At 53.4% G+C, this 52,710-nt stretch carries 48 protein-coding genes and 1 other annotated feature; of the genes, 40 read left to right on the top strand and 8 right to left on the bottom strand.

Features of this window, described 5'->3' with window-relative positions; genetic code table 11:
- From ACI4OH_RS02120 to fusA, 20 genes are all read left to right on the top strand, one after another.
- Positions 1-3,209, top strand: a 3,209-nt coding sequence (locus ACI4OH_RS02120; RefSeq protein ID WP_439784059.1) for a DNA polymerase III subunit alpha, incomplete at its 5' end; no start/stop codon positions are given.
- Between the two features lie 123 nt (positions 3,210-3,332).
- Entirely contained in the window at positions 3,333-4,547 is a 1,215-nt protein-coding gene (locus tag ACI4OH_RS02115; protein ID WP_435721348.1) for a D-alanyl-D-alanine carboxypeptidase family protein, read from the top strand.
- A 4-nt stretch (positions 4,548-4,551) separates the two neighbouring features.
- Positions 4,552-5,301: a pseudouridine synthase gene (locus ACI4OH_RS02110; RefSeq protein ID WP_439784058.1), complete on the top strand. Its 750-nt coding sequence runs from the start codon at positions 4,552-4,554 to the stop codon at positions 5,299-5,301.
- Positions 5,298-6,542, top strand: a complete 1,245-nt coding sequence (locus tag ACI4OH_RS02105) for a BaiN/RdsA family NAD(P)/FAD-dependent oxidoreductase (RefSeq protein WP_432646223.1) — start codon at positions 5,298-5,300, stop codon at positions 6,540-6,542. The genes ACI4OH_RS02110 and ACI4OH_RS02105 overlap by 4 nt, the downstream gene beginning before the upstream one ends.
- Positions 6,543-6,570: 28 nt before the next feature.
- The gene (gene aroA, locus ACI4OH_RS02100) at positions 6,571-7,875 is read left to right on the top strand and encodes a 3-phosphoshikimate 1-carboxyvinyltransferase (RefSeq protein WP_432646222.1); all 1,305 of its coding nucleotides are present in this window, start codon (positions 6,571-6,573) and stop codon (positions 7,873-7,875) included.
- A gap of 66 nt (positions 7,876-7,941) precedes the next feature.
- The gene (gene cmk, locus ACI4OH_RS02095; RefSeq protein WP_432646221.1) at positions 7,942-8,598 is read left to right on the top strand and encodes a (d)CMP kinase; all 657 of its coding nucleotides are present in this window, start codon (positions 7,942-7,944) and stop codon (positions 8,596-8,598) included.
- A 4-nt stretch (positions 8,599-8,602) separates the two neighbouring features.
- The gene (locus ACI4OH_RS02090) at positions 8,603-9,208 is read left to right on the top strand and encodes a lysophospholipid acyltransferase family protein (RefSeq protein WP_439784057.1); all 606 of its coding nucleotides are present in this window, start codon (positions 8,603-8,605) and stop codon (positions 9,206-9,208) included.
- Between the two features lie 100 nt (positions 9,209-9,308).
- The gene (gene ispH / locus ACI4OH_RS02085; protein ID WP_439784056.1) at positions 9,309-10,136 is read left to right on the top strand and encodes a 4-hydroxy-3-methylbut-2-enyl diphosphate reductase; all 828 of its coding nucleotides are present in this window, start codon (positions 9,309-9,311) and stop codon (positions 10,134-10,136) included.
- A gap of 2 nt (positions 10,137-10,138) precedes the next feature.
- On the top strand, positions 10,139-11,182 hold the full coding sequence (rpsA, locus tag ACI4OH_RS02080; protein WP_432646217.1) for a 30S ribosomal protein S1: 1,044 nt from the start codon (positions 10,139-10,141) through the stop codon (positions 11,180-11,182).
- A 92-nt stretch (positions 11,183-11,274) separates the two neighbouring features.
- Positions 11,275-12,684: a DUF512 domain-containing protein gene (locus ACI4OH_RS02075; protein WP_432646216.1), complete on the top strand. Its 1,410-nt coding sequence runs from the start codon at positions 11,275-11,277 to the stop codon at positions 12,682-12,684.
- A gap of 43 nt (positions 12,685-12,727) precedes the next feature.
- Positions 12,728-14,059, top strand: a complete 1,332-nt coding sequence (gene der, locus ACI4OH_RS02070) for a ribosome biogenesis GTPase Der (protein ID WP_435721349.1) — start codon at positions 12,728-12,730, stop codon at positions 14,057-14,059.
- Positions 14,059-14,658 carry a glycerol-3-phosphate 1-O-acyltransferase PlsY gene (gene plsY / locus ACI4OH_RS02065; RefSeq protein WP_435721350.1) on the top strand — a complete coding sequence of 200 codons (600 nt, stop codon included), beginning with the start codon at positions 14,059-14,061 and terminating at the stop codon, positions 14,656-14,658. The genes der and plsY overlap by 1 nt, the downstream gene beginning before the upstream one ends.
- A 190-nt stretch (positions 14,659-14,848) precedes the next feature.
- Positions 14,849-15,295 carry an ACT domain-containing protein gene (locus ACI4OH_RS02060; protein WP_295635359.1) on the top strand — a complete coding sequence of 149 codons (447 nt, stop codon included), beginning with the start codon at positions 14,849-14,851 and terminating at the stop codon, positions 15,293-15,295.
- 18 nt (positions 15,296-15,313) lie between these two features.
- Positions 15,314-16,615, top strand: coding sequence for a homoserine dehydrogenase (locus ACI4OH_RS02055; protein ID WP_439784055.1), 1,302 nt, complete (start codon positions 15,314-15,316; stop codon positions 16,613-16,615).
- A 3-nt stretch (positions 16,616-16,618) separates the two neighbouring features.
- The gene (gene thrB, locus ACI4OH_RS02050) at positions 16,619-17,548 is read left to right on the top strand and encodes a homoserine kinase (protein ID WP_439784054.1); all 930 of its coding nucleotides are present in this window, start codon (positions 16,619-16,621) and stop codon (positions 17,546-17,548) included.
- Positions 17,549-17,598: 50 nt separating this feature from the next.
- On the top strand, positions 17,599-18,858 hold the full coding sequence (locus ACI4OH_RS02045; protein ID WP_439784053.1) for a tRNA nucleotidyltransferase/poly(A) polymerase-related protein: 1,260 nt from the start codon (positions 17,599-17,601) through the stop codon (positions 18,856-18,858).
- A gap of 152 nt (positions 18,859-19,010) precedes the next feature.
- On the top strand, positions 19,011-19,529 hold the full coding sequence (locus ACI4OH_RS02040) for a gamma carbonic anhydrase family protein (RefSeq protein WP_435721353.1): 519 nt from the start codon (positions 19,011-19,013) through the stop codon (positions 19,527-19,529).
- Positions 19,530-19,558: 29 nt separating this feature from the next.
- Positions 19,559-20,002 (top strand): nucleoside-diphosphate kinase, encoded by a 444-nt coding sequence (ndk, locus tag ACI4OH_RS02035; protein ID WP_432646207.1) that lies wholly within the window; start codon positions 19,559-19,561, stop codon positions 20,000-20,002.
- 1 nt (position 20,003) lies between these two features.
- Positions 20,004-20,513, top strand: a complete 510-nt coding sequence (locus ACI4OH_RS02030) for a cob(I)yrinic acid a,c-diamide adenosyltransferase (RefSeq protein WP_435721354.1) — start codon at positions 20,004-20,006, stop codon at positions 20,511-20,513.
- Positions 20,514-20,688: 175 nt separating this feature from the next.
- A complete protein-coding gene (gene fusA / locus ACI4OH_RS02025) occupies positions 20,689-22,752 on the top strand; it encodes an elongation factor G (protein ID WP_435721355.1) in 2,064 nt (687 codons plus the stop codon).
- A gap of 95 nt (positions 22,753-22,847) precedes the next feature.
- Here fusA and rpmB read toward each other — a convergent pair whose 3' ends face one another.
- Positions 22,848-23,039: a 50S ribosomal protein L28 gene (gene rpmB / locus ACI4OH_RS02020; protein WP_036375242.1), complete on the bottom strand. Its 192-nt coding sequence runs from the start codon at positions 23,037-23,039 to the stop codon at positions 22,848-22,850.
- Positions 23,040-23,168: 129 nt separating this feature from the next.
- Positions 23,169-24,977, bottom strand: a complete 1,809-nt coding sequence (pepF, locus tag ACI4OH_RS02015; protein WP_439784052.1) for an oligoendopeptidase F — start codon at positions 24,975-24,977, stop codon at positions 23,169-23,171.
- Between the two features lie 187 nt (positions 24,978-25,164).
- On the opposite strand from pepF, the gene ACI4OH_RS02010 reads away from it, so the two are divergent.
- On the top strand, positions 25,165-26,940 hold the full coding sequence (locus ACI4OH_RS02010; RefSeq protein ID WP_432646242.1) for a B12-binding domain-containing radical SAM protein: 1,776 nt from the start codon (positions 25,165-25,167) through the stop codon (positions 26,938-26,940).
- Between the two features lie 45 nt (positions 26,941-26,985).
- Positions 26,986-27,750, top strand: a complete 765-nt coding sequence (locus ACI4OH_RS02005) for an HAD-IIB family hydrolase (protein ID WP_439784051.1) — start codon at positions 26,986-26,988, stop codon at positions 27,748-27,750.
- A 65-nt stretch (positions 27,751-27,815) separates the two neighbouring features.
- Here ACI4OH_RS02005 and fba read toward each other — a convergent pair whose 3' ends face one another.
- The 3 genes from fba to uraA form a co-directional block, all read right to left on the bottom strand.
- Positions 27,816-28,814, bottom strand: coding sequence for a class II fructose-1,6-bisphosphate aldolase (gene fba / locus ACI4OH_RS02000; RefSeq protein ID WP_439784050.1), 999 nt, complete (start codon positions 28,812-28,814; stop codon positions 27,816-27,818).
- A 138-nt stretch (positions 28,815-28,952) separates the two neighbouring features.
- On the bottom strand, positions 28,953-29,846 hold the full coding sequence (locus ACI4OH_RS01995; protein ID WP_435721359.1) for an RluA family pseudouridine synthase: 894 nt from the start codon (positions 29,844-29,846) through the stop codon (positions 28,953-28,955).
- Positions 29,843-31,150, bottom strand: a complete 1,308-nt coding sequence (gene uraA, locus ACI4OH_RS01990) for a uracil permease (protein ID WP_435721360.1) — start codon at positions 31,148-31,150, stop codon at positions 29,843-29,845. Before uraA ends, ACI4OH_RS01995 begins: the two co-directional genes overlap by 4 nt.
- 387 nt (positions 31,151-31,537) lie before the next feature.
- Here uraA and ACI4OH_RS01985 point away from each other — a divergent pair, with 387 nt between their 5' ends.
- The 5 genes from ACI4OH_RS01985 (at position 31,538) to ACI4OH_RS01965 (ending at position 37,894) form a co-directional block, all read left to right on the top strand.
- Positions 31,538-32,770, top strand: coding sequence for an aspartate kinase (locus ACI4OH_RS01985; RefSeq protein ID WP_432646199.1), 1,233 nt, complete (start codon positions 31,538-31,540; stop codon positions 32,768-32,770).
- A gap of 282 nt (positions 32,771-33,052) precedes the next feature.
- On the top strand, positions 33,053-34,297 hold the full coding sequence (locus ACI4OH_RS01980) for an aminotransferase class I/II-fold pyridoxal phosphate-dependent enzyme (protein WP_432646198.1): 1,245 nt from the start codon (positions 33,053-33,055) through the stop codon (positions 34,295-34,297).
- A 201-nt stretch (positions 34,298-34,498) separates the two neighbouring features.
- Positions 34,499-35,125, top strand: coding sequence for a DUF47 domain-containing protein (locus tag ACI4OH_RS01975; RefSeq protein ID WP_432646196.1), 627 nt, complete (start codon positions 34,499-34,501; stop codon positions 35,123-35,125).
- Entirely contained in the window at positions 35,118-36,116 is a 999-nt protein-coding gene (locus ACI4OH_RS01970; protein WP_439784049.1) for an inorganic phosphate transporter, read from the top strand. Before ACI4OH_RS01975 ends, ACI4OH_RS01970 begins: the two co-directional genes overlap by 8 nt.
- A 110-nt stretch (positions 36,117-36,226) precedes the next feature.
- Positions 36,227-37,894 carry a uridine kinase family protein gene (locus tag ACI4OH_RS01965; RefSeq protein WP_435721361.1) on the top strand — a complete coding sequence of 556 codons (1,668 nt, stop codon included), beginning with the start codon at positions 36,227-36,229 and terminating at the stop codon, positions 37,892-37,894.
- Positions 37,895-38,196: 302 nt separating this feature from the next.
- Here the strand turns inward: ACI4OH_RS01965 and ACI4OH_RS01960 are convergent, their stop codons facing one another.
- A complete protein-coding gene (locus tag ACI4OH_RS01960) occupies positions 38,197-39,621 on the bottom strand; it encodes an alanine/glycine:cation symporter family protein (protein ID WP_432647311.1) in 1,425 nt (474 codons plus the stop codon).
- Positions 39,622-39,910: 289 nt separating this feature from the next.
- Between ACI4OH_RS01960 and ACI4OH_RS01955 the strand changes: the two genes are divergently transcribed.
- The 12 genes from ACI4OH_RS01955 to ACI4OH_RS01900 all read left to right on the top strand — a co-directional run bounded on the left by ACI4OH_RS01955 (position 39,911) and on the right by ACI4OH_RS01900 (position 49,424).
- Complete coding sequence (locus ACI4OH_RS01955; RefSeq protein ID WP_439784048.1) at positions 39,911-40,519, top strand: hypothetical protein; 609 nt, start codon at positions 39,911-39,913, stop codon at positions 40,517-40,519.
- A 259-nt stretch (positions 40,520-40,778) separates the two neighbouring features.
- The gene (locus ACI4OH_RS01950; RefSeq protein ID WP_432647309.1) at positions 40,779-41,048 is read left to right on the top strand and encodes an ACT domain-containing protein; all 270 of its coding nucleotides are present in this window, start codon (positions 40,779-40,781) and stop codon (positions 41,046-41,048) included.
- A gap of 68 nt (positions 41,049-41,116) precedes the next feature.
- Positions 41,117-42,478, top strand: a complete 1,362-nt coding sequence (locus ACI4OH_RS01945) for a PFL family protein (protein WP_435721364.1) — start codon at positions 41,117-41,119, stop codon at positions 42,476-42,478.
- Positions 42,479-42,643: 165 nt separating this feature from the next.
- Positions 42,644-43,306 (top strand): endonuclease III, encoded by a 663-nt coding sequence (gene nth, locus ACI4OH_RS01940; RefSeq protein WP_439784047.1) that lies wholly within the window; start codon positions 42,644-42,646, stop codon positions 43,304-43,306.
- A gap of 14 nt (positions 43,307-43,320) precedes the next feature.
- Positions 43,321-43,773 carry an N-acetyltransferase gene (locus tag ACI4OH_RS01935; protein WP_432647306.1) on the top strand — a complete coding sequence of 151 codons (453 nt, stop codon included), beginning with the start codon at positions 43,321-43,323 and terminating at the stop codon, positions 43,771-43,773.
- Positions 43,774-43,907: 134 nt separating this feature from the next.
- Positions 43,908-44,150: a binding site (T-box leader), on the top strand.
- Positions 44,151-44,200: 50 nt separating this feature from the next.
- On the top strand, positions 44,201-45,214 hold the full coding sequence (gene aroF, locus ACI4OH_RS01930) for a 3-deoxy-7-phosphoheptulonate synthase (protein WP_439784046.1): 1,014 nt from the start codon (positions 44,201-44,203) through the stop codon (positions 45,212-45,214).
- Positions 45,211-46,122, top strand: coding sequence for a prephenate dehydrogenase (locus ACI4OH_RS01925; RefSeq protein ID WP_439784045.1), 912 nt, complete (start codon positions 45,211-45,213; stop codon positions 46,120-46,122). Before aroF ends, ACI4OH_RS01925 begins: the two co-directional genes overlap by 4 nt.
- A 168-nt stretch (positions 46,123-46,290) precedes the next feature.
- Positions 46,291-46,701: a UPF0158 family protein gene (locus ACI4OH_RS01920; protein WP_439784044.1), complete on the top strand. Its 411-nt coding sequence runs from the start codon at positions 46,291-46,293 to the stop codon at positions 46,699-46,701.
- A 113-nt stretch (positions 46,702-46,814) separates the two neighbouring features.
- Positions 46,815-47,210 (top strand): VOC family protein, encoded by a 396-nt coding sequence (locus ACI4OH_RS01915; protein WP_432647302.1) that lies wholly within the window; start codon positions 46,815-46,817, stop codon positions 47,208-47,210.
- A gap of 220 nt (positions 47,211-47,430) precedes the next feature.
- Positions 47,431-47,814: a C-GCAxxG-C-C family protein gene (locus ACI4OH_RS01910; protein ID WP_432647301.1), complete on the top strand. Its 384-nt coding sequence runs from the start codon at positions 47,431-47,433 to the stop codon at positions 47,812-47,814.
- A gap of 131 nt (positions 47,815-47,945) precedes the next feature.
- Entirely contained in the window at positions 47,946-48,980 is a 1,035-nt protein-coding gene (locus ACI4OH_RS01905) for a 3-deoxy-7-phosphoheptulonate synthase (RefSeq protein WP_432647300.1), read from the top strand.
- Between the two features lie 33 nt (positions 48,981-49,013).
- Entirely contained in the window at positions 49,014-49,424 is a 411-nt protein-coding gene (locus ACI4OH_RS01900) for an ACT domain-containing protein (protein WP_432647299.1), read from the top strand.
- Positions 49,425-49,507: 83 nt separating this feature from the next.
- Here ACI4OH_RS01900 and ACI4OH_RS01895 read toward each other — a convergent pair whose 3' ends face one another.
- Both ACI4OH_RS01895 and gltS read right to left on the bottom strand, forming a co-directional pair.
- Entirely contained in the window at positions 49,508-49,894 is a 387-nt protein-coding gene (locus tag ACI4OH_RS01895; RefSeq protein ID WP_435721370.1) for a hypothetical protein, read from the bottom strand.
- A gap of 120 nt (positions 49,895-50,014) precedes the next feature.
- Positions 50,015-51,268, bottom strand: coding sequence for a sodium/glutamate symporter (gltS, locus tag ACI4OH_RS01890; RefSeq protein ID WP_432647297.1), 1,254 nt, complete (start codon positions 51,266-51,268; stop codon positions 50,015-50,017).
- Positions 51,269-51,608: 340 nt separating this feature from the next.
- On the opposite strand from gltS, the gene ACI4OH_RS01885 reads away from it, so the two are divergent.
- Positions 51,609-52,710 (top strand): GTP-binding protein (locus ACI4OH_RS01885; protein ID WP_439784060.1); only part of this gene is annotated, 1,102 nt, incomplete at its 3' end.

The following is a 52,710-nucleotide window of genomic DNA, read 5'->3' as shown; positions in this document are numbered from 1 at the left end:
AGCCCATCATCGGCTGTGAGGTCTACGTCGCACCGGGCGCGCGTCAGGAACACCGCGAAATCAATGGCGTGCGCTATTATCATTTGATTCTGCTCGCTGAGAATCAGACGGGCTACCGCAACCTCGTCAAGCTTGTCTCTTTGGCAAATATCGAGGGCATGTACTATAAACCGCGTGTCGATAAAGAGCTTCTGCGCAAGTATCATGAAGGCATCATCTGCCTGTCGGCCTGCATTGCCGGTGAAATCCCGCGCGCGCTGCTGCAGGATAACAAGGAACGCGCGGATGCGCTGGTGCGTGAATACCTCGATATCTTTGGCCGCGATAATTTCTTCCTCGAAATCCAGAACCATGGCCTGCCGGAAGAACGCAAGGCCAATGTCGGCCTCGTAGAGCTGGCGAAGAAATACGATGTCGGCCTGGTCGCGACCAACGACCTTCATTACGTGCACCGCGAGGACAGCGAATTCCACGATATTCTGCTGTGCATCCAGATGAACAAGACCTTCGATGACCCTGACCGCATGCGTTTCCCAAGTGATGACTACTATCTGAAATCCCCAGAGGAAATGGCCGCACTTTTTCCCGACTATCCTGAGGCTGTCGCGAACACGGAAAAGATAGCGGCGCGCTGTCAGGTCGACTTTGAATTCGGCCATCTGCAGCTGCCGTATTACCCGATTCCTGCACCTTATAAAGATGATGAAGCCTATCTGCGCCATCTCTGCGAGGAAAATCTGCTGCGGCGGTATCCTGAGGTCACGGACAAGGTACGCGAACGCCTCGAATACGAGCTGGGCATCATTCACCGCATGGGTTATGACAGTTATTTTCTGATTGTCTGGGATTTCATCAATTATTCGCGCGAGCACGGCATTGGCGTCGGACCGGGGCGCGGCTCGGCGGCAGGCAGTATTGTCGCGTATCTCCTCGGCATCACGAACCTCGACCCCTTGAAGTACGATTTGCTCTTTGAGCGTTTCCTCAATCCGGAACGCGTGACGATGCCGGATATCGATGTCGATTTTGACTATATCCAGCGCGGCAAAGTCATCGACTACGTCAAGGAACGCTATGGCTACGACCATGTCGCCCAGATTGTCACGTTCGGCACGATGGCCGCGAAGGGCGCGATCCGCGATGTCGGCCGCGTGCTCAATCTGCCGTATGCGGAAGTCTCGGAAATTGCCAAGCTCGTGCCGAATGAACTTAAAATCACACTTGACAAGGCCATGCAGGAGTCGGCGGATTTCCGCAAAGCCTATGAGAGCAATCCTGATGTCAAGCGCCTTATCGACCTGGCACGCAAGATTGAGGGCCTGCCGCGCCATTCCTCGACACACGCCGCCGGCGTCGTGATTGCGCGCCATCCGCTGACGGACTATGTGCCGGTCTCGATTTCCGAGGGCACGCTCGTCACGGAATACGACAAAGACCACGTCGAGGAACTCGGCCTGCTTAAGATGGACTTCCTTGGCCTGCGCACGCTGACGGTCATCAGCGATACCATTGCCAACATCGAGAAAAGCCGCCACGAGAAAGTCGACATCGACAAAATCCCGCTGACGGACGAAATGACGTCGAAAATGCTCTGTGAGGGCAAGACGGGCGCCGTGTTCCAGATGGAGTCGGCGGGCATGACGCAGCTCGTGCGCGACCTTGCGCCGGAGAATTTTGCCGACCTCATCCCGCTCGTGGCCCTCTACCGTCCGGGACCTCTCGGCAGCGGCATGGTCGAGGACTTCATTGCCGGCCGTCATGGGGAGAAGGAAGTCACCTATATGCATCCTCTTTTGGAACCAATCCTTAAGGAGACGTTTGGCGTCGTGCTCTATCAGGAACAGGTCATGCAGATTGTGCAGGTGCTCGCGGGCTTTACGCTCGGTCAGGCCGACCTTCTGCGCCGTGCCATGGGCAAGAAGAAACATGAAATCCTGATGGCGCAGAAAGAAAACTTTCTCAATGGCTGCGAGAAGAACCACATCGAGGCGGGCCTTGCCAATACCATCTTTGACCTCTTAACGCATTTTGCCGACTATGGTTTCAATAAATCGCACAGCGCGGCGTATGCTCTTGTCGCGTGGCAGACGGCTTATCTCAAAGCGCATTATCCGGCCGAATTCATGGCCGCGATGCTCACAAGCATCATGGATACGCCAAAAGTCTCAACGTATATCGAGCTCTGCCGCCGTATGGGCATCAAAATTCTGCCCCCGGATATCAATGCGAGCTCGGCGTATTTCAGCGTCGATGGCAAGGCCATCCGCTTTGGCCTCGCTGCCGTCAAGAATGTTGGCGAGGCAGCCATTGAAAAAGTCGCGAGCATCCGTGAGGAGGGCGGGCCTTTTACGTCGCTTGCGGATTTCTGCCGCCGCGTGGATACGCGCGTTGTCAACCGGCGCGTCACGGAAAGTCTCATTAAATGCGGGGCGTTTGACTCACTCGGCGCCAAGCGCAGCCAGCTTTTGCACATTTTACCGCAGACCCTTACGGAAGCTGCCCAGCAGCAGAAGGATGCCCTGAGCGGCCAGATGGGACTTTTTTCTGAGGAAACCATTGAGGAGACGGGCATGACGCAGCTGCCGGATATCCCCGAGGTGCCGAAGGCGGAACTCTTAAGTTGGGAAAAAGAAGCAACGGGCTTCTATATCACGGGCCATCCGCTCGACCAGTATGCAGAGCAGCTTGAGAATCTGCCGCGCATCGGCAGCCTGCAGCCGGATGCTGTCCGCGATAAACAGGTTGTGCGCATCGGCGGCATGCTGACCGAGGCCAAGCGCATCACGACGAAAAAAGGCGATACGATGTGCTTTTTGACCATCGAGGACTTTACGGACCAGATGGAGGTCACGGTGTTTCCGCGTACCTTCTATCAGCATATGAATCTGCTCGTTCCCGATACCGCCGTTGTCATACAGGGACATATTGATTTGAATGAGGAAACGGTCAAGCTGCTGGCTGACAATATCTGGCCGCTGGCGGACTACCGCTTTGCCTATTATATCGAACTGCCCGATGGGGGCTTGCCGGAAGAAAAGCGCACAGCCATGAAAGAACTTATAAAAAAGCACCATGGCGAACATGCGACATTTTTCCATTCGGGAGGACATTGGCAGAAGGCCCGTGAACAATTCTGGCTTGACGGCAGCAAAGAGACATGCAGGGCTCTTGAAGACATTGTCGGCGCTGGAAAGGTCAGGAAACGCTGACTTTGGTGTGCTGAGAACTTTTCAGAGACTTTGCTGCCTGCATTATTGCGATGGGACAGGGAGAATGATAGAATAAGATGTATCTATCATTCCCAGAGGGAATATAAGGAGTTTGAATTCAGATTGAAAAAAAGAAAATATGTCCGTCTGCTGCTGGCTGGAAGCATGGCCTTTACGTTCCTTGCCCCGCAATTTTTTGTAAAGCCGGTACAGGCAGAGGCAGTTTATGATATTAAGGAAATGCCGCGGCCCGATATCCCGGACCTTGTCGTGAGCCCTGACGATCCTTTGCAGAATCTGACGGCCCGTTCCGCCGTCGTCATCGATGCGGCCTCAAAACAGGTCATCTATGCGCGCAATAAGGATGACCGCCGCTTTCCGGCCAGCACGACGAAGATCATGACGCTGATTCTCGCACTCGAACATTCGAATATGGATGATATCGTGACGGTCAGCAGCAATGCGGCGGGCACGGAGGGCTCGACGCTCTGGCTCGAGGCCGGTGAAAAAATCCGCATGGGCGATTTGCTTTACGGCATGATGATGCATTCGGGCAACGATGCAACGGTGGCTGTGGCTGAGCATATTGCGGGTTCTGTTGACAAATTTGCCGCGATGATGACGGCCAAGGCCCACGAAATCGGCGCGGTCAATACGAATTTTGCCAATGCCAACGGCCTGCCGCGCGATGACCATTACACGACAGCATATGACCTCGCGCTGATTACGGCCTACGGCTACACGGTGCCGGGCTTTGAGGATATTGTCAGCACAAAGGAGATTGACTTTGACTGGGTTAAGGATCCTTCACATCATCTGCGCAACGAGAATCAGATGCTTTGGCTCTATCGCGGCAGCAACGGCGTCAAGACCGGCTATACCGATGCGGCCGGCCGCTGTCTTGTTTCGGGGGCCAAGAAAGACGGCATGCAGCTCGTGGCGGTCGTATTGGACTCCGTCTATATGTGGAATGACTCGATTAAGCTGCTGGACTACGGTTTTGCCCATGTCGAGCCGGAAACTCTCGTCAACAAGGATGATATCGTGGATTATGCGGCTGTTTCCGGTGCCTCGGGGAAAAAGCTGCCGCTCAAAGCAGCCAGCACCCTGACGCTGGCCAAACTCAAGGATACCGATAAAACGTATCAGACACATGTGGAAGTCAAGGACCTGCGTGCCCCCATCAAGGAGGGGGATACTGTCGGCCGTTTTGTCGTGGAACTTGACGATAAGGAAGTGGCATCAACGGACCTCGTTGCAGGGGCTGATATCACGCGCCGCTCGTTCTTCCTGACGGTCTGGCATTTCCTGACTTCCCTGTTTAACGGAAAGGCTTGATAGGATGCAAGAGGAGAGACTGCAGAAAATCATCAGTCAGGCCGGCCTTGCTTCAAGGCGTGCCGCGGAAAAGATGATATTAGAGGGCCGTGTGGCCGTAGATGGCAGGATTGTGCAGGAGCTCGGGCAGAAATTTGACCCTGCTGCACACGAAATCACCGTGGATGGCAAAAAAATAAGGGAAAGTGAGCAGCATGTCTATTTGCTGCTCAATAAGCCGAAGGGCTTTCTTTCCACGGCGAAGGACGACCGCGGGCGGCGCACCGTGCTCGACCTTTTGCCCAAGGTCAAAGAACGCGTTTATCCGGTTGGCCGCCTTGACAACAATACAGAAGGCCTCCTGCTCATTACGAATGACGGCGGGCTCATGAATGGTCTGCTGCATCCAAAATTTGAAGTGGAGAAGACGTATCACGCCCGCGTGACGGGAAATTTGACGCACGAAAAAATCATGAAACTCAGGCAGGGCATTCTTTTGGAAGATGGTCCGACGGCACCGGCAAAGGTCCGCATGCTGCCGGACCCTGAGCCAAATGACCAAAGACGCGGTCTTTCGCGCGTGGAAATCACGATTCATGAAGGGCGCAACCGTCAGGTGCGCCGCATGTTTGCGGCAGTCGGCTGCGATGTCAAAGCACTGAAGCGCGTGCAGTTTGCCGGCCTCACGCTCAAGGGCGTGCCGCGGGGCCATCACCGCGCGCTGACAGAGGAGGAAGTCGCTATGCTCTACAGATTGGCGGGATTAATGAAATGAAACAGATTCTGGTCATAGGAGCCGGTCCTGCCGGCATGATGGCAGCTATCCGTGCCGCCGAAAACGGCGCAGAAGTCACGCTGCTTGAAAAAATGAAAAAGCCCGGGCGCAAGATGATGATTACGGGCAAGGGCCGCTGCAATATCACGAATGCCGCTGATGTACCGGAGATCATCCGTCAGATTCATGGCAACGGCGCCTTTCTGAACAGTTCCATGCGTGCTTTTGACAATCAGGACGTCATGGAATTTTTCCGCGGACAGGGCGTGCCGGTCAAGGTGGAGCGCGGCAACCGCGTTTTTCCGGTCAGCGATAAGGCGCAGGACGTTGTGGATGCCATGGTACACCGCCTGCATGAGCTCGGCGTGAAAATCGAGCTCGAGACGCCTGTAGCGGATATTTTGACGCAGGATGGCCGCGTGGCCGGCGTGCGCACAAAGTCCGGAGCGCATTATAAAGCCGATGCCGTGATCCTCGCCGTCGGCGGTGCATCGTATCCGGGCACGGGCTCAAGCGGCGACGGCTATGAGATGGCCAAGAAACTCGGCCATACGATTGTGCCGCTGCGCCCGTCGCTGGTGCCTTTGGAGACAGAAGAAGACTGGGTAAAGGATGTACAGGGACTTTCCCTGCGCAATGTGCGGGCAACGCTTTTAGCAGATGGCGAAAAAGTTCAGGAAATGTTTGGCGAGATGATGTTCACGCATTTTGGCGTGACGGGGCCGATTATTCTTTCCCTGAGCCGCAGGGCCGCGGCGTGTCTCGCTCAAAAGAAGCTTGTCGAACTTGAGCTTAATTTAAAGCCTGCTTTGACGCCGGAAAAGCTCGATGCACGCATTCAGCGCGACTTTGAAAAATACATCCGCAAATCGCTGAAGAATGGCTTGCTTGACCTTCTGCCGCATAAACTCATCGAGCCGGTGCTTGATTATGCCTATCTGGAGCCGGAAAAGCCCGTGCATCAGGTCACGGCCGAGGAGCGCCATCGCCTTGTGGAAACGCTGCAGCATTTGACGCTGACCATTACGAAGACACGGCCTTTGGCTGAGGCCATTGTGACAGCCGGCGGCGTTTCCGTGCGCGAGATCAATCCGAAGACGATGGAGTCGAAGCTCGTGCCGGGTCTTTACTTTGCCGGCGAGGTCACGGATGTCGATGCCTACACGGGCGGTTACAATCTGCAGGCCGCTTTTTCAATGGGCAATGCCGCAGGCTGCTGGAGCGTCTGGAACGACGATTGATTCTGCTAAGTATCAGGGGGGAACTCTCATGGAAAATACGAAGATGATTGGCAAGGCGAAAAAGGGACTGCACGGAGAAATCGTGATTCCCGGCGATAAGTCCATTTCACACCGCAGCGTCATGTTTTCGGCACTGGGCTCGACACCTGTGCATATCACGAATTTCCTGCACGCACAGGACTGCCTGTCAACGGCGGCCTGCATGCGTGCACTCGGAGCAGATGTCAACTTCATATCCGATACGGAACTCACGGTCTGCGGTCATGGCCTGCACGGCTTGCAGGAACCTTCTTCTATCATCGATGCAGGAAATTCCGGTACGACTCTGCGCCTCATGATGGGAATTCTCGCGCCGCAGCCGTTTCTGACGACGTTTACGGGCGATGCTTCATTGCACAAACGCCCGATGGGCCGCGTGATTAAGCCGCTTCGTCAGATGGGCGCAAAGATTTTTGGCCGCGAAAATAATACGAAGCTTCCTATCACAATTGTGCCGGCAGGAGAAAAACTGCATGGCATGGTCTATGAAAGCCCTGTAGCGAGTGCTCAGGTCAAATCGGCCATCCTGCTCGCCGGCATGTACGCCGACGGCGCGACAACGGTCGTTGAGCCGTTCACATCGAGGGACCATACGGAACGCATGCTTGAGGCGTTTGGCGTGCACACAGAGAAAAAGGGTACAGCTGTGACCATTCAGCCGGTACAGGAATTTACGGCGCCCGAAGCTATCGAAGTGCCGGGCGATATCAGTTCGGCAGCTTATTGGCTGGTAGCCGGTGCCATTGTGCCGCAGAGCAGACTGCTGCTCAAAAATGTCGGCGTCAATCCGACGCGCACGGGCATTCTCGATGTTCTGCAGGATATGGGCGCAAAAATCTCGCTTGAAAATGAGCGTACGAGCGGCGGCGAAGCCGCAGCGGATATCCGCGTAGAAGCTTCGAAGCTCCATGGTGTCTCGTTTGGCGCAGAAATCATGCCGCGCCTGATTGACGAAATCCCGGTCATCGCCGTGGCCGCACTCTTTGCGGAAGGCGATACCGTGATTACGGGAGCCGGTGAGCTGCGCGTCAAGGAGACCGACCGCCTGCAGGCCATTACGGATGAATTCAACAAGCTGGCACCGGGGTCTGTAGAAGCCAGCGCTGATGGCCTCGTCATTCACGGCGGCACAAAGGTCAAAACGGGCTCCTGCTTCTCCTATGATGACCACCGCATGGCCATGTCACTGGCCATTCTCGGCACAGCCGGCGAAGGCGCTGTCATCGAAAAACCGGAATGCGTGAATATCTCGTATCCGGCTTTTTACAGCACCCTGGCCAATCTGCAGGCATGACGGTTGACGCGGAAGAACAGGAAACTGGGACAACAGATATTTATTTTGCATTTGGGGGAATCAGTCTTGAAAAAACTCGTAGTAGCAATCGACGGTCCGGCCGGCGCGGGCAAAAGCACCGTGGCCCAGCTGGCAGCGAAGGAGCTCGGCTATACATACATCGATACAGGCGCGATGTACCGCGCTGTTGCCTGGAAAGTCCTGCAGCAGGGCGGTGAGGTGACGGATGAGGCCATTCTTGCGGTTGTGCCGGATATCGATGTGGACCTTGCCTATGAACAGGGCAAAACGACTGTACGCGTCGATGGTGTGGATGTCACGAGCGAAATCCGCACGCCGGCTGTCAGCCATATTGTCTCGAAGGTCGCAGCCCTTGGCCCTGTGCGCGAGAAGATGGTCGCGCTGCAGCGCAAAATGGCAGAGCGCGGCGGTGTGCTCATGGACGGCCGTGACATTGCCACAAATGTTCTGCCGAATGCCGATGTCAAGATTTATTTGACGGCTTCCATTGAAGAAAGAGCCAAACGCCGCTATAAGGAACTTTGCGATAAGGGAATGGATGTTAAATTGGCAGATATCCAGCATGATATCGCCGCGCGCGACAAGGCCGATATGGAGCGTGAAATCTCGCCGCTCGTACAGGCCGACGATGCGGCGCTGCTCGATACGACTGGATTGACGATTCCTGAAGTTGTCGCTAAGATTGTCGGAATGTGCAGGTGATTCGATGCTGTATACGATTTTGCGCGTCATTTTCAGTCTGCTTTTTGGCATCGTCTTTCGCACAAAGACGTATGGCAAAGAAAATCTGCCTAAAGAAGGTCCCGCCATCCTTGCCGCTAATCATCTGAGCAACTGGGACCCGCCGCTTTTGGCGACGTTCATCCTGCGTCCTGTCAGCTACATGGCCAAGATTGAACTCTTTGAGCATCCGATTTTTGGCGCGGCCATCCGCAGCTGCCATGCCTTTCCTGTAAAACGCGGCGCGGCCGACCGCGGTGCCATCAAAGCTGCCCTGCAGGTCCTGAAGATGGGCCATGTACTCGGGCTTTTTCCCGAAGGCACGCGCAGCCGGGACGGCCATCAGCATAAGGCAGAGGCCGGTGTCGGCCTCATTGCAGCGATGAGCGGCGCTCCCGTCGTGCCTGCCTGCATTATCGGCACAGACCACATCCTGCAGAACGGCGGCTTCCTGCCGAAGCTCCGCGTCGCCTACGGCAAGCCCATGTATTTTAAGGGCGACCGCCGCGATAAGGAGCAGCTCGCCGCTTTTTCGCAGGAAATCATGGCACATATTGCGAAGATGCGGGAAGAAATTGAAAAAATTTCATAAAACCATTTGCCTGACGCCCTTAGGCATGATATACTAGGCTATAGATTGTAAAAAAGCCTTCTGGGCGTTTTGCAAGAATATGATTTATGGTGGTAGATGTATGGAAGTCATCTTAGCAGATTATCTGGGATTTTGCTACGGCGTCAAGCGCGCCATCAAGATTGCCAGGGAAAATGCTTCCGCAGACGGGACCTCCTGTACACTCGGCCCCATCATCCACAATCCGCAGATGGTCGACCGGCTGCGGCGCGAAGGCGTCGGCTCGGTAAACCGCCTGGAGGATATGGAGAAAGGGACCATCATCATTCGCTCGCACGGCGTAGGCCCGCAGGTCTACGATGAGGCAGAGAAACGCGGCCTGAACCTGGTCGATGCGACCTGTCCTCATGTCAAGAAAGCGCAGCTTTCGGCCAAAGAGCTCGTGGATGAAGGGTACAGTGTGGTCATCATCGGAGAAAAGGAACATCCGGAGGTCAAAAGTATTTTTGAATGGTCTTCGGGCAAGGCACAGATCATTGAGACGGAGGAAGAAGCAGAAAAGCTTGAACCCTGCGGCAGACTCGGCATCGTGTGTCAGACGACATTTTCAGGAGCGCGCTTCCGGCAGATTGTCATGCGTCTTCTGGAGAAGTCAAGGGATATCAGAATCCTGCGAACCATCTGTACGGCGACAGACCAGCGACAGGCCGCTGCCATAGATCTTGCCAGCAAGGTTGACCTCATGCTGGTCATCGGCGGCAAGAACAGTGCCAACACGACAAGGCTTGCACAGCTTTGTTCCGAGAAGTGCCTGACTTACCATATCGAAACTGCAGCGGAGCTGCGGGACGAGTGGTTTGACAAAATAAAAAAAATTGGTATTACAGCTGGTGCTTCTACACCGGACTGGATTATCAAGGAGGTATATAAAAAGTGTCAGAACAGATGAACATGGAAGAATTATTAGCGCAGGAGTCCCTGCCGGATCTCCAGGAACGCACCACTGTAAAAGGTAAAGTCGTTCAGGTGAACCGCGACGAGGCTTATGTCGATATTGGATACAAGCAGGAGATTCCTATCCCGAAGCGCGAGCTGGCTTATCCGGCTCCGGAATCCGCAGAGGATGTTGTTAAGGTTGGCGATGAGATTGAAGTTTTCATCGTATCCCTTGGCGGCGACAACGGCGGCATTCTCTCCAAGGTAAAAGCTGACCGCATGGTCGCTTGGAAGGAAATGGAGAAGAAGAAGGAAGCAGATGAGACGGTTCAGGCTCATATCACTCAGGTAGTCAAGGGCGGCCTTGTTGCTTCCGTTGAAGGCCTGCGCGGCTTCATTCCGGCATCCCAGATGGAACTCCACTTCGTCAAAGATCTGTCCGTTTATGTCGGTCAGACGGTTGATGCCAAGATCATCGAGATCGATGTTCACAAGCAGCGCCTCGTTCTTTCCCGCCGTGCTATTCTCGAAGCTGAGCGCGCTAAGAAGGAAGAAGAAGTCTTCTCCACGCTCGAAGCTGGCCAGACGGTACGCGGTACGGTTAAACGCCTCGTTGATTACGGTGCTTTCATCGATATCGGCGGCGTAGACGGCCTCGCTCACATCTCCGACCTCGCTTGGCACCGCGTTAAGCATCCGTCGGATGTTCTCGAAGTTGGTCAGGAACTCGACGTTTACGTCAAGAGCGTTGACCCGGAGACGAAGCGCATTTCGCTGTCCGTTAAAGACACGATGCGTGACCCGTGGTATGACCATGCTGAGAAGTACAGCGAAGGCCAGATCATCGAAGGCAAAGTCATCAAACTGACGGACTTCGGTGCCTTCATGGAAATCGAGCCGGGCTTTGACGGCCTGATCCCGATGGGCGAACTCGCTGACAAGCGCATCGAGCGCGCTGACGAAGCCGTTCATGTCGGTGATGAAGTACGTGTCAAGATCCTGCGCATCGACACGAAGCGCAAACGTATCTCGCTGTCCATCACGAAAGCTCGTGACTAATAGGACGCCTGCGTTCAAAAATAAGATATGACATTCTGAGGAGTGATGATTTATGCATCACTCCTTTGTTTGTAGTGTAAGAGAGTAAAAAAATGAGCAAATATTATCCGGGAATCATCCTGCGCGTCCATCCTGGAAGCCTTGCCGAAGAACTCGAGCTCGTGCCGGGTGATAAGATCCTTGAAATCAATGGGCAGGGACTGCGCGATATCATCGACCTGAGCTTTGCCATGGCGGACGAGGAAATCGATATGCTTGTCGAGCACAAAGACGGTGAGCAGGAAATGATTTCCTTTGAAAAGGATTTCGATGAAGAGCTCGGCGTCGAATTCGAGTCGGCTGTTTTTGACGGCATCCGCAATTGTGCCAATCACTGCTATTTCTGCTTCGTTGATATGATTGCACCGAATATGCGTCAGAGTCTCTCCATCAAGGACGATGATTACCGCCTGTCCTTTCTTTATGGCAACTTCGTCACCATGACGAATATGGGGCCGAATGATTTTAAGCGCATCAAACAGTTTCATCTGTCCCCGCTCTTTGTCTCTGTGCAGTGCATGAACCCAGAACTGCGCGCACAGATGCTGCGCTGCCCCGGTGCGGCAAGGATCGCCGAACAGCTCGACAATCTGGAAGAGGCAGGGGCGGACTACCACACGCAGGTCGTGCTCTGTGCCGGCCTCAACGATGGTAAGGAACTCGAGCGCACGATTCGTGAAGTCGTGGCCCGCCGGCCGCATGCGCTTTCGCTGGCCATCGTGCCGGTCGGCATCACGAAGTACCGCACGGACCCGTTCCCGCTGCATCAGTTCGACGCAGAGGGGGCTGCCCGCGTCATTGATGAAGTCGAAAAATGGCAGAAAAAGATTCAGGAAGAAGAGGGACGCACGTTCATTTACCTCGGCGATGAATTTTATTTCCTTGCCGGCCGCCCTGTGCCGCCTACGGAGTTTTACGATGGTTTCCCTCAGCTCGACAATGGCATCGGCCTCACGCGCAATTTCATCAACGACTGGCAGCAGGAGGCAAAGACAGAGGCAGGGGAGCTTGCTGCGCAGGAAGTGCTTCATCTCGATGTCGTGACAGGTACAGCTGTGGCTCCTGTCATGCGCGAGCTCGCGGCGCAGGCAGAAAAGAAACTGCCGCATCTCAAGGTGCGCATTGTGCCGGTCGTCAACCATCACTTTGGTCCGACGGTCAACGTTTCAGGCCTGCTGACTGCGCATGACATCATTGCAGAGCTTCAGGAACTTCCGGGAAAGCGCGACGGCATTTTGATTCCGGAGTCTGCGCTGCGTTCGGGCGAGGACATCTTCCTCGATGATGTGAGCCTTGCGGAGATGCGGGAAAAGTTTCCTGAGAGCCGCATCGAGCCGGTGCAGACAGGGGCGGACTACTACAAGGCCCTGTTTGACTGGCCGCATTATGCTAAGCGCCGTGCCGGTGAGACGGCCTATATGTGGCAGAGCAATGCGGGGTACACGAAGAATATCCAGTACTGATACAGATTTACGAAGTTAATTTTTTATAGAAAGAGGGATGAATATGAGCAAACCAATCGTGGCGATTGTCGGCCGCCCGAATGTCGGCAAATCCACGCTGTTCAACCAGATTGGCAAGAAGCGTGTCTCAATTGTCGATGATATGCCGGGTGTTACGCGCGACCGCATCTATCTCGATGCCGAATGGCTCAACAAGCATTTCACGATGATCGATACAGGCGGCATTGAATTTGACGAGAGCAATCACATCCTGAAATCCATGCGTCAGCAGGCCCAGCTGGCGATGGATGAGGCCGATGTCATCCTGTTTCTCGTCGACGGCCGTGCCGGCCTGACAACGGCGGATGAAGAAGTCGCACGTTTGCTGCGCAATACAAAGAAGCCGGTCATTCTGGCCGTCAACAAGATTGACAGCCCGCAGCGCGCGATGGATGTCTACGAGTTTTACAATCTCGGCCTTGGCGACCCGATTCCCATCTCGGCTTCGAATGCCATGAACCTCGGCGACCTGCTCGATGCGATTGTCGCGGCTTTCCCGAAAAAAGAGGAAGAAGTCAAAGATGAAGATGAGATCAGCATCGCAGTCATTGGCCGTCCGAATGTCGGCAAATCCTCTATTGTCAATGCCATTCTCGGCGAGGAGCGCGTCATCGTCAGCGATGTGCCGGGCACGACGCGCGATGCCATCGATACGCATTTCACGAAAGATGGCACGAAATTTACTTTGATCGATACGGCCGGCATGCGCCGCCGCGGCAAAATTGACGAGCCCGTCGAGCGCTACAGCGTCATGCGTTCGCTGCGCGCCATTGACCGTGCCGATGTCGTCCTGATGATGATCAATGCCTTCGAGGGCATTACCGAACAGGACAAGAAGATTGCAGGGTATGCCCATGAGTCGGGCAAGGGAGTCGTCATCGTTGTCAATAAGTGGGATATTTACCCGAATAAGGATGACAAGTCGACCCTGCGCTTTACGGACGAACTGCGCGACAAGCTCGGCTTTCTGCAGTATGCCCCTGTGCTCTACACGTCGGCCCTTACTGGACAGCGCGTGACGCGCGTGACGGAACTTGTCAAATACGTCGCAGAGCAGCAGGCCATGCGCATCAAGACGAGTGTTTTAAACGAGCTCATCCGCGATGCCGTGTCCATCAATCCGCCGCCGATGCACCGCGGCCGTCAGCTCAAGATTCTCTTCATGACGCAGACAGATATCTGCCCGCCGAAATTCATCATTTTCGTCAATGATCCGGACCTCATGCACTTTTCGTATCTGCGCTTCATCGAGAACCGCCTGCGTGAGCAGTTTGGCTTTGAAGGGACGCCGCTGCGCCTCATCGTGCGTGCACGCAAAGAGGAGGAGGATTATTGATGACTGCTGTCATCCTTGTCTGCCTCGCAAGCTACCTGCTTGGTTCCATCCCCAATGGCCTTGTCTTCGGCAAACTCATCTGGCATATCGACCTGCGCGAGTACGGCAGCCACAACATTGGCGCGACAAATGCCTGGCGTACACTCGGCAAGGGACCGGGCTTTTTGATTTTCCTGCTGGATTTCCTCAAGGGGGCGATTAGTGTCTTTCTTGCAGAGACTTTCGTGGGAACACCGCTTTTGATGGTTGTCGCCGGCATTCTTGCCATTTTCGGTCATTCGTGTTCGCTCTTTCTCCACTTCGAAGGAGGCAAGGGCGTGGCGACAGGCCTTGGTGTCATTGCCATGCTCATGCCGGTGCCGAGTCTCATCGTCTTTCTTGTCTGGCTCGTCATTGTCATGATTACGAAGTATGTTTCGCTGGGCTCCTGTGTGGCCGCAGCGCTGGTGCCGGTTCTCGCCTATGTCTGGCATTATCCGCTGCCCTATACGATTTTTGGCGTTCTGGCCGCGGCCTTTATCATCATCCGCCACAAGTCGAATATCGTCCGCCTGCTCAATGGCACGGAAAATAAAATTCATGCCGGTCATCGCGATTAAGCATCATAATGATAACGTTTACAGCCTGTTCATGCAGGCTGTTTTTTTATTTTTCGCATGTAACAAGTTAACATTTTGTGAAATATATCCTTATATTTTGGACAAATACGGAAATTTCATTGGCATTTGTGCACATCTTATGGTATACTATCCTTTGTCAAAAGATTAGTATCCATTGGAGGCGTAATATATGAACAACGATAAAAGCGGTTTTTTCCTTGTTCGTGAGGAGATCCTGCCAGAGGCAATTAAGAAGACGATTCGTGTCAAGGAGATGCTCAAGCGCGGCGACGCCCGCACCATCAACGAAGCGGTAGAAAAAATGGAGCTTTCGCGCAGTGCGTATTATAAGTACAAGGATTATGTTTTCCCGTTCTATGAGGCCAGCCAGAATAAAATCGTCACGCTGACGCTGCTCTTAGAACACAAAAAAGGAGTCCTGTCGAGCGTGCTCAATACGATTTCGGCAGATTCGGGCAGCATCATGACCATCAATCAGGGCATTCCTCTTCAGGGGGTTGCCAATGCGACGGTCTCAATTGAGACGGCCAATCTTTCGGTTGACCTTGAAGCCCTGCTCGACAAACTGCGCATGGTCGATGGTGTCAAACGTCTCGAAGTTCTTGGTCAGTCCTAAGGAGAGAAGGTGTGTCGGATGGATAAAGTCATAAAGGTTGGTCTGCTCGGGTCCGGTACGGTCGGATCCGGCGTCATTAAGGTGCTCGAGATGAATCGTTCCCAGATTACGGAACGCGTCGGCACACCGATTGCTATTAAAACAGTTCTGGTGCGCGATACGAAGAAACCGCGTCCTTATCTCGGCAATGTCAACCTGACGGATAATATTGAAGAGATTCTGAATGACCCTGAGATTGATGTCGTGGTTGAGCTCATGGGCGGCATTCATCCTGCCCGCGAATATATGCTGCGGGCAATGGAAGCCGGCAAGAGTGTGGTAACGGCCAATAAGGACGTCGTGGCACAGTTTGGCAAGGATATGTTTGCCATGGCTGAAAAGAAGGATGTCGATTTCCGCTTTGAGGCCAGTGTCGGCGGGGGCATTCCCATTATCACGCCGCTCAAGCAGTGCCTGACGGCCAACCGCATTACGGAAATTCTCGGTATCGTCAATGGCACGACGAATTACATGCTGACAAAGATGACGGAGTGCGGGGCAGATTACGATACCGTACTCAAGGAAGCACAGGCAAAGGGCTATGCTGAGGCCAATCCTTCGGCTGATGTCGATGGCCTCGATGCGGCCCGCAAGGCTGCCATCCTCGCTTCCCTGGCGTTTAATACGCGCGTCGAGCTCAAGGATGTATCCGTTGAGGGCATCACGAAAATCACGCCAGATGATATTGAATATGCCAAAGACCTTGGCTATGTCATCAAACTGCTCGCCGTCGGCAAGGATACGGACGAACACGGCGTCGATGTACGCGTTCATCCGGTCTTCCTGCCCAAGACGCATCCGCTGGCTTCTGTTAACGGCGTTTATAATGCCATTTTTGTGCGCGGCAATGCCATTGGCGAGGCCATGTTCTACGGTCAGGGCGCAGGCTCCCTGCCGACGGCTTCGGCTGTTGTCTCGGATATCATCGATGTGGCACGCGACATCATCAACCGCACGTTTGGCCATGTGCGCTGCACGTGCTATGAACAGAAGAAAATCTGTCCGCTTGACAAGACCTCTTCTTCTTACTATGTGCGCCTGCTTGTCGACGACAAACCGGGCGTGCTCGGTGCCATCGCCACGGCTTTTGGCGATGCCGGTGTCAGCCTGAAGTCTGTTATCCAGACGCGCCGCAACGTAGTGGACCATGCAGAAATCGTGGCCATCACGCATCTTGTCAAACATAAGCGCATCGGAAAGGCTCTCGCTGCTTTGCAGGAGCTGCCGGTCGTTGATGAGATCCGCAATGTCATTCGTGTCGAGAATGAAGATCGGGGGTAAAGCATGACAGAAAAAAGTATTCGTGTACGCGTTCCCGGAACGAGTGCCAACTGCGGTCCGGGATTTGACTGTCTCGGCCTTGCCTGCACCGTCTATAATGACCTTGAACTGCGTTTGACGCATGAGCCGGGACTTTCCATCACAATGACGGGGGAGGGCGCTACAAATATTCCCTGTGACAATCACAATATCGTTTGGCGTTCTGCCCAGTATCTGCTCGAAAAAGCAGGCAAGGACCGCGATTACCGCGGTGCAGTCATCCATATGGAGAACCGCGTGCCGCTTTCGCGCGGCCTTGGCAGCTCGGCTACCGCCATCGTCGCGGGCCTTACGGCAGCCAATGCCCTCATTGGCAATCCTTTCAACCGCCGTGAGCTTTTGCAGTTCGCGACGGATATCGAAGGACATCCCGACAATGTGGCACCGGCCATTTTTGGCGGCTTTACGGTCAATGCGGTCACGAATGGCCGCGTCGACTGTTTCAGCTTCCTGCCGCGCTTCCGCATGAAATTTGTCGTAGCTGTGCCGAATTTCCCGCTTTCGACTCGCATGGCCCGCAAAGTCCTGCCAACGGAAGTGCCGATGAAGGATGCGATTTTCAACATCGGGCGCGCTTCGATGCTCGTCGCAGCTTTGACGCGCGGCAATGAGCGCTATCTGCGTCTTGGCCTCGACGATGCCCTGCACCAGCCGTACCGCGCTGAGCTCATCCCGGGCATGTACGATGTCTTCAAGGCGGCCTGCCGTGCCGGCGCTGCCGGCGCAACGCTCAGCGGTGCCGGTCCCTGCCTCATCGCCTACGTGCTTGAGCGCCGTCATGCCGAGGAGAAAGTCGGCAAGGCCATGCTTGAAGCTTTTAAGAAGCACGATGTCGAGGCACGCATTTTGACGCTTGACCTCGATACACACGGTGCGCAGATATTAAAAGAATGAATTAAGATAAAAGGGGCCTATAGAGCCCCTTTTTTGCTGGAGGAGAAAACATGACAGAAGCGGAATTTGCTGAAATCTTGCAGCAGCATGGAGCCCGCCTTTTTATTGTTGGCGGCTGGGTGCGCGATTTTTTCCGCAAGGTCCGGCCGCATGACAAGGACTATATGGTTTCAGGGATTGCGGAAGAAACATTTCAAGAGCTTTTTCCGAAGGCACAGAAAGTCGGACGAGGCTTTCCCGTTTATCTCGTGCAGATTGAGGGTACGGCCTGTGAAGTGGCTTTTGCGCGCAGGGAAAAAAAGGAAGGACAGGGATACCGCGGGTTCCGCGTCTCATATGATCCTTCGGTGACCGTAGAGGAAGATCTTTACCGGCGCGATACGACGATGAACAGCATGGCCCTGGAACTGCCGGCCAAGAAACTCATTGACCCGTATCACGGCCGTGAGGATATCGCCGAGAAAAAAATACGCGCTGTTTCCGCTCATTTCACGGAAGACCCTGTGCGGGCCCTGCGGGCAGCGAGGCAGTCTGCGGAGTTCGGCTTCACGATTGCGGAAGAAACCTACCATTATATGGCTGCCTGCCGCGAAGAACTGCGGCAGGAGCCGCCGGAACGCATCACCTCCGAACTGCGCCGTGCGCTGCAGTCAGCACATCCCTCTCTTTTCTTTCGGGCTTTAGAGAAGGCTGACATTCTCGATGTGACGTTTCCGGAGCTTTTTCACCTCATTGGCAAAACCCAGCCACCTGAATATCATCCGGAGGGAGATGCCTTTGAGCATACGCTGCTTGTGCTTGAGGAGACGGCGAAACGGACAAAGAATACGGCCGCGCGCTTTGCTGCACTCGTTCACGACCTCGGCAAGGGTACGACGCCCAAAACAATGGAACCGCATCATTACGGCCACGAAGCGAGAGGGCTTGCGGAGCTTGCCAAGTGGGACAAACGGGTGACGCTGCCGAAGGAATGGCTGCGCGCAGGAAATTTCGTCATCGAGCAGCATATGCGCGCACCGCTGCTCAGGAAAACGGGCAAGATTGCGGCTCTGCTGCTCGCCATCGACAAACAGCGCTCCGTATTGAGCTTTGCGGACTTTAACGCCGTGATTTTGGCGGACCATCACAGTCTGCCGGCTTATCTCATGCATGGCGAAGAGCTGGTCAAAAAGATGAAAGGCATTCGCGGTCAGAACGCGCCGGCAGGTCTTAGGGGGCCGGCCGTGGGAGACTGGATTTTTTCCCGTCAGGTGCAGGTCCTGCAGCAAATGCTGCGAGGTTCTGCTTTGCCCGAAACAAGCAAAAAATAGAAGGATTTTGCTGAAGAGAAAGAAATCTTCCTGTTCAAGGCAGGAAGATTTCTTTTTTTCACGAATAAATCAAAATAGAACGTGAATCAAAATAGATAAATCTGGAAGGGGATATTTCAACTTCCTAAAACGCAAGACAGGGGGAAGGTAATATGGCTATTATCGTGCCTTATAAATCCGTTAAACCGAAAATCCACGAAAGTGTTTTTCTGGCACCTACAGCGGTCGTAGCTGGCGATGTCACGATGGAGGAAGGCTGCAGTGTCTGGTTCGGTGCCACAGTTCGCGGTGATTTTCAGCCCGTCCATATTGGCAAAAATACCAACATCCAGGAAAATGCCGTCGTGCACGTCATGTACGAACATCCGACAGAGATCGGAGAGGGCGTCATCATCGGGCACAATGCCACTATTCACAGCAAGAAAATTGGCGATCATACGCTCATTGGCATGGGGTCCATTATCTTAGGCAACACGGAGATTGGTGAAAACGTAGTCATCGGTGCCGGCACCATCATTGAGCGCGACCGCAAGATTCCGCCGAATTCGCTCGTCTACGGACGTCCTGCACAGATTATCCGCGGTCTGCGTGATGACGAGATTGAAGCACTCAAAGAGTCAGCTTTGAGTTACCGCAGGGTGGCTCAGGAATATAAAGCAGAATTATTGTAAGGGGATTTTAGAGAATGGAAAAATCAGCTATGGAAAGAACACTCGTATTAGTCAAACCAGATGCTTTTGCAAAACATCATGCCGGAGAAATCATCAAACGCTATGAGGACGAGGGTTTCCGCATTCTGGCGATGAAGCTCCTGAAGATGGATGAGCGCCTTGCCTCCATCCATTACGAAGAGCACATCGGCCGTCCGTACTATCCTGACCTCGTGGGCTTCATGACGTCCGGTCCGCTCATCGCCATGGTACTCGAAGGCGAGAATGCCATCGCCCGCGTGCGCAAAATAAACGGCAAGACGAATCCGAAGGACGCAGAAGAAGGCACCATCCGCAAGCAGTTTGCTGCTTCCGGACGCCGCAATGCCGTCCATGCGTCGGACAGCCCGGAAAGTGCTGCCCGTGAGATTTCCATTTTCTTCAATCAGACGGAGATTTATGACGAGGAATATCATGTAGAAGGGGATGACTGATATGTCCATCACGACGAAAACCGGCGATCAAGGCGAGACGAGCCTTTTGACCGGTGAACGCGTCAAAAAGAGCGGCCTGCGCGTCGATACGTATGGCACGCTCGATGAGCTCGATTCCGTGCTCGGTTTAGCCCGTGCTTTTGCGGATAAAGAGGATGTAGCAGAGCGCATCCTGCAGCTGCAGAAGAAAATGCCGGTACTCATGGCAGATTTTGCCAGTGTGGGCCAAGAGCCGCGCATCACGCAGAACGATGTCCGGGAACTGGAAGGCTGGTGCGATGAAATCGAGGATGACCTGCCCGAGGAACATGCCTTCATCATCCCGGGAGAGTCTCAGAGCGGCGCGATGCTTGACCTTGCGCGCACGACGGCCCGCCGCGCAGAACGCTGTGCCTGGCGTCTCGCAGCCATGGAAAATGTGGCGGAGAGCGATATGATTTATCTCAACAGGCTGTCGGACTACTGTTATCTGCTCATGCGTCTCGAAGAGGATATCTACGAGGACGATTGAGCAGAAACAGCCAGTCGGTCTTGATATGAAAAGCTTCTGTTTTTGCTTTTTGCGGACAGAAGCTTTTTTTTATGCTACGGTTTTCATAGATTTCAGGCAATCTGGCAGGAAAATTCTGACTTTCCGCGAATATAGAACACATAAGTGAAAATAAGAAGTACTGGGAGGGATTGCGATGAAATCTTATAAAAGTTCGAACCTGCGCAATGTAGCGGTCATTGGCCACGGCAAGACGGGCAAGACGAGTCTCTTAGATGCCTGCCTTTTCGATGCAGGAGCGGTCAAACGCCTGGGCAGTGTCGAAGAACACACGAGCGTACTCGACTGCGAGCCCGAAGAAGAGAAGCGCGGCATGACCATCAATATGAAGCTGGCAGCCTGTGAATGGCGTGACTATAAGATCAATTTCATCGATACTCCGGGGTACCCGGATTTTGTCGGTGAAGTCAAGGGCGCGCTGACAGCGGCAGACAGTGCGTTGATTGTCATTTCGGCACCGTCGGGCATCGAGGTGGAAACGGAAAAAGCCTGGCGCTATGCCGAAGGAGCGGAGCTGCCGCGCGCATTCTTTATCAATAAGATGGACCGTGAGCACGCTGACTTCCATCAGGTTGTTGAGGAACTGCGCGTACGCTTTGGCGATGGCGTCGTGCCCGTGCAGCTGCCGGTTGGCGAGGAAGCTGCTTTTCAGGGCGTCGTCGACCTTTTGGCCCTGCATATGAAGATTGTCACGCATGATGAGGAAGATTTGGTTGCTGACATTCCGGAGTACATTCGGGGGGATGTGGAAGAAGCAAGGCAGAAACTCATCGAGTCCGTGGCAGAATTCAACAATGAACTGCTCGAAAAATACATCGAGGGCACGGAAATCACGGAAGTCGAGGTGGCAGCGGCCCTGATTGAAGGCATCCAGGCCGGCAAGATCTTCCCGGTATTCTGCGGTTCGGCCAAGCAGAATATCGGCGTCAAGAAACTCATGAACGGCATTGTCGAATACATGCCGACGCCGTATTTCCACGTGGCCATCGGCCTCGAGCCGGAAAGCGGCGACATCAAAGAGCGCCGTACAGAAGATGCATTCTCGGCACAGGTCTTCAAGACTGTTGTGGACCCGTTTGTCGGCCGACTGAGCTATCTGCGCATTTTCTCGGGCACGATGAAAGGCGATGCGACGTATCTGCATCCGAATAAAGACAATACGGAGCGCGTAGGTTCTCTCTTCTCCCTGCAGGGCAAGCGTCAGGAACATTTGCATGAAGCGGCAGCCGGCGATATCGTCGCGACGACGAAGCTGCAGTCCGTGAAGACGGGCGATACGCTCTGCGACAGCGCGGACCCGATTGTTTATGAAAATATCGAATATCCGGCACCGATGCTCGCGATGGCGGCTGCCGCGCATAAGAAGGGGGATGAGGACAAGGTCTTTGCCGCTCTCGCTAAGCAGCAGGATGAAGACCCCACCATCCTTGTTGAGAAGAATCCCGAGACACACGAGACCATCCTGCGCGGCATCGGCGAAGTCCATCTTGAAGTGCTCAGGGACAAGCTGCAGCGCAAATTCGGCGTAGAGCTGGAGCTTCATGAGCCGCGCGTGCCGTACCGCGAGACGATCCGGAAGAGCGTCAAGGTGCAGGGCAAGCATAAGAAACAGAGCGGCGGCCACGGCCAGTACGGCGATGTCTGGCTCGAAATCAGCCCGAAAGAAGCCGGCTCCGGCAACGAATTCACCGAGACGATTTTTGGCGGCAGTGTGCCGCGCCAGTACATTCCGGCCGTTGAGAAGGGCACGGCGGAAACGCTCGCGGGCGGCGTGCTCGCAGGCTATCCTGTCGTCGATGTCAAGGTCAATCTCTACGATGGTTCCTATCATACGGTCGATTCGTCGGAAGCCGCTTTCAAGACGGCCACGTCTCTGGCCATCCGCAAGGGCGTCATGGAGGCGAGCCCGATTCTTCTCGAGCCGATTGACGATATCCGCATCACGGCGCCGGAGTATTACATGGGCGATGTCGTCGGCAGGCTCAATTCGAAGCGCGCGCGCATCCTCGGCATCGAGGGCAAGGGCAAGGATATGAGTGAAATCCATGCGGAAGTCCCGGAATCCGAACTCTACCGTTTTGCGACGGAACTGCGTTCCCTGACGCAGGGCCGCGGCAGCTACACGCTGAGCTTTGCCCGTTATGAGCCGGTCCCCGAGCGCAATGCGGAGACCATCATTGCAGAGGCCAAAGCAAAATAAAATATAACAGCCGTTCAGGCAAATAAATAGAGCAGATAAGATTTTATCTTATCTGCTCTATTTATGATATATCAGCTTTGATATGATGCGCAAAATCAAAGGGCACGCTGAACCTTACCGGAACGCAGGCAGCGCGTGCAGACGTTGACACGTTTAACCTCGCCGTCAACAACAGCGCGGACACGCTGGATGTTCGGTTTCCAGGAACGTTTCGTCTTCAGGTGGGAGTGGCTGACGTTGTTGCCGGACAGCTCGCCTTTTGCACAAAACTCGCAAACATTTGCCATGTGTTACACCTCCTTAATCCTTAGGGACACAATGGCCCTAAACACAATATAAGTATTCTAGCACAAATCAGAGCGCCTTGCAAGTATTTTTGCTTGACAAGGCGCTACAACTGTTCTTTATGGGAAATTTTACTTTACAGCCTGCTCGAGTTCATCGAGGCAGCAGCGGAATTTCTCGAACGTAATCTTGAAAGGCTCCGTGCTCGTCATGTCGACGCCGGCATGCTGCAGGAGCTTGATCGAGTAGTCGCTGCCGCCGCTTCCTAGATAATCAAGGTAAGCCCTGCGCGCCGCCTCGCCCTGTGTGCGCAGGTTGTGGGAAAGCGTCATGGCCGCTGCGTAGCCCGTTGCATACTGGTAGACGTAGAACGGACGGTAGAAATGCGGAATGCGGCTCCATTCAGCGGCGAGTTCTTCGTCGAGCACGACATCTTCGCCGTAATAATCGCGGTTGAGCTTCATCCAGATGGCTTCGAGGCGGTCGGCCGTCAGGGCTTCGCCCTTTTCTACAAGCGCGTGCGTCTCAACTTCAAATTCCGCGAAGAGCATCTGGCGGAAGACCGTCGTGCGGATCTGCTCAAGGTAGAGATTGAGGTAATAGAGGCGTTCCGCGCCGTTGGCTTTTTTAAGCATGTACTCGAGCAGAAGGTTCTCGTTGGTCGTCGAAGCGACTTCGGCACAGAAAATCGTGTATTCGGAATTCGTGAATTCCTGCTTTTGGCTGCTGTACCAGCTGTGCATGGAATGGCCCATTTCATGCGCGAGGGTCGACAGGGATTCGTACGTGTCGTTCCAGCTCATGAGTACGAAAGGATGGACGCCGTAAACGCCCCACGAATAGGCACCGCCGCGCTTGCCTTCGTTTTCGCAGCGGTCGACCCAGCCGCTTTCAAGGCCTGTGAAAAGATCGTGCAGGTACGTTTCACCAAGCGGCTGCAGAGCTTCTCTGAGGATGGGCTTGGCTTTTTCGTAGGGATAGGAGACAGAGGGCTTCTCGACAATCGGCACGTATAGGTCGTACATGTGGAGTTTGTCGAGCCCCAGCAGCCGCTTCTTGATGGCCATATAGCGGTGCAGCTCAGGCAGATAAGCACGCGTAGCCTGAATGGCTCTGTCATAAACGGAAACAGGGATGTTGTTGCCGTCAAGCGCCGCTTCGCGCATCGTCTTGTAATGGCGCATCGAGGCCGTGAACTGGCTGGCCTTCACAGATGAGCTGTAGAGTGAGGCAAAAGTATTGCGGAACGAACGGTAGGTCCGGAAGAGTTTTGTAAAGGCATCTTTGCGGACTTCCTGTTTTTCACTGCGCAGAAACTTCATATAGCGGCTCTCAGAAAATGTCGTGAGGCTGCCGTCTTCACCGAGCGTATCCGGAAATTTGAGGTCGGCATTGACCATGACCGTATACGTATTGCGCGCCGAACTTCGGAGCTCACCTGTGCTGGCGAGAAACGCTTCCTGCTCCGGTGTCAGAATATGGGCCTTAAGGCGCAGCAGTTCCTGCAGGTGGAAGCGGTACTTTTTGAGACCGGGCAGGGCATTTGGCATTTCTTGCAGCTTTTCTTCGGGCAGGGCGAGGAGTTCCGGCTCGATGAAGGAAGTCGCGGCACCGGCCTTGTCGAGAAGCGGCATGACGCTTGCCACAGCTGCCTGATAATCTTGATTGCCCGTGTCGGTATCGGACATCATGCGGGCCCAGGCAAAGACGGAAGAAAGGGCTATTTCCATCTCATCCTGCTTCGTCAGGCAGTCGAGCAGATTCTGCGGATCACTTAGTTTGCCGCGAAAATTTTCGATTTCTTTGAGCTTTGCAGGAATGGCATCGCGTGCAGCCTGCCAGTCTTCCTTTGTCTTATAGATATCTTCAAGATGCCAGCGCTTATCCGCTGGGATTTCCCCGCGTTTTGGCAGCGCGGCTTTTTTTATCGCAGTCGTCATGGGCATGACTTCCTTTCGTTTTTGTTTTTAGTTTTGTGTTCAGGCAGGTCCAAGCCTGACTGCTTTCTTCCTTATTATAACACAGGGCAGGGGGCAGCCCTATACTTCTTGCTTCTTTCCTGCTACAATGAAATATGTTTATGGATTGGCTTGGTGTCAAGGATAGAGGAAGGAATGGAACGTGCAGATGAAAAAAGAGAACGAGAGAATTTTATGGCTGGCGGTCAATGCAAAGTATATGCATACCTCACTGGCCGTGCGTTATCTGCGCGAATGCGTCAAGGGTTCAGAGATCATGGAGCTCACGATCAACCATCAGCTGCTTGACGCTCTTGGCGAGATTTATGAGCAAAAGCCGCGCGTGCTCGGCATTGCCTGTTATATCTGGAATATCGAGATGGTCAAAAAGCTTCTGCGGCTTCTGCCCAAAGCTCTGCCCGATACCATCATTATCTGCGGCGGGCCTGAGGTTTCGTATGGCACGGCTGAATTCATGAAATCCTTCCCTATGGTGGATTTTGTCATTCGCGGTGAAGGAGAAGAGGCGGTGCCGGCACTTATCGAGAGAATCCGTCAATTTCATTTTGCCAAGAACGCGATGAAAAAGCTTGCAGGGCTGGGCATCGTGCCGGGCGTTGCCATGCGGCGCGGCGATGGTACGATTGAGGAGAGCACGGATGTGACTGTGGCGGACTTCCAAAATCCTGCGGTTGTGCCGTTTGGCTACCGTGAAGAGGAGATGGAGGGGCTTAAGGAACGCATTCTCTATTATGAGACTTCGCGCGGCTGTCCGTTTTCCTGCGCTTATTGCCTTTCATGCGCGACGGCGGGCGTGCGCTATCTGTCTCTTGCACGCGTGTTCCGTGAACTTGACTTTTTTGTGCGCCACAACGTGCGTCAGGTCAAGTTCGTCGACCGCACGTTCAATGCGAAAAAGTCACATTTTCTGCCCATCCTGCAGTATCTCGTAAAACTGCCGCAGTCGGTGCGCACGAATTTCCATTTTGAAGTCGCCATCGACTACCTCGATGAAGAGGTTCTCGAAACGCTAAAAAAACTGCCGCGCGGCCGCGTGCAGCTTGAAATCGGCATCCAGTCGACCAATCCCCAGACGCTGGCCGCCGTCTCGCGCGTCAATCACTGGGAGAAAATTGCCGGCCATATACGCCGCATCCTTTCCTTCCATAATATGCACCTGCATGTCGACCTGATTATCGGCCTGCCGGGTGAGGGCATGGCGTCGTTTGCGAAGTCCTTCAATGATGTCTACGCCCTGCATACCGATATGCTGCAGCTCGGTTTCCTCAAATTCCTCAAGGGGGCTTCGATGATGCAGCTCGTAAAGCCGTATCAATATGAATATATGCCGATGGCACCGTATGAAGTCATGACCTCAGATGCCCTGACCTATGGCGAAATCCGCTGGTTCCACAGCTTCGAGGCTGTTTTTGAGTATTACTACAATGCCGGACGCTGCCGCCATACGGCTGACTTTTTGATTGCCGCAGAAGAAAACGGCAATGCCTTTGCCTTTTGGCAGCGTTTTACCAACTGGTGGGAATGTAAAGGTTTCCACAGAATCGGCCATGCGACGAAAAATCTCTATGGCTATCTAAGGGATTTCTGTCGGGAAACATACGGACTTTCGGAGAAGCTCCTTGACAATCTGCTGCGCTTCGATGCTTTGATGGCCGACGGCGGCCGCATTCGTCCGACATATCTGCACTGGGATATGGAAAAGCATCAGGACAGGACGGCACCATTCTGGCGCAGCGACAGGCCGCTTTGCTATATTCCCGATTTCGTCTTCCGCAATTGGCGCGATGTGCGCGGCAAATATCATATCGAGTTTTTTGCTTATGATGTCCGGCAGGCAGGGAAGGGGAAAATGGCAGAACGGGAGACCATCCTGCTGTTTGATTTTACCGGCTTTGCTGTGACATGTCAGGAAATCGTGTTATAATTTAGCCGAAGAGAATATAAATATAATAGAAGGGAACTATGCGTTATGAAATTAGCAGCAACTGATTTTGACGGGACATTCTGTCCCATTCATGAGCCTGTACCGCAGTCAAATATCGATGCCGTCAAAAAATGGCAGGCGGCAGGGCATAAATTCGGCATCTGCACGGGCCGCGGCCTGAGCCTCATTGACTTTGAGCTGCAGAAATATCCGGACCTGCAGCCTGATTATCTCGTCTGCAACAACGGTGCGGTCATCGTCGATAAAAAGAAGGAAATCCTGACGAGCCTGACTTTTCCGTGCGAAATGCTGCAGGGGCTTCTCGATATGCCGCTCATACATGAGACAAACAATCCCATGCGCATCCTGACGGAGACGGATATGTATCTTCTTGACATTCCAACTGCCATGGAATTTGGGCTGAACATCCCGATGGAAAAGGTGACTTTTGCCAAGGCGCGCGAGATGCCTAAAGTTGTGCAGGTCAGCATGCGCTGCGCGACGGTCGAAGAGGCACAGGAGACGACGGCGAAGGTGCGCGCAAAATATCCGGAAATCATCGGCAACATCAACCGCAACTACGTCGACCTGAACCTTAAAGAGGCCAACAAGCGTGACGGCCTGCGCCGTCTGCTCAAAGTCACGAAATGGCAGCCGGAAGAAATTTTCTTCATTGGTGATGATCAGAACGATTTGCCCGCCGTTGAGTATTTCCATGGCTATACGGTCGAGACGGCTCAGCCATTCATGAAGGAAGCTGCCAAAGCCGTTTATCCGAGTGTTGGGGACATGCTGCTCCAGAATATTTAAAAAGGCAATAAAAAAGACCGCCATGAAAGCGGTCTTTTTTATTGCCTTTATCGCATCCGGATGGATTACTTGTTGGCGTTGACGAGTTCCATAACGCCGGCAGCGCTGTTTGCGGAGCCGAGAACTTCTTTGATCTTGTGCTCAACGAGCTCTTTGATGTAAGCACGGCCATCAGCGCAGTACTGACGCGGGTCAAAGTGCTCCGGATGAGCGAAGAAATGCTCACGGATACCAGCCGTCATAGCGAGACGCAGGTCGGAGTCGATGTTGATCTTGCAGACAGCGGATTTAGCAGCCTTGCGGAGCTGATCCTCAGGAATACCTACAGCATCAGCGAGTTTGCCGCCATTGTCGTTGATGATCTTGACATACTTCGGAATAACGGAGGAAGCGCCGTGGAGAACGATCGGGAACTCCGGAATCTTCTTCTCGATTTCAGCGAGGATATCGAAACGCAGTTCAGGCGGTACGAGAACGCCGTCAGCGTTGCGCGTGCACTGTTCCGGTTTGAATTTGAATGCGCCATGGCTCGTGCCGATAGCGATTGCGAGGGAATCAACACCCGTCTCGCTGACGAATTCCTCAACCTCTTCCGGCTGCGTGTAAGCTGCTTCGTGAGCAGCGACTTTTACATCATCTTCGATGCCGGCGAGCTTACCGAGCTCAGCTTCGACAACGACGCCATGCTCATGAGCATAAGCAACGACTTCCTGCGTACGTTTGATGTTCTCTTTGAACTCGTATTTCGAGCCATCGAACATAACGGACGTGAAGCCATCATCGATGCAGGCTTTGCAGGTCTCGAAATCCGGACCATGATCGAGGTGCAGAGCGATAGGAATATCGTTGACCTCAAGAGCTGCCTCGACGAGGTGACGGAGATACGGGCCCTTAGCGTACTTGCGTGCGCCGGCGGAAGCCTGCAGGATAACCGGGGAATTCAGCTCTGCAGCTGCTTCCGTGATACCCTGTACAATCTCCATGTTGTTGATGTTGAAAGCACCGATGGCGAAGCCGCCTTCATAAGCTTTCTTGAACATTTCTTTCGTTCCAACTAATGGCATTTTTCATTACCCCCTAATGAAATTATGTTCACTATACGAACTGATTTCATTATAACATAGAACACGCTTATGGTGTATAGTGGATTGTCAATTTTTATGAAAAACTCATCGTTTGCGAATAAATAATAAGAATTATCTTCACAAAAGCTGACAATCCGAGACAATTTGCTCCATATCGGACGGCAGCGGAACTTTGATGTTGATGTTTTGCCCGGTCATGGGATGCGTGAAGTAGAGACGGCAGGCGTGCAGGGCCTGCCTTTTTATCAGGCTGCAGTCTCCGCCGTAGAGGTCATCGCCTAAAAGAGGATGGCCGAGATGGGCGAGATGCACGCGAATCTGATGCGTGCGGCCCGTGTCCAAGACGAGGCGCAGCAGGGAAAAACGTCCGTTTGACCGCACGGTGCGGTAATGCGTACGGGCTTCCTGACCTTCCGGCGAAACTTTTCTGAGGATGATGCTCGGCAGCGCGCGTGCAATCGGCGCGTCGATGAGGCCGTCGGGCGGCGTGAGGTTTCCTTCTATAATAGCGAGATATTCGCGGTGAAAGAGTTTTCCCTCTCCGCGCCTTGGCGTCAGCTTATACTGTACCTGAGGAACTTTGGCGATGAGCACAAGGCCTGAGGTATCGCGGTCAAGCCGGTGCACAGGGTGATAGGCATGGTGCTCGCCGTGTGTTTCATACCAATATAAGATGGCGTTGCCCAGGGTGCCATGTGCTTCTTTGGTGGTCGGATGGACGAGCTGGCCAGCCGGCTTGTTGACAATCATGAGGTATTCATCTTCGTAGCGGATGTCGAGGGGCAGCTTTTCCGGTTCGATATTGGAGGGCCGTACGATATCGTAACTCACGAGGTCGCCATTTTTGACTTCGGCCCGTGCGGCATTGCAGAGCACGCCGTTGACGCGGAACGTGCCGGAATGCTTGATGCGTTTCCAGATGGTCGAGGAGATGCCTTCTTTTTGTGTCAGAAAAGCCTTGACGGGCATAGTCGTCAAGGCTTCTGGCAGTTTGACGCGGATCTGCGTCATTTGTTTTCTTTATCCTTTGGTTCAATCTCGCTGACCGGATCGTTTTTGCCGACGAGCGGGTTCTTGTCACCGCGGGCCATGGCGATGAGGCGGAAGGCAAGGGACAGGATGATGGCGACGACTGTTGCGAGCGACATGCCCTTGAAGCTTACGGTGCCAATCGTCAGGCTGGCCGTCGAAACGCCGATGCCCATGACGATGGACGTCAGCAGAAGGTTCATCGGATTGTTGTAGTCGACTTTTGCTTCGACGAGGATGCGGATGCCGGAAGCGGCGATGACGCCGAAGAGCAGCATGGAAACGCCGCCCATGACCGGCGTCGGGATGCTCTGGATGAGGGCCGCGAGCTTGCCGAAGCACGAGAGAATGATGGCGAAGACAGCAGCACCGCCGATGACCCAGGTCGAGAAGACCTTCGTGATGGCAAGTACGCCGATATTTTCACCGTACGTCGTGTTCGGCGTCGAGCCAAAGAAACCCGAGATGATGGTCGAAAGGCCGTTGCCGAAGATGGAGCGGTCGAGGCCCGGGTCTTTGGTGAGGTCATGGCCGACGATGTTGCCCGTGACAATCAGATGACCGATATGCTCGACGATGACGACGAGCGAGGCCGGCAGGATGATGAGGATGGCACCGAGGTCAAATACCGGCGTGTAGAAGGTCGGCAAGGCAAACCACGGGGCATTGGCGACGAGTGTCCAATCGACGATGCCGCAGGCAGCTGCGATGATGTAGCCGCTGACGACGCCGATGAGGATGGGGATGATGGAGAGGAAGCCCTTGAAGGCAACCGAAGCGAAGATTGTGATGGCCAGTGTGGCAAGGGAGACGAAGATGGTCGTGCCATCGGCCTTGTCGCCCGTGAGGCCAGCCATGCCGGCGGCGGTCGGCATGAGCTCGAGACCAATGACGGCGACGATGGCACCCATCGAGGCCGGCGGGAAAATCACATCAATCCAGCTCGTGCCGACTGCGCGCACGAGAAGTCCGACGAGGCAGAAGACCACGCCGACACAGATGAAGCCGCCGAGTGCTGCTTCATAGCTGTACTGCGCGAGTACGAGAAAGACAGGAGAAAGAAAGGCAAAGCTCGAACCGAGATAGGCTGGAATTTTTCCTTTGCAGAGGACGAGATAGAGAATGGTGCCAATGCCGTTGAAGAGCAGGACCGTGGCCGGATTGATCTTAAAGAGAATCGGCACGAGCACCGTAGAGCCGAACATCGCGAAGAGATGCTGCAGCGAAAGGGGGATGGTCTCGAGAAGCGGCAGCTTCTCTTCGACACCGATAGGACGTTTTTGCAAGACAGGTCACTCCTTTCTTTAATAAGGCCTAAATGGAGCCTGATGCGCCTTACAGCCTTAATGAACGTTCTTGCTAATAAGATAGAAATAAAGTACGTATCCAATTTATCATAGCTTGGGACAGATGTCCACTTTTCTTATTTGCCCTTGAAAACAGGTCGAATCTTATCATTCGCAGAGAATTATGCTGTGCTTTTTCAAAGAACTGTAACATGCCATTCTGCCTGTGTGCTCTCCTAAAAAACATTTTTACATAAAAATAGCGAAATACGGTAGACAGGCCGCTGAATTTCTTGTATAATATGTTTCGATTAAACACTTTAACAAACAAAAAGCCTTTGTGTCCGCTTATGACGGATGCACTGGTGTATGTTTAGGGGGAGAAACATGGCGCTTATTGTAAAGAAATTCGGTGGCAGCTCTGTCGCTACCACGGAAAAGATCATGAATGTAGCAAAGAGAGTGCTGAGCGAAAAGCAGCCGGGCGACCAGATCGTCATGGTGGTATCGGCAATGGGTGATACCACGGATAATCTCATTGAACTCGCCAACGGCATCACGAAGAATCCGTATCAGTATGCGCGCGAAATGGATATGCTGCTGACGACCGGTGAGCAGGTCTCCATTGCACTCCTCGCAATGGCCTTTAAGAGCCTTGGTCAGCCGGCTGTCTCGCTGACGGGTCCGATGGCAGGCATGCGTACGGATTCTGTACATACGAAGGGCCGCATCAAGGACATTCAGCCAAAACGCGTTCATGAGGAGCTCGATAAGGGCAATATCGTTGTCGTGGCAGGCTTCCAGGGCTGCGACGAGATCGGCGACCTCGTCACGCTCGGCCGCGGCGGTTCTGATACGTCGGCCGTTGCCCTCGCCGGTGCGCTCAAGGCAGATTCCTGTGAAATCTACACGGATGTCGATGGCGTTTACTCGGCTGACCCGCGCATTGTCAAGAATGCGCGCAAGATGAAGGAAATCACGTACTACGAGATGCTCGAGATGGCACGCCTCGGCGCTGGCGTTATGCAGCCGCGCTCTGTCGAAATGGGCAAGTACTTCAATATTCCGATTCACGTTCGTTCGACGTTCACGAATAAACCTGGCACGATCATTAGGGAGGACTATACAATGGAAGATAAGGATTTTGTAATCCGCGGTGTCGCACATGATGAGAAGGTAGCAAAGATTGCCGTACTCGGCATCCCGAATACGCCGGGCATTGCCCATGAGATTTTCTCGGCCCTGGCTGATGCCAACATCGATGTCGACATGATCGTGCAGAGCATCCGCAACATCGAAAAGAATGTCACGGATATGGTCTTCACGGTTGCTTCGGACGACCTTGCACAGGCCAAGAAGGTTGTTGACAAAGTTGCGGACAAGCTCAACGCCATTGCCGTCCTGATTGAGGAAGACGTTGCGAAGGTCTCGATTGTCGGTGCCGGCATGCTCGGCAATCCTGGCATCGCTGCCCGCATGTTCGGTGCACTTTCCAAGGCACAGATCAACATCGACATCATCAGCACGTCGGAAATCAGCATTTCCTGCCTCGTCAAGGGCTCGCAGCTCAAGGAAGCTGTCAATGCCATTCACGACGAGTTTTTCCCGCCAAAAGCTTAAGGATTTTTGACAATACGGCCGCCCCGTTCGGGGTGGCTTTTCTATTAACGGGCATTTTTCGTATTGGCAATTGACTTCAGATGTTTGACAGCAAATTTGCTTTTATTTACCGTGAATTGTCAGGAAATATGTAGAAATATTGTATACTTACCCGTTTTTATCTGGACATATCAAGAAAAAGCGTTTATGATATACTCATCACGTGGATATGCGTAGATATTGTATGGAACGCAATGTTGTAATTTTAATTTTATGTATGGAAAGCGAAAGGAAGTTTGTTCTATGACGACGAGTATGGCAGCGTCTCATGCTGCAGGCAAGAGACTGAAGGATGCAATTTTCGGTGCGAGTGCGGCCTGCCGCGAAGCAGCAGAAAAATACGGCGCTGATAAAGTCACGAATGCGACGATGGGTGTCATGATGGACGAGAACGGCAAATTTGCCAGCCTGCCGACGATGGAACGCGTCTTCCGTTCGCTGTCGATTGAGGATTATGCCCGCTATGCACCGATTCCGGGCCTGCCGGACTATCTCGATGCTGTTCTCGATGCGACGTTTGCTGACCAGCGTCCGGAGGGCTATCTTGGTGCCATTGCTACTTCGGGCGGCACGGGTGCCATCCATCATGCTGTGGCCAACTACGCAGAGCGCGGTGATGAAGTCCTGACGGCCGACTGGTTCTGGGGCACGTACAATGTCATCTGCAACGAGTGCGGCTCGCATCTGACAAATTACCAGCTCTTCGATGAAAACAACAATTTCAACATCAAGGATTACACGGCAAAAGTCGATGCCATCATGGCCAAGCAGGACAGCCTGCTTTCCATCATCAACACGCCGGCTCACAATCCGACGGGCTTCAGCCTGACGGAAGAGGACTGGGACAACGTCCTTGACCTTACGAAGAAATATGCAGCCAAGGGCAAGAAGATGAGTATTCTCGTCGATATTGCGTATATCGATTATGCTGGTGAAAAGAACGAGACGCGCCGCTTCATGAAGAAATTCGGCAACCTGCCGGACAACATTCTCGTCATGTTCTCCTTCTCGATGTCGAAGGGCTATACGGCTTATGGCCAGCGCACGGGTGCACTCGTCGCCGTTTCCTCAAGTAAGGAAGTCATCACGGAGTTCAAGGAAATCAACAAGTACACAAGCCGTGCTACGTGGTCGAATATCAACCGCGGCGCGATGACGCTCCTCGCCCGCATCCAGCAGGACAAGAGCACGCTGGCTCAGTTTGAGAAGGAACGCGACGACTATTACAAGATGATTCAGCATCGCGGCAATATCTTCATGGAAGATGCGAAGGCGTGCGGACTCAATGCCCTGCCGTACAAAGGCGGTTTCTTCCTCGCTGTGCCTGCGAAGGACCCGCAGGCCGTCTGCGACAAACTGCATGACGATTTGATTTTTGCCGTACCTTTGAAACTCGGTGTCCGCGTTGCTGCATGCTCGGTATCGGCTGACAAGATGAAGGGCATGGCACCGAAGGTTCTCAAGGCCCTGCAGGCTGTTGAAGGCTGATTCTTCTGTATCTCTGATTTTCATTGTATCGGTATACAAGACCGGATATTCGTCTTACTGCAGACGGATGTTCGGTCTTTTTCTATGCCCGCACGAAATTTTTTTATTGATGTGTGCGTGGATTGATGTTATAGTTAAATTGTTAAGGCTCGTTAACAATGTAAATAGATTTGTTTATAATCTAGGAGGACGCAAGAGAATATGTTTAAGTTCAAGCAGAAGGACAGTGAGTTCTTTGACTTGTTCGTAGAAAGCGCCCAGTATTTTTACAAAGGCGCACTCATGATGGACGAAGTCATGCTGGATTACAGCAAGGCCGCTGACAAGGTAAAGGAAATTGTTGACCTCGAGCATCAGGCAGATGCAGTGAATGATAAGATCATCGACAAGCTGAACCTGACCTTCATCACGCCGATTGACCGCGAAGATATCTACGCTCTGGCCAATGGACTCGATGATGGCGTGGATAATCTGCAGGGCACTTTGCAGCGCATTGTCATGTACCGCACGGGCAAGGCCATGAGCGGAGCGGTTACGCTGACGAAACTGCTCATCGAAAGTACGGAAGAAATCATTCGCGCGTTCTCACTGTTGAAGAACATCCGCAAAAATCAGGCACAGATCCTTGAAGCCACGCATAAGATTTGCCGGCTCGAGAGTGAAGGCGACCGCGTTTACCGTCATGAAGTGGCCTATCTCTTCGACAAGGAGAAGGACCCGATTGAACTGATTAAGTGGAAGGACATTCTCGAGAATCTTGAGAATACACTGGACCACTGCGAGAAACTTTCGGATATGCTCAGGGGAGTGGTAATGAAGTATGCCTGAACTCCAGCTCCTGATTTTTACGGTTATTGGGCTCGCACTGCTGTTTGACTTTATCAATGGCTTTCATGATACGGCGAATGCCATTGCTACATCGGTTTCGACGCGAGCCCTGCACCCGAGTCATGCCATTATCATGGCAGCTTTTTTGAACTTTCTCGGTGCCATGTACAGTACCGGCGTTGCCAAAACCATCGGTGCGGATATCGTCAAGTCAGCCCAGCATGTCGATGAGCGCGTAATCATCGCGGCCCTCATCGGCGCGGTGGCCTGGAACCTCATCACCTGGTGGTTTGCCGTGCCGTCGAGTTCCTCGCATGCCTTGGTCGGCGGCGTCATTGGTGCCGTGCTTGTTTCGGTGGGCACGGATGGCCTTAACTTCTATGGCATTGGTAAGATTGTCTTATCGCTGATTGCTTCGCCAATCATTGCCATTGCCACCGGCTGTATCGTCATGACTTTGCTGTTCCGCATTTTCGGGCGGTTCAGCCCTTCTGCCGTCAACGGCAAATTCAAGAAGATGCAGATTTTGTCGGCAGCCATGATGGCGTTCTCGCACGGCTCAAATGATGCGCAGAAGTCCATGGGTATCATCACGCTGGCCCTGCTCTCGGGCGGCTACATCGATGTTTTTGAAGTCCCGACGTATGTCAAAATTCTTGCAGCTACGGCCATGGCCTGCGGCACAGCTATCGGCGGCTGGCGCATCATCAAGACCATTGGCGGTAAAATCTTTAAGCTTGAGCCGATTTCGGGCTTTGCCGCGGATCTCAACTCCTCGATGGTCATTTTCTCGGCTACGCTCCTGCATCTGCCGGTCTCGACGACGCATGTCGTTTCGGGTTCCATCATGGGCGTCGGCACAGCTAAGCGCGTCAATGCCGTGCGCTGGGGCGTTGCACAGCAGATGGTCACGGCCTGGGTCCTGACCATTCCGTGTACGGCTGTCATGGGCGCTGTTGCCTATCATTTTGTCTTGATGATTTTTAAGTAAAAGTCCATTCATTTTTCTGACATTTGAACTGGAACATGTGTTACAATAGAAGTAACACATGTTCCAGTTTTTGTTTTGAACGAATTTCGACAAAGGAAAGGGGCATTTTTATGTTTGTTACCATTCGCAAAGCAAGAAATGTGCTGCCAAAGACCATGCCTCGTGACTTGGTGGCAGATTATCAGCAGGAGTATGCGAGCCGGATTGTCGCCGTGAAGCTCGACAATACCCTGCACGATTTGCAGACGCCCATAGGCAAGGCAAGATCGCTCGAGTTCGTCGAGCTCGAAAGCGAGGACGGCTGGATCATCTATCGCCGTTCTGTCGAATTTTTGCTCATTATGGCAGTCCATGAACTCTATCCGGATGCTGAAGTGGCTGCGATGTTTCGTGCGAACAATGGACTTTACTGCGGCATTTCTATCCCGAATAAAAAACTGACACCGGCGATGGTGGAGGCTATCGAACGCGAGATGCGCATCATCGTGCAGGAAGACCGCCCGATTGTCAAAGAAGTCTTTCAGCGTGAAGATGCGGTAAAGCTGTTCAAGGAGACGAAACAGATTGAAAAAGCCAATCTCATCGCCTCGCTGACCATGCCAAAAGTCAGCATCTACCGCTGCGGCGGCTACTACGACTATCTTTATGGTGCCATGATCGGTTCGACGGGACATCTCGACCGTTTTGCTCTGGATACATTTGAATCCGGTGTTCTTCTGCGCACACCGGACCTCAAGAGCAAAGGACAAGTGCCGCCTTCGGTGCCGCAGCCAAAGCTCTCAAGTGTTCTGAATGAGTCCAAGAATTGGGCCAATATCCTGCAGTGCCGCTATGTGACAGACCTCAACCGCGCGATTCGCTCGGGACGCATCGGCGAGGTCATCCGCGTCTCGGAAGCTCTGCAGGAAAAGCGCATTGCGGAGATTGCCGACCATATTGCTTCGCATTGCCAAAAGCTGCGCCTGATTCTCATCGCAGGGCCGTCTTCTTCGGGCAAGACGTCTTTTGCCCAGCGCCTGCGCGTGCAGATGCAGGTTCTGGGGCTGCGTCCTGTCTCGATTTCCCTCGATAATTACTTTGTCAACCGTGAAGAGACGCCAAAGACACCGGAAGGGGCCTACGACTACGAGTGTCTGGAAGCACTTGATGTCGCTCTTTTCAATCAGGATATGCTCGGACTCCTGAAGGGCGAAGCCGTTGTGCTGCCGCGCTATAATTTCAAGACGGGCGAACGCGAATGGGAAGGGCAGACGCCTTTGACTCTTGAAAAGAATCAGCCCATCATCGTGGAGGGCATTCATGGGCTCAATGAGAAACTCACGGCCCAGATTCCGCGTGAGAATAAATTTAAGATTTACGTCAGCGCGCTGACGCAGCTCAACATCGATGCCCATAACCGCATTCCGACAACCGATGCGCGCCTGATGCGCCGTCTCGTGCGCGACTACCAGTTCCGCGGGGCCAGTGCGCTCAAAACCCTCAAGCAGTGGCCGGATGTCCGCAAAGGTGAAGAAAAGTACATCTTCCCGTATCAGGAAGAGGCCGATGTCATGTTCAATTCGGCCATGATTTATGAGCTCTCGGCGCTGCGCCGCTATGCTGTCCCCATCCTCAAAGACGTAACTCCCGATGTGCCGGAATACACAAAGGCAAGACGCCTCTTGGATTTCTGCCAGTATTTTCTTGACCTGCCCGACGAAGACGATGTGCCGAATAACTCCATTTTGAGAGAGTTTATTGGCAAGTCGGTGTTCTTTAAAGGGGAAGAGCAGGTGTAAGATAGGTTCTTAAGGAACTATTGACAAGGGGACGGTGAAATATTTTCGGCTTCGGCGCTCCGTTAAATGTCCCCCAATTTACGTTTGCCGGACTTAGAGGCTTCGCCGCCTGCCACGGCGTTCTGACATCGCATTATTTAGGAGTGTGATCTTGGGAGACAGCCCTGCGGGCGGTCACTGCGCACCTGCAGGCGAAAATATTCCCCCGTCCCTAGTTACGATTGGCTTACATCAATGTACTTGGGCATATTAAAAGAGCTGGCCTTTGCTGGCCAGCCCTTTTTTAGTACGATTTTTATATTTTATTTGTTGACTTTATCGATGCCCCAGGCGTGGACGCCTTTTTCGTCGCCTAAGATAGCGGGGTCAAAGACTGGTTCTTCGACACCTGCTTTTTTCTGCTTGACATAGTCAAACAGGGCGATGCGGGCGTATTTGGCGAGGCGCGCAACGGCGTAGAGGTTCGTGAGGCAGAGGAAGCCCATGAAGAGGTCGGCGAGGTTCCAGACGAGGTTGAGTTCAGCGATGCAGCCGAAGAGAACCATGAGGACGACGCCAGCGCGGAAAACAGTCAGGTATTTTTTTGTATTGCCCTCAAAGAAGGAGATGTTGATTTCGCCGTAGTAGTAGTTGCCGACAATCGAGCTGAAGGCGAACATCAGAATCAGGATGGAGATGGCAGCAGGAGCAAGGGAGCCGAAGATGCTTGCGAGCGACTGCTGAGCAAGCGCGATGCCCGTGAGTTCGCCGCCAATCGTATACTGATTTGTCAAAAGCACGATGAAAGCCGTGGCCGAGCAGACAATCCACGTATCGACGTAGACACCAAAGGACTGTACGAGACCCTGTTTAATCGGGTGCGTGACATCAGCCGTAGCAGCGGCGTTTGGCACGGAGCCCTCGCCGGCTTCATTCGAGAACAGGCCGCGCTTGATGCCGGTGATGACGGCCGTGCCAATGCCGCCGCCGACAGCCGCCTGCGGCGAGAAGGCATCGTGGAGAATCAGGGCGAACATGGCAGGGACTTTGTCGATGTTGAGGAGGATGATGGCAAAAGCCGTCAAGAGGTAAGCTCCGGCCATGATCGGCACGAGAAATTCCGTGAATTTTGCAATGCGCGTCATGCCGCCAAAGATGACGAGGGCCGTGAGCACGCAGAGAAAAGCCGCCGAGTAGACCGGCTCAATGCCAAAAGCCGTCTTAGCCGAAAGGGCAATCGTGTTGGCCTGTACGGAAACATAGATGAGACCGAACGTTACGGAAATCAGGATGGCAAAGAGTTTGGCGACATTCGGCTGGCCAAGGGCATTTTTGATATAGTAGGCCGGTCCGCCGTGGAATTTGCCGTTGCCGCGCGGCAGCTTGTAAATCTGCGCGAGCGTGCTCTCAACAAAACCCGTGGCACAGCCGAGAAAGGCAATGGCCCACATCCAGAAAACGGCGCCGGGACCGCCTGTGACGATGGCGATGGCGACACCGGCAATATTGCCCACGCCGACACGTGAAGCCGTGCTGACGCAGAATGCCTGAAACGAGCTGATGGCGTCACCCTCTGTTTTTTTGCCGATGCCCTCGGTGAGCAGGCGCAGCATTTCAGGCAGCAGGCGCAGCTGTACGAAGTGCGTGGAAAGCGTGAAATAAATACCGCAGCCGACGAGTACGACGATGAGTACATATGACCAGAGCACGTTGTTGATGGCCGAAACCACCGCATTCAATGCATCCATAAATGATCCCTCACTTTGTTTAAGAATAAAATAGGTATGATTTATTGCAATCTATAATAAATATATATATTTATTATAAAGAAACTTTCTAACAGAGTCAAGCAAAGACTGTAAAACTGTAAAGACGTCCTGCATTTTGCAGCGGCGTAACAAATATCACGGCATCGAAAGGGCAAAATACATAAAATAGAGAGAGTAGATGCGAACCTTAGTACAATGAACAAGGTACAATGAACAAATCGATGAGCCCAAAAGAGACTGCAAAGATCGCAGAGACGGAGGTATTATAATGAGCGCTTTTTTAGCACCAATTCATTTTATGGTATACGGCAAGAATCAGCTGCAGGAACAGCTGATTGCAGCCATCGCCGATAAAGCCGTGGCTGGAGGCTGGCAGACGGAAGCAGCTGTTGAAGGCTATGTACACCGCGAAACGCAGCCGCTTGAAAACATCATCGACCTTGCCAATATCCATGGCTGGCTTTCTGCCAGCATCGAGGATGTTGAGCATCGTTTGGCAGCACTCGTAACGGAGCTGCTCTTTGGCCATCCGGAGCGTCAGGAAGTCCTCGAGCGCCTTGCTTATGAAGAAGGCACGAAACAGGCGGCAGGCGAAGGCCTTGAGGCAGGTGAGGTCTTCCAGTATATGATGACGCATCTTGTCGACGGCATGCCGTGTGACGGCGTCAATATGATGCGCGACCAGTCGGCCGACACGTTCCGCTGGGATAAGATGGCCGATGTGCACAGCCGCTACTGGACGGAGGTCGAGGGCAGTCCGGCCGTTTACGACGCCCTGCGCAGCCAATTTGTCGCCGGCATGCTCGAAAAGACCGGCTATGAAGTCTTTTCCTCAAACGGCGTGAATTATATCCTGCAGAAGAAGCAGACGGCCTGATAGAATTCGATAAGGACCGGATAAAAAATCATCGGCGAAAGGAGTGAATGTACTTCTTTTGCCGATGATTTTTCTTTTTCAGCTTGCTTTTTATGAAAATCTAATGGATTTATGGGCCGGAATGGCATAAATATTGCCGGAGACTATTGGTTTTTTGCAGAAGCCTTGTTATAATGGAAGAAATAGTTTGTGTGGGGACATTGTTCCATCTGCCGCAAACGTTTGCCATTATTATGTATCATAAAAGGAGAATGTCTAAATGAAACTGGTAGTAACTGTCGTTGGCAAAGACCGTGTGGGCATCATTGCCATGGTCAGCCAGATCCTTGCCGAGAACAATGTCAACATCCTCAACATCAATCAGAACATCATGGATGGTTTCTTCAACATGGTCCTGATTGCTGAGACCAGCGGGAGCAAAATAAGCCTTGTTGACCTGCAGAAGACGCTGAAGGAAAGAGGTAAAGAAATCAACGTTGACATCAAGGCTCAGCATGCGGATATCTTTAATGTCACGCACAATGTCTAAGGCTGATTCTGACTTTGCGAATGCTTTTGCTTTAGGACTTTTATGACTATTGGGAGGAAACAAGCTCTGTGATAACGATAGATGATATTTTAGAAACAAACCGTATGATTACGGAGAACAAGCTCGATGTCCGCACCATCACGATGGGCATTTCGCTGCGCGACTGCGCCCATCCGAATATCGACAAATTCTGCCAGAACGTTTACGATAAAATCACGAAGTCGGCCGAATTCCTCGTCAAGACGGGTGAGGATATTGAGGCCGAGTACGGCATCCCCATCATCCATAAGCGCGTTTCGGTGACGCCGATTGCCATTGCGGCTGATGCCTGCAAGACGGATTCGTATGTGCCGGTTGCAGAGGCCATGGACCGTGCTGCTAAAGAAGTCGGCATCAACTTCATCGGCGGTTTTTCGGCTCTCGTCGAGAAGGGCTTCACGCATGGCGACCGCGTGCTCATCAATTCGATTCCTCAGGCGCTGGCGACGACGGACCTCGTCTGCTCGTCCGTCAATCTCGGTTCGACGAAAGCCGGCATCAACATGGACTGCGTGCGTGAGATGGGCGAAGTCGTCAAACGCACGGCGGAACTCACGCGCGACCAGCAGGCTCTTGGCTGCGCGAAACTCGTCATTTTCTGCAATGCACCTGGCGACAATCCGTTTATGGCTGGAGCTTTCCACGGCGTCAGCGAGGCCGACAAGGTTGTCAGCGTCGGCGTCTCGGGCCCGGGCGTTGTCAAACATGCCCTTGAAGACCTCAAGGGTGCGGACTTCACGGAAGTCGCGGAGACAATTAAGCGTACGGCCTTCAAGATCACGCGTGTCGGTCAGCTCGTAGCCCGCGAAGCTTCGAAGCGCCTCGGCGTGCCGTTTGGCATCATCGACCTTTCACTGGCACCGACTCCGGCTGTCGGCGACAGTGTGGCGCGCATCATCGAGGAAATGGGCATCGAGGGCTGCGGTGCTCCGGGCACGACGGCAGCACTGGCTCTCTTAAATGATGCGGTCAAGAAGGGCGGCCTCATGGCTTCGTCGCATGTCGGCGGCCTTTCGGGTGCTTTCATTCCGGTCAGCGAGGATGAGGGCATGATCAATGCAGTTTCGCAGGGCAGTCTCTCGATTGAGAAACTCGAGGCCATGACCTGCGTCTGCTCGGTCGGTCTTGACATGATTGCCATTGAGGGTGATACGTCGGCAGCGACGATTTCGGGCATCATCGCCGACGAAGCCGCGATCGGCATGATCAACAACAAGACGACGGCGGTCCGAGTCATTCCGGTGCCGGGCAAAAAAGTCGGCGACATGGTCGAATTTGGCGGCCTGCTCGGCTACTGCCCCATCGTGCCGGTGCGCAACAAGTACAGCTCTGCAGCGTTCATCGCGCGCGGCGGCCGCATCCCGGCACCAATCCGCAGCTTGACGAACTGATGCTTTGCGGACCCTTGCCAGTCTGCCGGAATCTGTTATAATGGAATAAATCGTGAAACTCGGGAAAGGGCTCAATTCATGGATTGGGCCCTTCCTTTTACTGTTTCCGCGTTCTGGCGCGGATATTTTTACATTTTATACATTTTAATAGAGGAAGTCGATTCTATGCGTGTAACAAAGAAAATTAGGGAGGAGCAGCTGGCCATTCTTGAAGAAACTTACCGCGGGGCAAAGCCAGAGCTTATCTTTCATAACCCCTTTGAGCTGCTGATCGCCGTCATTTTATCGGCACAGTGCACAGATAAGCGCGTCAATGTCACGACGAAGCGCCTGTTCGCCAAAGTCAAATCGCCAGAGGACATCGTCGCGATGGGACTGCCGGCACTCGAGAATGAAATCCGCGACTGCGGCCTCTTCCGCAACAAGGCCAAGAATATCATCGCGGCCTGCCAGATGCTCTGCGAAAATTACGGCGGTCAGGTGCCCGATGACTTTGAAGAGCTGCAGAAGCTGCCGGGCGTCGGCCGCAAGACGGCCAATGTCGTCATGAGCGTGGCCTTTCATCATCCGGCCATTGCCGTCGATACCCATGTCTTCCGCATTGCCAATCGGCTGAAACTGGCCGAAGGCTCAACGCCTCTTGCCGTGGAGCAGGGGCTCATGAAGAATATCCCAAGAGAAAAGTGGTCCGATGCGCATCACTGGCTCATCTGGCACGGCCGCAAGATCTGCAAGGCGAGAAAGCCTGCCTGCGACATCTGCCCGCTGCAGCCTGTCTGTCCGAGTGCGGAGCCTTTGGCCGGCAGTCCGTCTGCGAAAACAAAGTAAGGAGCGCGAAAAAGATGCAGTACAGAAAAGCAACATTTGCCGATATTGAAGAAATTTATCACCTCGTTAATGACTACGCAACAGACGGAATCATGCTGGCGCGTTCGCGCAATACTCTTTATGAGACCCTGCGCGATATGATTGTCGCCGTCGATGAAAACGGCAAAGTCGTCGGTGTCGGCGGCCTGCACATCATCTGGGACCGGCTCGCAGAGGTGCGCACGATGGCCGTGTCGCCTGAAATGACGCGCCGCGGCATCGGTGCGGAAATCGTGCATCGTTTAATTGAAGAAGGCGATGCTCTCGGTGTTGAGAAGTATTTCACGCTGACGTACAAGCCCGGCTTCTTCCAAAAACTCGGCTTTCAGACCATCACAAAAGAAGAACTGCCGCATAAAGTATGGAAGGAATGCATCGACTGCCCGAAGTTCCCGAACTGTGATGAGATTGCCATGGTTCGCGTCTGAGTGTACAGTAAGGCAGATAATCGATACAACTGTACAGTTTTTTATAAAATAATCGAAAAAGCATTGACGTTATGTAATGGTTCTGCTATAGTAACATACATCAGGCAGATACGAAGTGTATCTGCAGTATGATGAAAAACGCGAAGACTGAGAGAAGTAATTCGGATTCTCCTTTTTAGAGAGCGGCGGGCCGGTGAAACGCTGCAGGGAGAACGGATGAAATACACTCATGAGCAGCGGGCTGAAATCAGAACGTAAGAGAGTAGGCTTTGCCGGAACGCCACCGTTATCAGAGGCTAGGATATGGTTGTATCCGAAGTGAGAGGCTTGCGTCAGCAAGCAGGGTGGTACCACGGGTATATCAGCTCGTCCCTGTAGAGGGGCGGGCTTTTTCTATTCTTCGGGGATTGTTAGGAGGAAAGCCATTATGATCATTGTCATGAAACCGGATGCCACGAAAGAGAATATCGAGAAAGTCGAAGAACGCCTGCATCAAGTCGGACTCAAGGCCCATCTGTCGACCGGCGAGGACTGCACGATTATCGGCGTCATCGGCGACCGCAAGAAAATCGCGAATCTCGAAGTCAGCATGCTCGAGGGCGTGGAAAAGACGGTGCGCATCACGGAAAAATATAAACTCGTCAGCCGCCATTTCCATCCGGAAGACACGATTGTCGACGTCGATGGCGTCAAGATCGGCGGCAAAGAAGTCGTCGTCATGGCAGGGCCCTGCTCCGTTGAGAGCATCGACCAGCTGCGTGAGGCTGCAAAGGCAGTCAAGGCCGGCGGTGCCAAATTCCTGCGCGGCGGTGCGTTCAAGCCGCGCACGAGCCCATACGATTTTCAGGGACTTGCGGAAGAAGGCCTCAAGATGCTGCGTCAGGTAGCCGATGAAGAGGGTCTGAAGGTCGTCACAGAAATCGTCGACAAGGATGATATTGAACTCGTCGGCAAATACGCGGATGTCTATCAGGTCGGTGCGCGCAATATGCAGAACTTCCAGCTTTTAAAGGCTCTTGGCAAGGCAAAAAAACCGGTCATGCTCAAGCGCGGCCTCGCGGCGACCATCAGCGAATGGCTCAATGCTGCCGAATACATCATGGCGGGCGGCAATGAACAGGTCATTTTTTGCGAGCGCGGCATCCGCACGTATGAGACGTTTACGCGCAACACGCTCGACCTCAGTGCTGTCGCTGCCATCAAGGAACTCTCGCATCTGCCGATTATCGTCGACCCGAGCCACGGCACGGGCCGCTGGGAAATGGTCCGTCCGATGGCCCGTGCCGCCGTCGCCGCCGGCTGCGACGGCCTCATTATCGAGGTTCATCCGCATCCGGAAGTCGCGCTTTCTGATGGCGACCAGAGCCTCACGCCGAAAAATTTCAATATCCTGATGAGTGAGCTCGGCAAAATCTGCGAGGTTATGGGGCGTACGTTATGAGCAATATGAGCAACGATACGAATAAAATGAAACTGGCCATTATCGGTGTCGGCCTGATTGGCGGTTCTCTGGGACTCTGCCTCAAGGACAAACTCGGTGATGATATCTACATTACAGGCCTCTGCCGCACGCAGAAATCCATGGACCGCGCCGTGGCCCTCGGTGCCGTCGACTATGCCTCTGCCGATATCGAAAAAGTCGTCGGCGGCGCGGACATCGTCTTTTTGAGTCCGCCGGTGTTGCAGATTGTGCCGATGGTGGAAAAAATTCTGCCATACCTCAAGAAAGGCTGTATTCTCACCGATGCGGGCAGCACGAAGGGGTATATCTGGCAGCACCTGCAGAAAATCCTGCCGAAGGATATTTACTACATCGCGGGCCATCCGATGACAGGCCGCGAGAAGAGCGGCGTCGATGCCGCCATGAAGGACCTTTTTGTCGGCAAGGCCTATGTCATTGTCGAGGATACCGGCGCACCGCCGGAAGCTCATGAAAAACTCATGAGTGTCCTGAAGTACACAGGGGCAAACTTCACGACCCTTGACATCCGCAAGCACGACCGCTGCGCCTCGGTCATCAGCCATGTGCCGCACGTCACGGCGGCAGCCCTTGTCACGCTGCTGAACCGTTCGGGCGATGACCGCGAGTCCTGCATCAAGCTCATTGGCGGCGGCTTCCGCGATACAACGCGCATCGCCTCGTCAAATGCCGACATGTGGGCCGATATCTGCATGACAAATGGCGAGGCCATTACAAATGATTTACGTCAGCTGCAGGACATTCTTGGCGAAGTCATTGTGGCGATTGAGCATCACGACCGCCAGACGGTGCACGATTATTTTGCCGCTTCCAAGCAGCTGCGTGACAAACTGCTGCTCGATGCCAGCAAGAAATTCGACCCGAACTGATTTTTTCACCAAAGCTTTTTCTCTCACAATTCTCTATAAATGGAAACACCCAGTCTGCGGGATGGCAATCCTTTCCGGAATGGGTGTTTTCTTTTGCTGACAGTTCTTGCTGCACATAGTATAATAGAAGGAAAGAACAAGAAACGAAGAACGAGGGGAACATAAAACATGAAAGTCGATTTAAATGAACTGGCCGCAGCTTTTGCCCAGTCGGACGTGCGTCAGGGCTATGTAGACCTCAGAAAAGGAAAAGTCATCCTGCTCGATGAGGATATGGCCGAGGAGGATACGCTCCATCATGCTTTTGACCTCGAAGATGACTGGGAACATTATATCCCGCTGCCCAATGTCATGGACGAGGATGAACACGCGATGATGAAGGCCTTTGCGGAGGCTCAGAGAGACGATTTCAAGGCGCGTCTTCTGGAGGCCCTGCAGGGGCGGGGCGCTGCTTCGCGCTTTCACCATCAGGTCCGTCATCTTCTGCTGAAGCCGGCTTGGGAAGCCTTCAAGCTGACGTATCTGCGCGATGTCGCGCGCGACTGGTGTGAGGAAAATGACGTCGCTTACGAAGAATAAAAAACTTAAAAACACAAAATAAAATATCCCCGCTGACGGTACGTTCGGGGCAGCGGGGATAAACCATCATTTGCCAGGTTGTCAGGTTTTTGATTTTTTAGGAGGTCTTTGTTATGTCACTGATCAAAGGATTGCATCATGCTGCACTCAAATGCTCCTGCCAGGCAGAATTCCAGGAAGCCATTCACTTCTATAAAGAAGTCCTCGGTCTGCCCGTGAAGCGTTCATGGGGTGAGGGCGACGAAGCCGGCATCATGTTCGATACCGGTGCCGGTCTCATTGAGATTTTTGCCAAGGGCGGCGAAAACCACGAGGAAGGCTCGGTTCGCCATTTCGCTCTGGCAACGGATGATACGGATGCCTGCGTCAAGACCATCCGCGATGCCGGCTACAAGATTACGGTGGAGCCGACATCCATGACTATTCCGGCTGAGCAGGACTTCCCAGTCCGCATTGCCTTTGCGATCGGTCCGTGCGGCGAGACCATTGAGCTCTTCAAGGAGTGCTGAAGACCGCGGCGTGATTTTGTCTGCAGGCAAAAGAATCCTCATCGGCAGGTTAAATATGCTGATGAGGATTCTTTTTTGCAGGGAAAAGCCTGTTGGAAAGCGAATATAAAGACAAAGATTCAGCGGTATACATCAGGGCGGCAAATTACCGCAAATTATAATTATATTGAAGGGATTGAGGTGTTTTATGGAACAGACAAGTGAAAGAGTAAAAAAAGCTTTGGCATACAAAAGATCGATGAACTGTGCACAGGCCGTACTCATGGCGTATCAGAAGGAACTCGGCAAGACGCAGGAAGAGCTCATGGCCCTGGGCGATGCCTTTGGCCTCGGCATGGGCGGCATGGAGGCGACCTGCGGCGCTTTGACAGGAGCAGCCGTGGTGCTTGGCCTGCTCAATAAAGAGGGCAAAGAGCCTTCGAAGATGCTCATGAACCGCGTGCTGCATCGCTTCGAAAAAGAGGCCGGTGCGACGCGCTGCAAAGATTTGAAGGGCGTCGGCACGGGCAAGATGCTCTGTTCCTGCGACGACTGTGTGCGCATTGCCGTGCAGGAGCTTGATCAGGTACTGGCAAATCGCGCACAGCAGGACGATTTTTCGTGATATTGTGCGTTTCGCAGGTACATTTGTCATATATTTCCTCTGGAAACGAAAAATATGTTACAAAACGCTATAGATAATCAAAAAACTATGATATAATGGAAGCCATCAGATTATCGAGAGGAGAAAATCGAATGGAAATGCAAATGGAATTCATCCGGAAACTGCCTTCGCCACAGGAGCTCATGGAGCAGTTCCCGATTGATGAACGCGTCAAAAAAATCAAGGCACAGCGCGATAAAGAAATCGCCGATATCCTGACGGGCAAGGACAACCGTTTCCTTTTAATCATCGGCCCGTGCTCGGCTGACAATGAGGAGGCCGTGCTCGACTATATGCACCGCCTCATGCCGGTACAGGAACAGGTCAAGGATAAAATCTTCATCGTGCCGCGCGTCTACACGAGCAAGCCGCGCACGATTGGCATTGGCTACAAGGGCATGCTGCATCAGCCGGACCCTGAGGGCAAGGAGGATATGCTCGGCGGCATCATCGCGATTCGCGAGATGAACGCGCGCGTCGTGCGTGAGACGGGCTTTACGTGCGCTGAGGAAATCCTGTACCCTGAAATTTACCGCTATTTGTCGGACCTCTTATCTTACGCAGCTGTCGGTGCGCGTTCCGTCGAGGACCAGTTCCACCGCATGATTGCCAGCGGTGTCGGCATTCCGGTCGGCATGAAGAATCCGACTTCGGGCGATATCTCCGTCATGCTCAATTCGATTGAAGCTGCCCAGCACTCACAGGAGTTCCTGTTCCGCGGCTGGGAAGTCCGCACGAAAGGCAATCCGCTCGCCCATGCCATCCTGCGCGGCTACGTTGACAGCTTCGGCAAGAGCCTGCCGAACTATCATTACGAGAATCTGCGCTCGCTCTACGAACTCTACCACAAGCGCAATCTTTCGAACCCGGCCGTCATCGTCGATACGAACCATGCGAATTCGGGCAAGAAGTATCTTGAGCAGATTCGCATTGCCAAAGACGTTGTCAACAGCTGCAAGGTTTCGGACGATATCCGCTCGCTCGTCAAGGGCCTCATGATTGAGAGCTACATCGAGGATGGCAATCAGAAAATCTCGGAAGGCACGTACGGCAAGTCCATCACAGACCCGTGCCTTGGCTGGCCGAAGACGCAGCAGCTCATTTTTGACCTCGCAGAAATGCTTTAAGTTCTATCATATATATAAAGGGGAATTTTATCTATGCTCAATCAGGTTTCTGTATTCACGGAGAATACCAAAGGTGCCCTGCACAAACTGACGTCGGTACTCGCCAATGTCAATATCAACATTTACTCGATGCTCGCCAGCGACAGCGCAGAATTCGGCATCATCCGCCTCGTGCTGACGGACCCGGAACTCGCGGTCAGTGAGCTCAAGAAGGCCGGCTACCAGTGTCATATCGACAAGGTCATCGCCATCGAGATGGGCGATACGCCGGGCAGCCTCGACAAGATTCTGGAAGACCTGCGCGAGGCCAATGTCGCCCTCGACTACCTCTACATCTCCTATGACCGTCAGGCCAGCATGCCGGTCGTCATCTTCAAGACGCGTGAGCCGGAGGCCGAGACGTTCCTGCGCGGCAAGGGCTACAAGCTCGTCAACGAGTTCTAATCCCGTCATAAAAAAATCCCTGTACCAAGCGGTACAGGGATTTTTGTCTGTATGCTGTTGTGGTTTATGTTGTCGCGAATGGCTCAGACGGGCTGTTCGCGGATGAGATTCCAATAGGCATCGGCCACCGAAGAACGCCTGTCTTCGCGGCGGATGATTTGTTCTCTGGAGCGGTCGATTTTGATGCCGTGTGTCGGCATGCTCTGCGGGCGCTGTTTCTGGAAGCGGCGCATCGGGGCCACGCGGCGCGGCGGACCATTTTTCGTCTGCTCAAGCGGCAGGATGTACTGGCTGCCGGCTAAAGATGCGGCAATGGCAGCTTCGTGTGCTGCCTTGTCCGCCGGTACGACGACTTTATTATGCATAAAGGGCAGGGCAACCAGACTGACAAAGAGCAGGACCAGAGAACACTTTTTTTGAATAGCAGAGAATTTTAGCATGATGGGATGCCGGAGCATCCACAATTTCACATCCTTTCCTTCATTTCTATGTTGTTTTTCTTAGTATACGAAACGGCCCTGAAATTTGTCTGTGAGTATGGTCACAAAAAGATTTCAGGGCTGCTTTTTTCTTTTTTGGGGAGGTCCGCTTTAGGCGAAGATGTTAATGAGCACGGTGACGATCGAGGAGTTGACGAAGTCGACGATCAGGGCACCGATGATCGGGATGACGAAGAAGGCTGTCGGGGCGGGGCCGAAGCGCTCGACCATGACGGACATATTCGCAATGGCGTTCGGCGTAGCGCCGAGGCCGAAGCCGCAGGTGCCGGCGGCCATGACGGCAGCCTCGTAGTTGTGCCCCATGACGCGGAACAGCACGAAGCGGACGAAAAGCGCGATAAAGAGGACCTGACTCGCGAGCATGGCCATCAGGGGAATGGCGAGGTCCGAAAGCTGCCAGAGCTTCAGGCTCATGAGCGCACACGAGAGGAAGATCGTCAGGCCAAGGTTGCCGAGAACTTCGCTTTCGCGCTGATAGACTTTATAGGCGTGCGTGCCGTCGGCGACGTTGCGGATGATGGCAGCGACGAGCATGGAGCCGATGTAGCCCGGGAAAATCAGGCCGATATTGCTGAAGAACTGGCTGACGACGGTGCCGAGGCCCATGGCGAGCAGCAGATGGGCGAGGGCGTTCATAAAACGGTAGTTGTTGATGCTCTGGCCGGTACGCTTTTCTTCATCGATAGCCTTGCGCTCGCCGTGGGCGGCCTGCTCGAGCTTTTCGACTTCATCATGCGAGTTTTCGGGGTCGAGGCGTTCTTCATCGGCGATGCTGAAGAGGTGGTTGCGGCGCACGAGAAGTTCGCCCATCGGGCCGCCTAAAAGACTTCCCGAGACGAGGCCGAACGTCGCAGCAGCAAAGGCAATCGTCGTTGCATTGTCGAGGCCGACGCTCTCAAGCACAGGTCCGAACGAGCCCGACGTGCCATGGCCGCCGACCATCGGAATCGAACCCGTCGCGAGCCCCATCAGCGGGCTCAGGTCAAAGACCTGTGCGAGCGCAATGCCGATGATGTTCTGGCAGACAATGAGGACGGCTGTGAGGACGGCCATTTTGGCGACGAGCGAGCCGCCCTTTTTGATGAGGCTGATGCTCGCCGTGTAGCCGATGCTCGTGAAGAACAGCATCATGCAGACGTTCTGCATGATGGTATCCTGCTCGTACGACCAAATGCCGTTTGTGTAGAGAATGTCATTGAGGACCGCGAAGAGAATACCTCCGACCACTGGGGCTGGAATGCAGTACTTGCGCAAAAACGGCACCTTCAGGCGCAGAAGCACGCCGACATAGTAAACCGCAACGGCTGCGGCCAGGGTCTGGTAGATGTTGAGACTGACTTGCATGGTGAAACTTCCCTTTCTGGTGTATTTTAATGAGTTGCTTTCTCAATCATTCGAGTGTAATTTTGTAACACGCTTACTATCATAACAGAAAAGCTTTTGAGATACAACACTTTTGTTATAGTAAAAATGATTTTTCTATATACTTTTGGTATACTGCAGACAGGGAGAGGCATTTGCCGGCAGCCGTATATTTCTCATGTACAGCTGCGCGGAAAGCTATTGCATTGACCGAAAAAAGCATGTATAATAAGACTCTAGTATGATTATGATTTAAGTTTGCAAGGAAGGATACGGAGCGTATCCCTTTTATTTTATAGGAGGCAGATTACAAGTAATGAGTATGACGACTAATGACAAGCTCAGAAATATCGCGATCATCGCTCATGTCGACCACGGCAAGACGACGCTCGTCGATGCCATGCTGAAGCAGAGCCATGTTTTCCGTTCGAATGAACAGGTGGCAGAACGTGTAATGGACTCGGGCGATATCGAGCGTGAGCGCGGTATCACGATCCTCTCGAAGAACACGGCCATCATGTACAACGGCATCAAGATCAACATCGTCGATACCCCGGGCCATGCCGACTTCGGCGGCGAGGTTGAGCGTGTCCTCAACATGGTCGATGGCGTCCTGCTGCTCGTCGATGCCTTTGAAGGCCCGATGCCGCAGACGAAGTACGTCCTGCGCAAGGCCCTTGAGCAGAAGCTTAAGCCGATCGTCGTCATTAATAAGATTGATAAGCCAAACCAGCGTGTCGACGATGTTTACGATGAAGTCCTCGAGCTCTTCATGGAACTCGATGCTGACGATGATCAGCTCGATTTCCCAGTCATCTACGCGACGGCCCGTGACGGTATCGCAAAGTATCATATGGAAGACGAGAGCACGAACCTCGAGCCGCTGATGGAGACAATCGTCAAAGAGATCCCGGCTCCGCACGGCGACCCGGAGGGCCCGTTGCAGATGATGGTCACGACGCTTGAGGCAGACGACTATGTCGGCCGCGTCGCTGTCGGCCGCATCAGCCGCGGCACGGCGCGCACGAACCAGAACGTCGTTCTCATTAACGGCGATCAGGAAATCCGCGCGAAAATCGGCAAGGTCTTCGTTTATCAGGGCATGCAGCGCATCGAGGTGCCGGAAGCATCGATGGGCGAAATCGTCGCGCTGACGGGCCTCGGCGATGTTTCCATCGGCTACACGGTCGCTGACGCCGAACAGCCGGAAGCACTGCCGGCTATCCGCATCGACGAGCCGACTCTGTCGATGACGTTTGGTGTCAACACGAGTCCGTTCGCCGGCCGTGAGGGCCAGTTCGTCACGTCGCGTCACCTGCGTGACCGCCTGTTTAAGGAAGTTGAGACGAACGTCGCCATGAAGGTCGAAGAGACGGATTCGCCGGATGTCTTCAAGGTTTCGGGCCGCGGCGAGCTGCATCTTT

The organism is Mitsuokella apri (genome assembly GCF_051886055.1).
GTDB lineage: Bacteria > Bacillota > Negativicutes > Selenomonadales > Selenomonadaceae > Mitsuokella.
This window is presented reverse-complemented; position numbering and strand designations above follow the sequence as displayed.

What these genes read in the sequence shown, in the direction of transcription:
- nth (WP_439784047.1), top strand. Translation starts at nt 42,644, where the DNA reads ATGCGTGTAACAAAGAAAATTAGGGAGGAGCAGCTGGCCATTCTTGAA.
- aroF (WP_439784046.1), top strand. Translation starts at nt 44,201, where the DNA reads ATGATCATTGTCATGAAACCGGATGCCACGAAAGAGAATATCGAGAAA.
- ACI4OH_RS02060 (WP_295635359.1), top strand. Translation starts at nt 14,849, where the DNA reads ATGAACAACGATAAAAGCGGTTTTTTCCTTGTTCGTGAGGAGATCCTG.
- der (WP_435721349.1), top strand. Translation starts at nt 12,728, where the DNA reads ATGAGCAAACCAATCGTGGCGATTGTCGGCCGCCCGAATGTCGGCAAA.
- ACI4OH_RS02105 (WP_432646223.1), top strand. Translation starts at nt 5,298, where the DNA reads ATGAAACAGATTCTGGTCATAGGAGCCGGTCCTGCCGGCATGATGGCA.
- ACI4OH_RS01905 (WP_432647300.1), top strand. Translation starts at nt 47,946, where the DNA reads ATGGAAATGCAAATGGAATTCATCCGGAAACTGCCTTCGCCACAGGAG.
- gltS (WP_432647297.1), bottom strand. Translation starts at nt 51,268, where the DNA reads ATGCAAGTCAGTCTCAACATCTACCAGACCCTGGCCGCAGCCGTTGCG.
- ACI4OH_RS02090 (WP_439784057.1), top strand. Translation starts at nt 8,603, where the DNA reads ATGCTGTATACGATTTTGCGCGTCATTTTCAGTCTGCTTTTTGGCATC.
- ACI4OH_RS01900 (WP_432647299.1), top strand. Translation starts at nt 49,014, where the DNA reads ATGCTCAATCAGGTTTCTGTATTCACGGAGAATACCAAAGGTGCCCTG.
- aroA (WP_432646222.1), top strand. Translation starts at nt 6,571, where the DNA reads ATGGAAAATACGAAGATGATTGGCAAGGCGAAAAAGGGACTGCACGGA.
- thrB (WP_439784054.1), top strand. Translation starts at nt 16,619, where the DNA reads ATGACAGAAAAAAGTATTCGTGTACGCGTTCCCGGAACGAGTGCCAAC.
- ACI4OH_RS02030 (WP_435721354.1), top strand. Translation starts at nt 20,004, where the DNA reads ATGTCCATCACGACGAAAACCGGCGATCAAGGCGAGACGAGCCTTTTG.
- ACI4OH_RS02040 (WP_435721353.1), top strand. Translation starts at nt 19,011, where the DNA reads ATGGCTATTATCGTGCCTTATAAATCCGTTAAACCGAAAATCCACGAA.
- rpmB (WP_036375242.1), bottom strand. Translation starts at nt 23,039, where the DNA reads ATGGCAAATGTTTGCGAGTTTTGTGCAAAAGGCGAGCTGTCCGGCAAC.
- ACI4OH_RS01970 (WP_439784049.1), top strand. Translation starts at nt 35,118, where the DNA reads ATGCCTGAACTCCAGCTCCTGATTTTTACGGTTATTGGGCTCGCACTG.
- ACI4OH_RS01915 (WP_432647302.1), top strand. Translation starts at nt 46,815, where the DNA reads ATGTCACTGATCAAAGGATTGCATCATGCTGCACTCAAATGCTCCTGC.
- ACI4OH_RS01935 (WP_432647306.1), top strand. Translation starts at nt 43,321, where the DNA reads ATGCAGTACAGAAAAGCAACATTTGCCGATATTGAAGAAATTTATCAC.
- ndk (WP_432646207.1), top strand. Translation starts at nt 19,559, where the DNA reads ATGGAAAGAACACTCGTATTAGTCAAACCAGATGCTTTTGCAAAACAT.
- ACI4OH_RS02005 (WP_439784051.1), top strand. Translation starts at nt 26,986, where the DNA reads ATGAAATTAGCAGCAACTGATTTTGACGGGACATTCTGTCCCATTCAT.
- ACI4OH_RS02010 (WP_432646242.1), top strand. Translation starts at nt 25,165, where the DNA reads ATGAAAAAAGAGAACGAGAGAATTTTATGGCTGGCGGTCAATGCAAAG.
- rpsA (WP_432646217.1), top strand. Translation starts at nt 10,139, where the DNA reads ATGGAAGAATTATTAGCGCAGGAGTCCCTGCCGGATCTCCAGGAACGC.
- pepF (WP_439784052.1), bottom strand. Translation starts at nt 24,977, where the DNA reads ATGACGACTGCGATAAAAAAAGCCGCGCTGCCAAAACGCGGGGAAATC.
- ACI4OH_RS01985 (WP_432646199.1), top strand. Translation starts at nt 31,538, where the DNA reads ATGGCGCTTATTGTAAAGAAATTCGGTGGCAGCTCTGTCGCTACCACG.
- ACI4OH_RS01995 (WP_435721359.1), bottom strand. Translation starts at nt 29,846, where the DNA reads ATGACGCAGATCCGCGTCAAACTGCCAGAAGCCTTGACGACTATGCCC.
- ACI4OH_RS01920 (WP_439784044.1), top strand. Translation starts at nt 46,291, where the DNA reads ATGAAAGTCGATTTAAATGAACTGGCCGCAGCTTTTGCCCAGTCGGAC.
- fusA (WP_435721355.1), top strand. Translation starts at nt 20,689, where the DNA reads ATGAAATCTTATAAAAGTTCGAACCTGCGCAATGTAGCGGTCATTGGC.
- ACI4OH_RS01925 (WP_439784045.1), top strand. Translation starts at nt 45,211, where the DNA reads ATGAGCAATATGAGCAACGATACGAATAAAATGAAACTGGCCATTATC.
- ACI4OH_RS01980 (WP_432646198.1), top strand. Translation starts at nt 33,053, where the DNA reads ATGACGACGAGTATGGCAGCGTCTCATGCTGCAGGCAAGAGACTGAAG.
- ACI4OH_RS01960 (WP_432647311.1), bottom strand. Translation starts at nt 39,621, where the DNA reads ATGGATGCATTGAATGCGGTGGTTTCGGCCATCAACAACGTGCTCTGG.
- fba (WP_439784050.1), bottom strand. Translation starts at nt 28,814, where the DNA reads ATGCCATTAGTTGGAACGAAAGAAATGTTCAAGAAAGCTTATGAAGGC.
- ACI4OH_RS01965 (WP_435721361.1), top strand. Translation starts at nt 36,227, where the DNA reads ATGTTTGTTACCATTCGCAAAGCAAGAAATGTGCTGCCAAAGACCATG.
- ACI4OH_RS02045 (WP_439784053.1), top strand. Translation starts at nt 17,599, where the DNA reads ATGACAGAAGCGGAATTTGCTGAAATCTTGCAGCAGCATGGAGCCCGC.
- ACI4OH_RS01975 (WP_432646196.1), top strand. Translation starts at nt 34,499, where the DNA reads ATGTTTAAGTTCAAGCAGAAGGACAGTGAGTTCTTTGACTTGTTCGTA.
- ACI4OH_RS02055 (WP_439784055.1), top strand. Translation starts at nt 15,314, where the DNA reads ATGGATAAAGTCATAAAGGTTGGTCTGCTCGGGTCCGGTACGGTCGGA.
- ACI4OH_RS02110 (WP_439784058.1), top strand. Translation starts at nt 4,552, where the DNA reads ATGCAAGAGGAGAGACTGCAGAAAATCATCAGTCAGGCCGGCCTTGCT.
- ACI4OH_RS02075 (WP_432646216.1), top strand. Translation starts at nt 11,275, where the DNA reads ATGAGCAAATATTATCCGGGAATCATCCTGCGCGTCCATCCTGGAAGC.
- plsY (WP_435721350.1), top strand. Translation starts at nt 14,059, where the DNA reads ATGACTGCTGTCATCCTTGTCTGCCTCGCAAGCTACCTGCTTGGTTCC.
- ACI4OH_RS01950 (WP_432647309.1), top strand. Translation starts at nt 40,779, where the DNA reads ATGAAACTGGTAGTAACTGTCGTTGGCAAAGACCGTGTGGGCATCATT.
- ACI4OH_RS01955 (WP_439784048.1), top strand. Translation starts at nt 39,911, where the DNA reads ATGAGCGCTTTTTTAGCACCAATTCATTTTATGGTATACGGCAAGAAT.
- ispH (WP_439784056.1), top strand. Translation starts at nt 9,309, where the DNA reads ATGGAAGTCATCTTAGCAGATTATCTGGGATTTTGCTACGGCGTCAAG.